This window comes from Planctomycetota bacterium (genome assembly GCA_016207825.1).
Taxonomy (GTDB): domain Bacteria; phylum Planctomycetota; class MHYJ01; order JACQXL01; family JACQZI01; genus JACQZI01.
Genome location: JACQZI010000038.1, coordinates 1 through 57,671, shown reverse-complemented (window position 1 = coordinate 57,671; position 57,671 = coordinate 1). Strand labels below are relative to the sequence as shown.

The window sequence follows — 57,671 nt, the reverse complement described above, 5'->3', positions numbered from 1 at the left end:
CCTCCCGGTAGTATTGCACTACCTTTCAATTGCGACTATCAATATTGTGTGCTTACTGAACATGTCGTCACGCCTCGAATGCATCCCCCACTGTGTTTTATATCAATCGGTTAAGCGGGAAACTCAAGTGTAAAATCATGGTGCAAATTTATTAATGCGGTTTTCGCCCCAGCCGGAGGCCGGTCCGCCTTTGGCGGAAAAGCCCGCCGTAGGCGGTCAGACGGGACGGGACAGCATGACAGCAACACACAAAATCAAATGTCAAAGACCACTATATATTGTGTAAAGCGGGTATTATATATCTATTTGTAGTGTTGTCAAGAGAAAAAAAAGATTAGGTGAAAAATATTTTCTATGTAACATTTAAAAATATAAGAAGTTAGGGAGAGGCGATATTTTTTCTATATTTTTTTATATTTTGGTTGCATTAGCCGCGCTGGAATTATATACTGAGAGCCAAATGCGTAAAATAAAGATTGTCATTTTCACCGCGTCATACGGCGGCGGGCACCATGCCGTCTCCGGCGCGCTGGCGGACGGATTCCGTAAATATTACCCAAACCATGCTGAGGTGAAAATCATAGATTACATGAAACGCTTCGCCCCGAAACGCGATAAGGTCTTGCGCAAGCTCTACGAAGAAAGCACCAAACACTTTCCCTGGGTTTATGGACTCTTCTTCAGCGCGAGCGATAAAATGTTTGCCGGCAGGCTGGGTGGGAAACTGGGCACAATCGGCGGCACTAAGGCGGAGAAATGGCTCCAAAGGACCAAGCCCGATATCCTGGTCTTTGCCTACCCGGCGCCCGCCAAGGTCATACCGAGCCTTGTCCTTAAGCACCAGCCTTTTACCGCTACGATTGTCACGGATTTCGGCGTCCACGCCCAGTGGGTCCATCCGAATACGGATGTCTATTGCGTGCCTTCGGATGAAGTGAAAAAATACCTGACGGCCGAATATAAGATTGATGATAAGGCGATAAAGGTTACCGGCATCCCTTTAAGGCTTGCCTTTGCCAAGCCCGTTGATAAAGCGGTCGTCCGCAGGAAATATAAACTGGATGGTATCTTCACGGTGGTCCTGATGTGTGGAGGCCAGAGCTGGAGCGATATTAAATCCATCTGCCGGAAACTTGTGGAGATTCCTGTTCAGGTTGTCCTACTGGGCGGCAACAAGGAAATACTTTCCAAGATGCAGAAACTAAAGGGCGAAAACAAAAAGATTGTCCCAATCGGTTTTATCAAAGAGGTGAACGAGATAATGAAGGTGAGCGATGTGGTTATCGGCAAGGCCGGCGGCATTACGGTTTCCGAATCGCTCGCTTACGGGCTTCCGGTTATCATGTTCCGCCCGTATCCGGGCCAGGAAATATACAACCGCGATTATATCGTCAAACACCGCGCCGGATATTTCGCCCGGGACCCGGAAGAAGTATTCCAGAAAGTTAAGTATATATGTAAGAATAAACCGCGCCTGAAAGAGATGGGCAGGAACGCCGCCCGAATCGGCCGACCGGATTCGACCGAGGATGTCTGCCGTATTGTCATGGATGGATTCAGGAAACGCGGCGGCGGCAAATAATATATGGAAAATATTATCCGCCCTTTTTGTCATTCCCGCGTAGCGGGAATCTATCTCGAGACATAGGCGGAAATGATTTGGTGTTTGAAGAATGCAAGAGATTATACTAAAAACAGAAAGCTTATCCAAGCGCTTCGGTTCATTGCAGGCGGTGAATTCCCTCAGCCTGGAGGTGCGGCAGGGTGATATCTATGGATTCCTCGGCTTAAACGGCGCCGGGAAAACCACTACCATCCGCATGCTCCTTTCTTTAATCGCGCCGTCCGCCGGCAAGATTTGGTTTTATGATAAGGAACTCAAGAAAGCGCATCTGGAGATAAAAAAGACCGTCGGCGCGCTGGTCGAAATCCCGGCTTTTTATAATTACCTTTCCGGATATAATAACCTGAAAACGCTCTCTAAAATCGGCGGCCTGAAGTTTAAGCGGAGCGATTTGGAAACGGTTCTCGATTGGGTGGGGCTTTTAAAGCGCGCCAATGACAATGTCCGCGGCTATTCGCAGGGTATGCGCCAGAGATTGGGCATCGCGCAGGCGCTTCTTGTCCAACTCCGCACTCCGCATTCGCCATCCGGCAATCCTTTAATGGTTATTCTGGATGAGCCGACCAATGGGCTTGACCCGCAGGGCATTGTGGATATAAGGAACCTCATCAAGCGGTTGAATAAAGAGTTTAAGATAACCTTCATGATTTCCAGCCACTTGTTATCGGAAATCGAGCTTATCTGCAACCGTGTCGGCATTATAAAGCAGGGCGCCATGGTCGCTCAGGGTGCCATAGCCGAGCTCGTTGCCAAGGCAGGCGCCGCGAATATCCGGATTAAAGCAGACCTTCCCGGCAAGGCGCTTGAATTGGCCGAAAAGATGGATTGGGTCAAGAATGCTTCGTTTAATGATATCAAAAACGAAATACACCTGGAATGCCCTCAGGAAAAAATGGCCGAGCTTAATGGGCTTCTTGTTACTAATGGGGTGCGTGTTTCGGAAATAACATCCTCCGGCAAAACCCTGGAGGAATATTTTATAGGACTTATGTGAGCGTTTATGGATAATCCCTCCCCCTTGATGGGGGAGGAAAGGTGGGGGTGATTTTTACCCTCCCCCCTGCCTGCCGGCAGGCAGGCTAGCCTCTCCCATTAAGGGAGGGGGAAAAATATATATATGTTCAAACGAATCATAGACCTGACCGGAGTGGAACTGGGCAAGCTGATGCGCCAGCGGATATTTTACATTGCCCTTTTCTTAATCATACTGGTGGTGGTTTTCTCTATCTTCTGGGAAGTCTCTTGGAACGCGCCGTCCGGCAAAACCTCAAGTGGCGGCGGTGAAGTAGAGAATCTGGAAGAGACCGCCAAGCCCGTCGAGGCGTCACGCCCGGACGGAGGCTTCGGCCCCTTAACGCGTGCCTGCATGAACGGGTTCGGACTGGCGACGATTTTTATCCTGATATGCGCCAGCCTTTCTATCTCCAGTGAGATGACCACCGGCACCATCAGGATGATGCTTATCCGGCCGGTCAGGCGCAGTGAATTCTTTATCTCCAAGGCATTTGCCCTTATCATCGTCGCGATGATGATAGTCCTCTTAATAGAATTATTGAGCTTTGTTTTGGTTGATATCGTTTACGGATTCAGCAAGGTGACCAACCCCACCTATGGCGATGTCCCGTTTGAACAGGGCGAGCTGGCGCTCATGGTTCGCTACACGATATACACATTTTTGCTGGTCATCCTGCCCTTTATCACGACCATCTTCCTGGGGCTTTTGATTTCCACGCTGGTAGAAAACGTAGGCGTGGCGATTGCCGCGGCGATTCTGATTTATCTCATCATGGATTACTTCATCATTTCCATATTCGATAATGCCGGCACATATTTCTTTTCCTATTACGACGTCTTTTACCTGGACCAGCTTTCCTCTCTCGCCAAGGCGTATAGCGGAGACAGCTGGGCGTTTTCCGTGCTTGACCAGCTCCTCGGATTTGGAACGGGAGAGATTAAAAACTCCTCGTTATATCTCGAAAAGTGGCTGCCCATGGTGGCAAAAAGCGCCCTTGTTCCGATAGGCTATATTATTTTATTCTCCGTTCCGTCGCTCATTGTGCTGAAGAAAAAAGATATTCTTGTTTAGACCGTTTAGACCGTTGAGCCCGTTGGGACGGTTGGTTCCGTTAAGTCAGTTGAGACAGTTGGGGCGGTTTGAACCGTTAACAGTTTTAACGGCTTTAACTGAATTAACGGTCTTAACAGTAATAACAGTAACAACGAACGCTATGAAAATAACCAGTTTTGAAGATTTAGAGTGCTGGAAACAGGCAAGGCTTGTTGTGAAAAATGTTTATGCTATAGCCAAGAGAGATAGGTTTTCTTCTGATTACAGGTTGCGCGACCAGATTACCGGCGCCGCAATTTCAATCATGACCAATATCGCCGAAGGTTTTGCCAGCCAGTCAAACAGGGAGTTTATCCGTTTCCTTACTTATTCAAGGCGTTCGGCTTCGGAAGTCCAGAGTTGTTTATACGTTGCCTTAGACCAGAAATATATAACCGATAAAGAATTTAACCAGATATATGATGAATGTGTTAAAGGCAGGCAATTAATAGACGGATTTTTAAGATATCTAAGAAAATACCAAAAAGCAGAAAAATCTTAATTATCTTAGCTGACTAACGGTATAAACGGTCTTAACTGATTAACTGTATTAACAGTCTTAACATTATGAACAACCCTAACAGAACTAACGGTCCTAACGGCCTAACAGTCTTAACCATCAGTCTCGGCAACACCAACTGCCATATCGCGGTATTTAAAGACAATAAAATGGTCGGCAGGGGAATTATTTCTACCAAGGATGCCGGTAAGATATCACGCAACAAGCATCTTAAAGCTTTGTCCCGCGCGAAGATTGACCGGGCTTTGATGGTCTCCACTAACCCAAAGGCGGAAAAGTATCTGGCGCAATGGGTGAAGAAGTCATTCGGCCTGAAACTCCTGAAGGCAGGCAGGGATTTTAAGGTGCCCATGCCGGTTCGGGTAAAAGAGCCGGGGAAAGTTGGTTTAGATAGATTACTCAACGCCTTTGCGGCGTATCAGAAGAAAAAGAAGCTCACATTGGTAATAGATTTCGGGACAGCCGTGACATTTGATGTCGTTTCCGCCAGGGGAGAGTTCCTGGGAGGAGCGATAGCGGCGGGGCTGGCGACTATGGCGCGCGCGTTGCACAATGATTGCGCGCTTCTCCCGTTGATTAAGCCGAAGAGGGCGAAAAAGGCTATCGGGAAGAATACCGAAGAAGCCATGAATTCAGGAATTTATTTGGGGTGGATGGGCATGACGAAATATCTGGTGGAAAGAATTACCGTGGAGTTGGGAAAGAAACCTTATGTTATCGCCACGGGCGGTGATGCCGCACTTATCAAGGGTGCTTTTAAGGGGATAGATGAAATCATGCCCGATTTAACGCTTGAAGGGCTGGTTTTGGCTTACTGCGCAGGGAATCATAAAAAATAGGACGTGTCCCAAATTATCAAAAAGGAGGAAAAGATGAAGGCATTGACGATTTCCGCGTTTGCGGCAAGCATTATCGCCCTGGCACTATCGGCATATTCATATATGCGATTCTCCCGTGATGCTGACGAAGCCGCCTACCGGGCGTTTCGGAGGCGGGAAAAAGAAGCCATCGCAATAGTCTGGCCCCAAGCCAAGAAGGTATTTCAAGAACTTGATATAAAAGGGGTGGACTTAAGCAAGCCCCCTGAATCATTCACGGAAATGGTAGCACCTTTATTAAAAACAATGCAGGCTATGAATGATATTCCAACGAAAAAAGAAGAGGAACAAAAATAATATTATAATCCGGACGCCCTCTTTAGAGGGCTGTCCCGAATGGCCGGAATTAAGACGGGAGTAAAACATCGACAAGGGGGACGCTTCCCACGCCTGCTAAGGCTTCCCACTCATCCCTATGGGATTCGGGGACTCCAGATTAATATTACGCAGAATTAGGTGATTTTCCTGATATCTAAGGGGCACTTTTCCGGAAATCAGCCAATACCCAATTCCCCTGAAAAGCAATATATCGATTTATATCTCAATTAAATGCGGTTTCAGCCGGAGGGGGTGGGTATACTCCTCCCTAAAGGCTACCAGACTCCATTATAAAAGCTACCTGACCCCACTCTAAAAGCTATACTACATATAGGTAAAAGCTACTTGACCCCATCCTAAAGGCTATAATACGTATAGGTAAAGGCTACCTGACCCCATCCTAAAGGCTATAATACATATAGGTAAAAGCTACTTGACCCCATCCTAAAAGCTATAATACGTATAGGTAAGAGCTACCAGACTCCATTCTAAAAGCTACCCGACCCCATCTTAATAACTACTATGCTCCATGGTGCGAGCCGGTATACCCCATTAAAGAAAAATGGATTTCAGGAACGTCCGAGGTACTTCCCATGCCTGCTAAGGCTTGATTTTCCTGTGTTATGCGCCACACTTTTCTAAAACTCCCCTTGACATTTCGATTTTGACTAAATTCACTTTCCGTCGCACCCCCTATTCCAGTTTTTCTACTCCCCCCGAATTGGGGTAGGGAAGGGGGGATAGGGGGGATGGGTAGAGGGGGGTAACTTAGACTATCCGGCAGGGTGCGAAATTTCTAGCCGTTCCAAAGTTTATTTGGTTCAGATTGATATGATTCTTTCCGCAATAAATACTTCGGATAAGAGATATGTTTGATATTAATAAATAAGGGGCTAAAGCTGAATCGCTTTACTCTGGCATGAGGAATAAGGATTGCGGTTTACCTCGCCAGCACCGCGACGTAAATGCTTTTGGCATTGGAATGTTTTAGGACGCGGCTGACCTCGCCCGCGGTCGCGCCGGTGGTCATGACGTCATCCACCAATAATATATTTTTACCCTTGAATTCTTCCGCCCCCATGGCCTTAAAGGCGTCTTTCAGGTTCTCAATCCGTTGTGCCCTCGACAGGCTTGCCTGCGCCGGGGTTTCTTTTATCCTTACCAAACTCCCTTTCGAAACGGGTTTACCGAAATGCCTCCCCAAATATCCCGCAATCAATTCGCACTGGTTAAAGCCCCTTTGCTTTTCCTTTGCCTTGGTCAGGGGCACCGGCACGATAATATCAATCTTCCCCAAAATCTCTTTTTCCTTTTCCAGCCGTTCAGCCAGACACTTTGCCAGAGTCTCCGCCAGCAACTTCTGCTTCCCGTATTTGTAAAGGAGGATAATATCTTTGAGGGCGTCTTTATATTCTCCGTAGGCAGACGTTCCGCTAAAGAGGAAATGCATGGTATTGCAGGAAGGACAGTTGTCCCTTTTCCCGCTGTGCGGTCCCAGAGACATCCCGCATTTGAGGCACACATTACTTTCATTAATGGGCGTGATTTGTCCGAGGCATTCAGGGCAGAGATAAAGATTAAATTCGCGTTGTGCGCTATGCGTCAGGGGCTTGATGGCGTTATGGCATCGAAGGCAATACGGCGGGTAGACGAGGTCGAGAGAAGACTGAAAAACGTAAGAACGAATGAACTGAATAACTGAAGAATGGAAAAGTCGAAGAACGGAAGAACGGAGAAACCGAAAAACCGATTTGTTCTTTAGTCCTTCAGTTTTTTCGTTCTTTAGTGAACACTCTGTGTTCATTTCAGCAGTCTGGCGCCTGCCCAGGCGGCGCGGTCGAGGATATGCAAATCGCCCCCGTCATTCAGGACCAGTTTCAGTTCCTTGGCGCCGGAGGTATCGAGATTGATAGTTTCCGGAGCGCTGTCGCCTTTCATGACTTTGCTTTCATAGGCCTTTTTGCCGTCAAGGTAAACAACAAACTGGACCGTGCCTTTGCCTTCCGCGGTGTCATCCAGCCCGACAGTGGCGATGAATTTCCTGAATTTGCCATCCAGCTTATAAGTGAGTTCGCAATTGGCGTGGACGCCGAGACCCTTATAAAATTTCTTGCCTTTCACTGAGATGGGACCAGTCTTCATGACGTTACGGTCTTTCTGGTAATTCCAGGGAAAGATGATGTGGTCCGGGTCATATAAGGTTGGGTATTCCTTTACCGATGAGGGCGATATATCCGAAAGGTAAACGCAGTTCGGGTTCCTGAATGAAATCCGCGAGATTTTATCCAGCGCGATAACGAGCTCGTTTGAATTGCCGGCGGAATTAAATTTATACGGTGCGGAGAAAGAAACGGTTTTGCCTTCCAGCTTTTTAATCTGTCCGGTCAGCCGGCTGTTATCAATACCGGAAATCAGCGCCAGAATCACTTTGGGCTCTTCGGGCGGCGGTGCAAGCTGGGAGATGGTGACCAGGGCTATCTGGTCGAGCGCATAGGTCTTTTCCTTTTTATAGACGGATGAATTCAGCTTCAGGCTATCTTTGGTGATTTCCGCGACGACGCCTTTGTCGCTATCACCGCTTAAGAACTGGATGGTGTCTTCTGCCTGCTTTTCCGTAGCAGGCTGGGCGGAACCGGATAAATTCCTTAGGGCTTTTAAGGAGCCAAATCCCAGGTTGACATCGCCGAGCAGAGCTGATTCCACCTTGATGCCGTCTTTTAAGGCTTCCTTGATTATCCCGCAGACGGTGTCTCCATTGGTGAGTGTGAATTCCCAGCCGGCGGATTTCCTGGGCGCGGATTGGGAAAAGACTATTTCCAAGACGGAGTCGCAAGGGATTATCTGTTCGCCCGCGGCTAAGGTGAGGTGGCATTTGCCTTCGGCATCAATAGAGATGCCGTCTGCCGCGATGGTGTTATTATCCATATCGCAGATTTCGATTTTAGGGGTGTTTTGCGAGATTGCGGGCAGAGTAAAAAGGATGACGCATAATAAACCCAACCCTGATGCCTTTTTCATAAATAATTCCTTTATGTTGGTTTAATTTCAGGCGCATTTGGAGCGGCCGGTTCTGCCTTTGCCGGTGCCGGCGCGGTCCCGTTATCATGGAGCGTATTGATATCAGCGCCTTTGAATATCTTTTCCACGTCCTCGGTATTCAGAACCTCGTATTTCAATAATGCCTGGGCCATTTTGGCGCAGACCTCTTTATTTGCGTTTATTATTTCCCTGGCGCGGTTATAACAGGAAGTGATGATTGATTTTACTTCATCATCGATTGTCTGGGCGGTCATTTCGCTGTGGGGTTTGGAGCGGGTGATTTCCCTTCCCAGGAATAGGTGTTCTTCGCTGTCCGTATAGCTTATGGGGCCAAGCTTTTCGCTCATTCCCCATTCGGTGACCATAGACCGCGCCATATCGGTGGCTTGTTTTATATCCGAACGGGCACCGGTCGAGATATCCGTGCAGAAAGTTTCTTCGGCCACCCTGCCGCCGAAGAGGGTGGTGATGTTTCCCAGGACATATTTTTTATGCATGTGGTAACGGTCTTTTTCCGGCAGGAGCATGGTCGAACCCAGTGAAATCCCGCGCGGGATGATGGTGACCTTATGGACATTTTCCACTTCCGGCAGGACATAAGAAACAACCGCGTGCCCGCTTTCGTGGTAGGCGGTGATTTTTTTGTCTTCCTCGGCCATCTGGCGGCTGCGTTTCTGGCGGCCCCAGCGGACTTTATCGCGGGCTTCTTCGAGGTCTTCCATCAAGGCGGTTTCCCTTTTCTTCATAACCGCCATCAGAGCCGCTTCATTTATGGTCGCTTCCAGGTCAGCTCCGGAAAACATGGGTGTAGTTTTTGCCAGAAGAGAAAGGTCAACCGAAGGGTCAAGCTTTATTTTGCGCGCGTGGACTTTTAGGATTGCCTCGCGCCCTTTGACATCCGGCATATCAAGCACGATTTGGCGGTCGAATCTGCCCGGTCTCAAAAGCGCCGGGTCAAGGACATCCGGCCGGTTGGTTGCCGCCATGATAATGATGCTGGTATCCGTATCGAATCCGTCCATTTCAACGAGTATGGCGTTAAGTGTTTGTTCGCGCTCATCATGCCCGCCGCCCAAGCCGCTGCCGCGGTGGCGGCCGACGGCATCAATTTCGTCAAGGAAGACGATGCAGGGCGAATTGCTTTTCGCCTGCTTGAATAAATCGCGCACGCGCGAGGCGCCCACGCCGACGAACATCTCCACGAAATCCGAGCCGGACATGGAGAGGAAGGGGACGTTAGCCTCCCCGGCGATGGCTTTTGCCAGGAGCGTTTTCCCGGTTCCCGGAGGGCCGACCAGAAGGACGCCGCGGGGGATTCTGGCGCCTATCTTCTGGAATTTCTTGGGGTTTTTAAGGAATTCTATTATTTCACCGACTTCTTCACGGGCATCCTCGATTCCGGCGACATCGGCAAAGGTGACTTTGCGCTGTTCGCGCGAGGCAAAACGGGCGCGGCTTTTTCCGAAGGAAAATACACCCGGAGGGCCGCCGCCGTCGGCCGACCTTATCTGCCGGAAAAAGAGATACCAGATTACGCCGATTATCAGTACCCAGGGAATCATGATAAGCAATATCTGTTCCCAGAAAGAATTGCCCGGGTCAAAACGGATGTTATCCTTGCCGACCGCGATGTAAAGTTTCTGGAGTATTTCCTTGTCGAGTTCCATCTCCATGAACGGATAGGTGCTGAATTTCTTGAAATCCTCTCCTTTGGGAAAACCATCCTTGTATTCACCCCCTGCTTCCTTGACCTTGTCCGAGCCTGTTATGACGATGTTTTTTATCCAACCATTATTTGCCTGTTCATAAAGCTCTTGAAAGGTGATTTTTTTCGGCTGAGGACCGACTAAATTATAACCAAGGTAAACCATTAATCCAAGCAATCCAAAGAAGAGAATAAAGAATAAAAATCCCCTTGAACGCGGCGGGTCATCCGGTATCCGGTTTTGTTTCGGTTTTTTAGGCTCGTTGCTCATCTCGACTCCTCTTTATAAAATTATTTAAGGGCTTCCTGGTTTCCCAGCACGTTGGTTACCCAGCGGGCAAGTTTTTCATAAACGGCGCGCTTGGCGGAATCCTCATTTTCCGACCTTTGCCCGGTGAAAGGTTCGGTTTCGGTCCGGTTCCCCTGGAAAAGCACCTTGGAATCACGCCGGTTTCTGACCACGATATTTACAGTCATGGCCAATTGGGACTGGATTGTCCGGTCCAACTCGCCTTCCGTCACTACCGGTTTGGAAAGGCTTGTGATGGTACCGTAAATTACGATATCCGCGTCATTATTTTTGGAGACTATCCGGTAATTGGGCATCTTGGAGATTATTTCGTTCTGGACCAGGTTGGTCAGTTCGAATTCATACCCGCGCCATAAAGTCTGGTTGTCAAAGATAGGGACGGCAATATTTTTAACGCCTTTGGAATAATAAACCGGCGTGTAACCGCAGCCGGCGGCAATGACAAAAGAAACAATCGCGCTGAGGGTCATTATTTTAGCAAGATTAATCATGGTTACCCCGTCAGGAAAAGTTGGCTTGTGATTAAATTTCCCGTGGTTTATGAAGGCTGTTTTGATTTTAAGGTTATCAGTCATATTTAATTACCGGTATTTCTAACGGGGATTACTTAATTGTCGGTAACATCTTTTTAGCTTCGGCCGCCCATTTGGTCTCCGGGTAATTCCTGACAATGGCTTCCATGTATATTTTCGCCGAGTCGGGTTGATTGGTTTTAAGGTAAAATTTGGCGACGAGGAATTCACGTTCGGCTTTAAGATTATCTATCAAGGCAAGCTTTTTTGTGGCCTCGACGGCGAGTTCTTCTTTGGGGTAGTTTTCCATATATTGCCGGAAACATTTTTCCGCCTTTTCCAGTTCGGTCGGCTGGTATTGGGGTCCTTTATAATGCCGGAGATAAATATCGCCAGACCTAAACAAAGCCACGTGTTTGAACTTGCTTTTGGGGAAAGCAGACATGAAGCTTTCGTATTCGGTCTGCGCTTCGTCCAAATCGTTATGCTGGTAAAGATAATCGGCCATATCCAGCTGATTGCCTTCGGAAACCGGCGCGTAAGGGTATTGCTTTAATAATTCGCGGACTATTTCAAGGCCTCTGGCCCGGGCGGAAAGGATGCGCAGTCCAAAGAGCTTCTGTTTTACTTTACCGGTGATGAACATAAAGGCGATTTCATAACGGCGCCCAAGGACATGGTCAAAATGGGTGGTTTTGGTGAAATGGATGAGATATTCCTTATAGGCGTCTTGAGCGTTTTCAAACCATCCCAGACGGTAATAAGTTTCCGCCTGAAGGTAAGCGATTTTTTCCTTCTGGTCATAATTAATCGCGATAGGGAGGTTATCTTCCAGTATGGAAGCGGCTTTTTTAAGCGATGATTTATCGCCTTTATTGAATAATGCCTCGGCTTTTACATACTCAGCTTCTATTGCCGGCGAGGGCGGTTCGGATTCCGATACCAGGAACGTTTTGCTCCCGGAACAGCCGTTACATATTGCCAGCGCGGTTATTGCACAAAGCAGTGCCAAGTATAACTTTGTTTTCATCATACATCCTTACTTTCAATTGGCGCCCGGTAATACACGAAATATACTTATCCAGAAACCCGTAAAGCTTGGTCAGCATTTCCCTGGAAAGTTTCAGGTGCCCCAGCGGGGTTTTGGCCTTTAACAGGTTTTCGACCAGCGCAAATACGCCACGGGAATCATTCCGGGAAATTATTCCCCGGGGAAACGAAGTTGTTTTCAGGTTTTTTGCCGAAAGGTATCCCAGGTGTTTCAGGGCATGAACCTGAAAATTAAAGAACAAGAGTTTCAGTGTTTCGTCATCGCCTTTTACCCCGGACGGTTCACCGCCCCGAACGCTTTCGGGGAGCGGGGTTTTGCACATATTCCTAAGAGTAGCCTTGGCCAGGCTGAATAAAGACCGATTGGAATCTTCCGGCGGGGTAATTTCATTCAGCATTTCCGCCACCATCCAGCCATACAGGTGCTTCCCGTAAGTATTACGCAAAGCACTGAAATTATCATAAATTTTGCTGCCGGTCAAGATATTCATCTGTTTAAGCGGGTTGGAGATATAAACCACCTCGCAGTACGTCAAAAGGTCAAAAGGTCCGTCCATATCCTTCCTTTGCCTCCTGCTACCGCGCGCCATGAGGGTTACTTTGCCGTAATCGCGCGTGTAGATGGTGACAATCTGGCTGCTTTCGCGGTAGTCCATGACCCTGATAACGATCCCCTGCGTTTTGCGGTAATCCATTTTTATCTCTGGTAGCCGGCTTTCAAAGCGCCGGCGATGAGCGCACGGCATTCTTCCAAGTGCGCCTTGGTGGTAATATCTATTGTGTCATTTAGGAGCTTGGCCATTTCCGAATCCAGCGCCACCAGGTCGGCGCGGGCAAGCGCCGTGGCATCAGAGGGGATACTTTCAGGAGGCTTGACGGCCAGCTGTATTAGTTTTTCAAGGTGTTCTTTTTGCAGGGCGCGGCGGAATGAATTGATACCTGCCTGTGCCGAGGCTTCGGCAGGCAGGTTGGATTTTACCAGCAATTCAGACCAGATGGCGTCCCTCATCCTGGCAAATAATTCAGCCAGTGTAAATACATCCTGGTTTTCCTTATATTTCAACTGGGTATCGATTATCCGTTGCAAGACCATGGGGTGGTAAATCCGTTCGAGCACCGGTTTCTGGACATTCAGGACGGAGGCATGTATGGGAAAATCGATTTTTTGGTTGGAATGTTCAAACTGGGGAAACCTTTCCGGCGAGAGTTTGTTTAATAATTCGGCCGGGAAGGAAAAAGCGTCCGGGGCGAAGATATATTCCCGCAGGAAGGCGATGGCGGCTCTTTGTTCTTCTGCGGAGACCGGTTCAAAAGGCAGGCGGTTATCCGGGTCGCCTGCATGGTCGCGCCGGAAATAAAGCCCCCCGATAAACTTGGAGGCGCATAATCCGGCAACGGAATAAGCGCCGAAGCCGGCGGCAAAGGCGTTCCTCATTTTCGTATAACGCATGCCCGGCTCGGCGAATTTACCTTCGGCGATATTCTTCCATAATTCTTTGACCAGTTCTATCCTGAGCCGGAAAAAGGTAATCGGGTCGTCGCTTAAATCCCACTGGTTGCACAGCGGGTCAACGCCTTCCGGGCTGAATCCGAAGGAGTCTTCATCCGTGCCGTAAGACAGGTCGTTTTCCCCCAGGCGCGAGGCGATTTTATCCAGTTCTTTTTTTTCCTCATCCAGAGTTTTGGCATCAAGTGGTTTGTAGGCGTATTCAATTGCCCAGTAATCATAATAACCTAATTCGGTTTGCCAGTAAGCACCCTGGTTAATTCCTTTGGGGGCGATATTTATCGGCATGTAATCCATTACAGAGCCGCTGTAGCCGTATTTTTCGGTAATACAGGCGTCATGTAGTTCTTTGATTTTTCTTATTGAACTTGCCTTGAAATTGTGCCTTAAACCGAGAGTATGGCCGACTTCGTGGACTACCAGGTCCGTAATATAATCATTTATGAATTTTTTTATTTCAGGGTCATCCGGCGAGACAGAGCCACGTGAATTAAGGAGTGCTAATCCGAAAGCCGCCTGGAAATTCAACCCGTTTCCATAATCGCATTGATGATGCCGGTTATGCTTGGATTTATTTTGCACCGGCTCAATGAGTTCTTCCATTTGTAGGAAAGTGGAGCGCACGATATCTGCGCTAATCCTGATATCGGCCGCGTAAATTTCGCCGGTAAGCGGATTAGCCTGACTCGGACCGACGGCATAACCGTTTCTTGGTTTAAGTATCCAGCAGATAGTATTATAACGAATATCGGCCGGATCCCAGTCCGCGTCATCCGGTTGCTGGCGTACTTCTATCGCATCCTTGATTCCGATTTTCTCGAAAGCATTATTCCACAGCAAAATACCCTTTTTGACTGCTTCGCGGAATTCGGTAGGGATAGTTTTTTCCATCCAGAAAACTATCGGCTGTTTGGGCGAAGAAAGCTCGGCGTCGGGAGCGGCTTTTTCCAGTCGCCATCTTTCAACGTAGCGGATATAAGGTGTATCTTTAAGGACCGTGGTGTAATCCTGGAACATCGTGATGAAATGCCCGATCCGGTCATCTGCCAGGCGCGGTGTATAACCGGTTTCCGGCAGTGCGCTCAGGCTGTAATGGTAACGCAGGGTCATACCGCGCGCATCGGGTAGAGCCGAATTTTCCCATTTGGGCCGTCCGCTCCGGAAGGTCATGATAACGGAGATTTCCGTGTTCCGCGAGAATGATTTAAGCGATGCGAAATAACTGTTCTCGCGGTCGAACGAATAATCTTGCTTGGCATACTCGCTTAAAATAAATGAGACAAGGGGGAAATCCTGCAGGAAAAGATTGCCCAGGTCGATTAGGATTCCTTTTGTTTCCGGGTGGGGCGCGGATTCTATTTTAGCCGAGCCCATCAAGGAATCGCTTACCCCGCGCTCGATGGCTTTATAAAACGGCGACGATTTATCCGCCGTGTAATAAACGTTCTTATGGATGAATTGGATGGTTTTATTTACTTTCCTGAAGATAAACGGGAAACTGTCTTCCATGGAGGCGGAATCGAAGAATCCGCCGTCGCCGGATTCGCGGACGATGGAACACAGGTAAATATTATCAAATTGTTCCGGTTTTATTTCCAGGAACGCCTTGCCTTCATCTGCTTTGTAATAGATATTGAAACAGCCTGTAATGGGGGTATAGTCCTTGATAACTTCGGCAAACGGTTTTTCCTTGTCTTTGGATTCTTCTTTTTGGGCAGGATTTTCGGTTCCCGCATCGGTAGAGTTGCATCCTAGATAGGCGAATAAAGCCGCGATTGACAGCAGGAGGAAAAATATCTTTTTCATGGTTTACTCCATTTCTAAGATTTTATCTTTTTTACGAGCAGGGCGACACGTTTACCGAGTTTGGCGGCATTTTCCGAAGTCCTGGTATCCGGTGCGCCGGTACAAGCCACCCCATAATGGCCCGTGGCATCCAGAGGGTCACCCGCGATAATCATCCCGTATATCAACATTGCCTGGAAGATGGACATAAGGGTTGTTTCTTTTCCGCCTGTCGAATCTCCCGCTGTGGCGAATGCCGCGCCGATTTTATTCTCCATCTTTCTCCTTACGGAGACGAATTTATCGAACACCGCTTTCATCTCGGCAGCCATCGTCCCGAAATATACCGGAGAGCCGGCAATGATTCCATCCGACTCCAGAAAATCTTCCTTGGTCACTTCCGAAACGGATTTAACCAGGCAGGAAACGCCGTCGACTTCTTTTACGCCGCGCGCGATTTCCTCAGACAGTTTTTTAGTGTTGCCGCTCCTTGAATAATACATTACCAGGATTTGCATGATATTATCCTTTATTTTATAAGCAGGGTGATTTTAATAGAAAACGCTATGAAAAGCAAAATAAAAGAAAATAACTTTCTCCACGAGCAGCCTTGAATTTTTATTGTTGACTAATCAACGTAATATATTTATAGTAAGGATATGTCATCCGTCTGGAAACAAATTGAACCGTTATTGCTGAACGCACAGCATCCTTCGCAATATATCGGCGGTGAGGTTAATTCCATTGTGAAGGATCATTCTTCTGTCAGGCTGAAATTATTGCTTGCTTTTCCTGATACATATAAAATAGGCATGTCGCACCTGGGTATCCAGATTCTTTACGGGATAATCAACAAGAATCCCGATATGGCTGCCGAGCGTGTTTTTACCCCGTGGAAGGATATGGAAAAGGTGTTGAAGGGGAATAATATCCCGCTTTATTCGCTGGAGACTCATACGCCGATCAAGGAATTTGACATCATCGGGTTTTCCCTGCAGCATGAATTGTGTTATACCAACACGCTCAATATGCTTCATCTGGGCGGAATTCCCTTGAAAAGCGCCGAGCGCCGTATTGAAGACCCGCTTGTCATCGCCGGCGGCCCGGCGGTATTTAATCCCGAACCCATGTCTGATTTTATAGATATATTCGTAATAGGGGATGGAGAGGATATCCTGCCAAAATTATGCGATGAATTTTTATTGCTGAAAAAGGTACACCTGAAAAACCGGTATGAAATGATAAAGATGCTCGTAAAAAGGGTGCCGGCATTATACGCACCATGCCTTTATGATGTTATATATAATGCGGACGGGACAGTTGCTTCAATAAAACCAAAAGATAATGATATTCCGCCGACCATCAAGAAGGCGGTGCTGGAAGATTTGGACAATGCCTTTTACCCGACCAACCCGGTTATTCCCTTTGCCGAAGCCGTGCATGACAGAATCAACCTGGAAATAATGAGGGGTTGCCCGCACAGCTGCAGGTTTTGCATATCGAATACGATAAAATCTCCCGTGCGTTATCGTTCGGTTGAGACGCTGGTAAACCTGGCGGAGGAGACATACAAAAGCACGGGTTATGATGAAATCTCTCTTCTTTCCTTATCAAGCGGTGATTATCCCTGGCTACCCGAGCTTTTGACCCGCCTGAACGCCCGTTTCAGGGCACGGAAGGTAAGCATTTCTTTGCCTTCCTTACATATAGATGAACAATTAAGGAATCTGCCTGCAATAATGTCCGCGGTGCGCAAGGAAGGTTTTACCATGGCGCCGGAAGCCGGTTCTACACGTTTGCGCCGGACTATCGATAAGCCGATAGGGGATGAAGATTTATTTGAAGCCATCAAGTCGGCATATAAAAACGGCTGGAATCTGATAAAGCTGTATTTTATGATTGGGTTACCAGGCGAAACAGAGGAAGATATCAAGATGCTATCTGAAATGATTAATAAATCATCCCTGATGGGAAAAGAAGCCACTGGCTGGGCAGGCAATATAAATGTAACAATATCGCCTTTTACTCCCAAGCCGCATACGGCTTTTCAGTGGGTGGCGATGGATTCGATAGAGGCAATACAAGCCAAACAGCAATTGATAAAAACCCTCGTCCGTTCCAATAAGATAAAATTAAAATTCCACGACGGGTCGCGCAACGTTTTAGAAGGCGCCATGGCGCGCGGAGACAGGAAACTGGGAAAAGTCATCCTGGATGTATGGAAGTCAGGATGCCGGTTTGATTCCTGGGATGAAGCTTTTAACTTTGCCTTGTGGGAGGAGGCGTTTAATAAAAACGGTTTTTCGATGGATGATTATGCCCGCCGCCCTAGGAAGCCCGATGAAATACTGCCGTGGTCGGTGATTGAAAGCGGAATCTCTCCGCAAAGGTTTTTGAAAGAGTACGAAGACGCTTTAGGGGCAGCTGTTATAAGCAACTAGGTGCTTTTATCACTCCGGAAAGATAAACCGTCTTTTCTTTTAACGCGTTACATGTCGTCCGCGGCAGGTTCTTCCAATAAATCGTCAATATTAATTTCAGGAGGAGCTTCTTTTTCTTCCGCTTTTACTTTGCTTTCTTCTGCTTCTTTTTCTTCATCGGGGAAGGCTTCTCCTTTTTTTATTTTGGCGATTGCGTTTTGTATATCGGCTTCCGCAGGCAGTTCCTTGCAGTCTTTAATCAGCATTTCCATCTGTTCAATAGTTTCTTTTATGGTATCTTCTTTGTCTTTTCCGTTTACAATATATTGCTTGATTATTTCTTTTAGCCGTGTTTTAAACGGTTCATTCAGCGTTTCAAGCTCTTTTTTTGCATTGGCGAACTCCTCGTATCCATGCTGATTGGTTTGGATGATTTTGTTTAGTTCTCTGATCAGTTCTTTTTTATTGTCGCCTTTCTTGAGCTTAACTGCTTTTTCCCACTGTTTTTTGAGGTTTTTTCCTGTTTCCTCGATTGCTTGTTCCGATTTTTCCAGCAAAGCAAGCAGTTTGCTATTGGCGGCAGGGACTGGCAGCTTTGCAATAAAATTACGATGCTGGTCCAGCACCACGGCAACGCCTTCTTTTTCCAGTTGATACCTTTCAAAGAATTCGGCTATATTTTTATTTTTGATTTCGCCTTTTACCGTTTCAACATGGATTTTGATAAACACGGCTTTGTCCCTTGAATAGGCAGATATTTTCCCGTCATAAATAGGAGGGCATTTGTCCAATTCCGAAAATATAAAATAAATGAACAGGAATTTGTTTTCCTTGCGCGCCAGTTCAAACGCTTCTTTAAGCTTATCCGTGCGCCATTTAACATCCACTTCTTTCATATCTGTTTTAACCGGTGGGTTTTGCTTGTTTTGCTGGTTTTGTTTCTTCTCCTCGCGCGGTGGGAGAGGAGGTACGTTCCCGTTGTTCCCGGCCGCCGGGTCTTTATTTTCCGCAAACAGATTGGCTTCAGTTAAAACTAGTGCAAACAAAGTAACCGCAATCAGGGCTATCCAGCACTTTTTCCCTAACAGCATGTTTTTATTCATAAACGTCTCCTCCTTATTTGAAGATGGGGTTATATTGGTATATAATTCTCTCTTATATATAATACACCTAAAACAGGCAAAAGTTTTGCAAATAATTATTTTTTCTTAATTATTATTTTATAGCCGGTTTTGTTCCTGTTCCAGGGTGTTCAGTATGTTTTTAGGTTTGGTGCGTGCGGATACGGTAACCGAAGCGATTTTTACGCCCAGTTTACGGTAATATTCAATTAATGAGACTGTGTGCTTCCTGAATAGCTCCAGTTTTTTAGCTACAGATTCTATATTATCATCCGTTCTCCCTTTCCTGTCTCCGCCGGCATTGGTTTTTATTCTTTTAAGGATAGTTTCCGGCGATGAAACAAGGCTAATCAGCATTTTGATATCAACCGTTTTTGCCATTACTTTTGCTTGCCCGGTATGGCGGGGCAGCCCGTTCAGGATAATGAAATCATCCGGTTTGACGCGTTTCTTTTTTATGAAATATTTCAATGTCTTGGCGGCAACGAGAAAATCTTTATCCTTTAAAAGCGCGCCCGAAGAGAGTATATCGCGGATAAAAGCAGTTTCTTTCCTGTTGAACATGGAAGATGATCTGCCGACGGCGATACGGCGCAGGTTTTCTCCGAAATCGAAGTGGCGGCATCGCCGGCCTTGCCAGCTTTTCTTTTCCATGAAATTCCCTAGCGGTGTTTTGCCGGAACCGGTTGGTCCGATGAGCAGGATGGCATTTTGTTTCTTTGGATGGGCAGCCATAATATCGGGGAATTTTACGATTCGCCCTGCGCCATGTCAAAATAATTAAGAATTCCGGGCGCTTCCCGATTACAAATTAATTTGGCTGTTCCTGGAAAATCTTCTTGACACAGGGAATCCTCTTTGTTATACTCCTAAAAAGAAAAGGGAATTGAACATAACCCGGTTAAAGCGAAAGGAGGCGGGTAATTTAACCGGTCCTGTTTAAGTTGTTTCCCGAATAAGTTGTTAATAAGAAGGAGTTTTCTCATGCAAGGGAATAAATTATATGTAGGAAACCTCAGCTACGAGGTGACTAACGAAGAACTAAAGGGCCTTTTTACGGCGCATGGAACAGTCAACAGCGTCAATATCATACAGGGCAAGGGATTCGGTTTTGTTGAGATGGGTTCTCCGGCAGAAGCCGAAGCCGCGAAAGCCGCTCTTGACGGGCAGGAATTCAAAGGACGCCAGATGAGAATTGATGAAGCCCGCCCGCCCAGAGAAGGCGGCGGCGGTCCGAGAAAAGATTTCGGAAAAAGATATTAATCCGGCCGTTTAGCTAATACGAGCCGCCCGAATAATAAATACCCCGCGAACCCTTTCGGGGGATTCCCTGTCCGTAATTTAGACGCCCTTGCCCGGAAAGCCCAAATAAAATTATTATTCATTTGACAAAACAGGGCGATTTTAGTTTTATAACGTCTTATGGAACTTTTTGAAGTCAAGAAAATCGTAGAAGCCTTGCTCTTTGCCACTGAAGAATCCCTGCCCGCCAACAAGATTAAAAATGTCATCGGCGATGTAGCGCTTCCCGCGGTTAAGGAGGCGATAAGCGAACTTAATAAGGAATACGAGGCGCAGAACAGGGCGTTTTTTATCCAGGAAATTGCCGGCGGATTCCAGATGCGCACCAAGCCGGATTACCGAGAGTGGCTTGCCAAACTTAATATCCAGCGCGAGGAAACCAAGCTTTCCAATGCCGCCATGGAGGTTTTATCCATCATCGCCTATAAACAGCCGGTTATCCGGGCTGAGATAGAATCTATTCGCGGTGTGGATTCCAGCGCCATTGTCAGGGCGCTTATGGAAAAAGGGCTGGTTAAAATGGCCGGCCGTTCCGAGGAATTGGGCCATCCGATTCTTTACGGCACCGCCCCCAAGTTTCTGGAATTGCTCGGTCTTAATTCCCTTCAGGATCTGCCTAAACCGGTCGAATTAAAATGAAATATCCCCCAATGCCGTTACAGAAATACCTGGATTTATTGGGCTCGTCAAATGCCGTGCCGGGCGGGGGTAATGCTTCCGCATTTGCCGGGGCGATGGCTTCGGCATTGGGTAAAATGGTTTGCGATATCATTATCAAAAAATCCCCTGCAGAGCAGGCAAAGCTTCTTAAAAAAGCCAGCGGGTTTTTCCGTAAGAAAAGCCGGGAGCTTTTAAGTCTTTCGGAAAAAGACTGCCTAGCTTATGAAAGCGTGATGAATGCTTATAAAAACCCTAAGGAAATGGAAAAAGAGAAAACATTGCGCAGTAAAAAAATACAATCTGCACTAATTGGTGCAATGGATGTTCCTTTAAAAGGGATGCGGGCCGTCCTTGAAAACCTTGAATGCCTTAAAGGAATAGGGGATTGCCTTAAGTTTAACCTGAATGTAAAAAGCGATTTCGGCGTAGCGATATTATTGAGCCAGTCCGCATTCAACGGCTGCCTGATGAACGTAAATGCCAATTTCGTTTCTATCAAGGATAAGGCCGTAATCGCAAAAACGGAAAAAGAAGTAAAAGAATTAATCAACCGGCAGAATACGCTTCTTAACGAGTTAAAAGATTATTTATGAGGATGCATATTTCTTTGGCGTTAGTTTGTTTGGTGCTGGTTTTGGGCGGATGTTCGGCTCCGCCTGAAAAACCGGTTGCCTCGGAAACGCCGCCTGAAGCGATTCTCACCACGCCGTTTATCCTTTCCGATGCAAAACGGGCGAAATATGCCGCTGATTTATTCATATTGCTCGGCAGCGAATCTTCGGAAGAAAGGAAAAAGGCCCAGGAAGGATTGAAACAGCTGACCATGCCTGTGCACCTGGCCCATTTAATGTCTGATTTAACGAATTCCGATAAGCGTATTGCCGATGCGGCGCGTGATGCTTTGGTCAGGGAAGGGAAAACAATCAAGGCACTTGAGCGGTTTGAAATACCCTCGCTTTCCGAATGGAACAAGGCGCGCCAGGCGCTGGTCCAGCTGGGACCCGAAGCCCTGATCGCCATGGTCCAGCTTTTGACATATAAATTTTTAGCCACGGATATGGTTATACATACGTGGGCAAGAGAGCAAATCAGCTCATCGGGAAAAGCTGTTTTAAAGCCGGCTCTGATGGTCCTTAAATCAATCAAGAATGCGGATATTATCCGCCAACTTACTTTATCAATTGCGGAAATGGGCGGTATTGCCGAAGGCGCGGTGATGGATATAATAAATTCCCCCGACTCTTCGCTGACCGTTTCACTGACGATGATAGATTCCCTGGGTGAATCAGGCATGGATTACTGGATTGATAAGCTTGGGGAAATGATGCTGAAAGATGCGCGCTGGCAGGTCAGGGCAGAAGCCGCCCTGTCGCTCGGTAAATTCGTGGATGACAGATCTTATGATTATGTCATAAAAGGATTGAACGACCCGGATGATTTCGTCAAGCAGAACAGCATCAAGGCGCTGGGGCTTATCAGGGACCTGGCTTGCTTGCCCACGCTTATAAGCCTTCTTGACCGCACCGATAAGCCGGAACTTATCGACGCGGCGCTTGTTTCTCTTAACCAGATTACCGGCAAGCGCCTGGGTGGCCGGCCGGAAGTGTGGAAAAGATGGTGGGCGGAAAACAAGGATAAATATCTGGAATAATAATAAATATCCTGTAAGCTGATTTAGCCCCGCTCCTCCCGCTTTGCCCCCTTCGGGGACTCCCAATAATCGGGGTCCCGTGGAACGGGGCGGGATTCGGGGACACCCGATAAATAGGGATTCCTCGTAGAGGGCGGATTAAGCAGAAGGTAAAAGACTAATAATTGTTTTAAATCAGCTGTATTAGCTGTCCCCTGCGGGTATTCGATATAATAGGGGGTACCCCCGACGGAAGGAACGGGACTTAATTTGCTTGCTAAAGAAGGCGTTGAAATATGGCGGATTGGGAATTCGGAAAAGGAAAGAAAATATGTTCTTCCTGCACTAAGCCGGTGGCGGAAGGGGAATACCTTTTTTCGGCTTTGTTGCTTGATGAAACAAAGAAATCGGCGGAACAGTTCTTGCGCAATGATTACTGCGGCGCCTGCTGGGAAAGCAAATCCCAGGGCGTTTTCTCTTTCTGGCGCACACAGGTAACGAAGAAAATACAGCCTAAAACCCCGCGCGAAATACTGGTGGAATTCTTTGAAAACCTCATTGCTCCCGTCCAGGATAAGCCTGTTGAGGTTGATGAGGCGCTGCGCCCGAAGATTATTTATCTCTTTTCGCTCGTGCTCTTGAGGAGAAAGATACTGAAAATAAAGGAAAATATCGTTAAGCCTGCCTCACTGGCGGGCGGGGATAATCAGCCGTATCTGGTTTTCGAACGGATTCCGGACGGGAAAATTTATGAAGTTCCTGAGATGGCTATTACGGACGAGGAATTAACCGGCTTGAAAGACCAGTTTGCCAAGCTTTTTGATTTCGAGATATAATATACATATAATGTAAATCTCACCGATGTTAATCGGGGGACAAGAAAGGGGGAAAATTATGAAAAAGCTAAGCCTCATGCTGTTGTTGGCGGGAGCCTTGATAACGATGGTTGGGTGCGGGACGACAGGGGTGTCTTCCTCGTATTCATCCGATGAAACCCCCATCACGAAATTCGCGCCGCCACCCGCGAATTTCCAGCCTAAGCGTGTCGCCATAATCGAATTCAAGGATAAAACCGTAAATAGTCCCATAAAGGGGCAAGTCGGCAATATTGCCGTTGACCAGCTGACGACACTCGCGTTTAATACGGGCAGGTTCAGGATAATCGAGCGGGAGCGTATTGATGCCCTTATCGCGGAACAGGGGCTGGCGGACAAAGGCTTGATTGATGGTGAAACCGCCGTGAGATTGGGTAAAATGCTGGGCGCACAGTATATTTTCCTCGGCTCCGTAACCAACTGGGAAGTCAAGGAAACCAAAAGCGGGACGTTTTTCCTTGTCGGCGGAGTCAAGATGCAAAAACTCCATATTGAACTCGCTGTGGACGGCCGCATTATCGATGCGACCAGCGGGGAAATCGTTGCCGCCGGCTCGGGTGAAATCAGTCGTAACGAAGACGTGACATCCACCGGTATTTTAGGCATAGCTCCGGGCGGCTATGTCCGGCTGGAACAATCTGTTGCGGGCAAGCAGATGCGTATGGCCCTGGATGATATGCTTAAGGAAATAATCCCTCAGGTGGATAAGGAATTCTCCAGATAATTCTGGCAAAACTTATCCCGCGCCGTGAAAATAATCCTGGGTGGTGGATAATCCTATGAAATACATAATCATTGTTTCCCTTATTGCGTTTGTTATTGTTTCCGGTTGCGCTACGACCGAGGTGTCAAGCGAATTCAGGGAGGATAAAACACTGGTGGGCACGTACTCACCGCCTCCGGAAGGATTTGTCAAAAAGCGCATTGCCGTAATCCCTTTCAAGGATAAAACCAACCAGACTCATACCAATTCCGACCTCGGTTCAATCTCGGTGGATATTGCCACGACGCTTCTGGTGAATACCGGGCGTTTCGTAGTGGTCGAACGCGAGCGGCTGGACGCGCTCCTTGTCGAGCAGAAGATGGAAGGCATTGTTGACACGGAAACCGCGGTTAAGGCGGGAAAAATTTTGGGAGTGGACCTGATACTCACCGGCGCCATCACGGATTTTGAGATAAAGGAAACGCAGTCCGGGACTGCTGTCGGGCTCCCTTCGATAAATAAGATGCCTGCTTTGGAAGTCGGTAAGAAAACCTATATCCTCTCCATATTCATGGCGGTGGACGCGCGGATAATCCGGACTGATACAGCGGAAATCCTTTTCGCCGGAACGGGCGAAATACGGCGCGAGGAAAAGGCAAGCAGTTTCCGCTTTGGGATGAATAGGTATTATATTGATACCAAAGGCGCGGTAAAGATAGACCAATCCGCCGCCGGCAGGCAATTAAGGTTCGCCATAGATAAAATAGTTCGTGCCCTTGTTCCCAGGATAGACCAGACGTATGAGCCCGCACCTACCGACAATCTTAAAGATGGTGCGTTCCCGGAGCAAAGCGGAGCGGGATTCCCTACCGGCAATTCTAATAATGAGGCGTCTCCGGAACAAGGCGAAGTGGAACAGCCACCCGCCCACGAAATGAAGTAACGCCCAGCATCTACGATAAAAACACTCCTACGGAGACTTCTAATTAGCCCCTCGGCTGTCAGCGCCGCACGTGGGGCGTACCGTCGGGTGTCCCTTCAGGGAAAACCCCGAAATGCCCCATTCCGGGATATCCTACCCCATACGGCTGAAGGTCCCGATTATTCGTGGTTTCCGCCTCTACTATTATCTTATTAAACAGCGCGACGCTTATAAAACCTGCCAGGCTTTGCATTAAATATACGGATGATGATAAATGCTAATAATTCCATTTCGGAGGCGACGCTGGTGATGTACCGTTATGATGCAGACCGATGCTAAATGGGAAAAGTTACCGAACTAGATGATTGACACGGATAATAATATTGTCTATGCGGATATTTTACCGTTTGGGCATGCCGGATTCGACGGCCATGCACTGGTTAGGCGTCTTTTTCGCCTGCGATTAGGATATAAAAAAGGCCGCGGCAATACTGAATCGCACGACTGAGGCGCTTTACCAGCGTCTGGCGACATTGAAAAAGCAATTTAAGCGAAATTCTAACCCCAGGAAAATTAAGGAGTAATAAAGAGGGGGGACTACCTCCCCCCGCCTCTAACCTTACCTCTCCCCGTCTCTAACGGATATACTCCCTATCTTAAATGGAAGAATCCCCCGTTTCTAACGGTAATACTCCCCGCCTATAACGGTTATTACCCGATCCTCTAACGGTTGTAGTCCACCCCTCCAACGGATATACTCCCTATCTTAAGTGGAAGAATCCCCCGCCTCTAACGGTGATACTCCCCGCTTCTAACGGTTACTCTCCCTGCCTCTAACGGTTATAGTCCACCCTTCTAACGGATGCTCCCCCCTCTGTAACGAAATTTAGTCACGCGGTGATATCACGCTGACATCAAGGAGCCGCAAACTTCGAACATAGCGAATTTGAGAATGCCTTCAATGATGACTGCCTATTGGAGGGACTGGGAGAAGTAGTGAGCCCCGTTCCTCCCGCTGGGGCGGGATTCGGGTACACCCGATAATCGGGAGTCCCAGAATGGAGTCATTCCCGCAAAGGCGGGAATCCAGTAGCAAGTCTGGACCATGGTGACGGTTTAGGCATTAGAAATTTATTTTGTTAGATGCTCTTAATATATTGCAATAGGGATGTAGTCAATTATTTTGTTGACTTAGGGTGGAATTTTCCTAAAATAGAGTTGATGAAAAAACATCTTGTCTATTCTTGGATATTATTGCTGGGTTTGATTCCCCTATTTACTATCGGCGCCGAGAACGTTAATGAGGCGGTTAATAAAAACAGTAACCAGCCCGAAATTACCACGCAGGCTATCCAGGCGATTGATAAGGGATTGAAATATTTTGCCGACCATCAACTCAAAAACGGCAGCCTGGGCGGCGGGTATCCAGTTGCCGCCACCAGTTTGGCCGGCTTGACCTGGCTGGCTTCAGGCCATACACCGCATCGAGGCAAATATAGTGAAAACATCCGCCGGGCGCTTAAATATATTATCGGCAGCCAGTTAAAAAACGGGTTCATTGCCGGCTCCGATACGCAATCCGGTATGTACGGGCACGGTTATTCGACGCTCTTCCTTTCCGAATCATTCGGGATGCTTGAAGACGAGACATTATATGAAGAAGTGCATGACGCCCTGAAAAAGGCCGTGCATCTTTTAGAAAACAGCCAGAACCAGTTTGGCGGATGGAATACCGCTCCCGATGCACAGGCGACGGATGACGGCTCCGGTGCAGTGGCCATTATGCAGATTACCGCCCTGCGCGCCGCCCGCAATGCCGGTATCTGGGTTAATTCCGGGACTATCAACAAGGCGAAAAAGTATATCCAGGAGATGACCACGGCGGATGGCTGGTACCAGTATAATTATGGCAGCCGGGGAGGAGGGCATCGCTCTTCCGCCCTGACAGGAGCCGGGATGTATATGATGGGCGCGATGGATTTATATAATGAAGATAAGTATAAAAAAGGCATACAGAACCTCCTGGCTTCCGCGCCGTTTTTGGGCGGGAAAAACCCGAACGACCAGGGCTGGACTTCTTGGTATCTTTATACCTGTTTTTATTCCTCGCTGGCCATTTATCAATATGGCGGAGCGGATTGGGTTCGCTGGTATGCCGCTATCCGCGAAGAATTAATCAAACAACAGACAAATGAAGGGCTCTGGACGAATGACGCCTACGGCGGCATCTATTCCGCCTTTGCGATGTTGACTCTCCAGTTGCCTTACCGATACCTGCCTATTTTCCAGGAAGGCGGACGCGGGGCTGAAGGGCAATAATTAAGGGAAGTAGACAGTAGTAAGGGGCAATGAGTTAATTAGTGATTAGTTAATTGGTTAAAGGGAAGGTTAACATAGTCCCGCCAAACGATTACTTGTGAAATTTGAAGACTCAATCCGCTTTTTGTTGACTTTTCTTTCCAAGCTTTTAAAATAGACGCTTTATCAATCAAGGAAGTAATTAACTATGGCAAACAATCCGTCGGCAAACCAGAACCCCGGGCATGATTTCCAGCCGCAATACGACCTGGAAGCGGAAACCGGATTACTCGGCTCCATTATCCTTGACGATTCCATCGTGGCAAGCGTCCATGAGATTCTGGATAAGGAATATTTTTATAATACCAACCACCAGATTATCTACGATGCCATGCTCAAACTTTATGACGAGCGCTCGCCCATTGATTTGGTCACCCTTAAAAGCGAGCTGGAAAAGCGGGGCGATGGCCTCTTTGATAAAGTCGGCGGGCTTGATTACCTGACTACTCTGGTTGAATCCGTTTCTTCCACGGCAAACTCCAATTACTACGCCAAACTCATCAGGGAGAAATACATCCTGCGCGCCATTATGCTGGGATGCAACGAAATCCTGCGCGAAACCAGCCAGAGCACGGCAGACAGCGAATATCTTCTGGATAAAGCCCAACGCGTTATTTTTGATGTCGCCCAGAAAAAAGAGGCCATAAAAATGGTCCATATAAAGGATATCCTGACCGAGACTTTTGAAAAGCATATCATGACCGTTCACGACAGGAAAGGCAGGTTAAGCGGATTATCCACGGGACTGGCCGAACTGGACGATACCCTGGGCGGTTTGCGCGGAGGACAGCTTATCGTGGTTGCCGGACGTCCGGGCAGCGGAAAATCCAGCTTTGGCTTGAGGCTCCTGGAGCAGACGGGACTCGTTGAAAAGAAAGCGGCGGTCCTTTATACGCTGGAAGTTACTTCTCAGGAAGTGGTGACCAATCTTTTATGCTGCCACGCGCGGGTTGACAGCCAGAAATTGCGCCGTGGGCTTATTTCCGCGGAAGAAATACAGGAGCTGATGCTGAGCGCAGGCCAGTTTGAAAAGGCAAATATTTTTATAGACGATTCGAGCGCCCTGACGCCCTTTGACTTGAGAAGCCGCGCCAGGCGACTTAAAGCCGACCACGATATACAGCTGATTCTGGTTGATTATTTGCAGCTTATGATGATGAAGGATGCGGACAGCCGCGAGCGGGAAATCGCCCAGATTTCCTACTCGCTTAAGAGCCTTGCCAAGGAACTGGGTATCCCGGTAGTCGCCATGGCGCAGTTAAGCCGCGCGCCGGAACACCGGGAAGCCAAACAGCCCAAGCCGCGCCTTTCCGACCTTAGGGAATCCGGCGCCATCGAGCAGGATGCCGATGTGGTTTTGATGCTTTACCGTGACGAGCTTTATAACCCCAATTCGGAAAAGAAGAATATCTGCGAAATCATCATCGCCAAACAGCGCAACGGCCCGACCGGCAGTTATGAAGTGCAGTTCCAGAAAGAATACACCCGCTTCGAGACCCTCTATAAGGAAGAAGAAAGCGCGTTGCACTAACCTTTTCCGGCGGTATTCGAATCCCCGCGAGCTATTTTACGCATTTTCCATCCTCTGGATGATTTCCATCTGACCGGTATAATTTTTTCTTGACCGTGTTTTAAAAATATGGTTAAGTGAAGTATTCTACTCATTAAATACGGTCGTTTAAGGCAGTAAGTTGTTGAAACAATCTCTAATCAGAGAGGGGGCAGCATGACAGACCAGACAGCCACGGTTAAAACAATCATTCCCTCCGGTGATTTGCTTAAAGAAATCGAAAAGGAAATCGGCGTTAACGTCAACACATGTTACCAGTGCCGCAAATGCTCGGCGGGGTGCCCGATGAGTTGGGCAATGGATTATACGCCGGCGCAGCTTATCCATGCCATCCGCTTGGGGCAATCAGCCCTTGTCTTTAATTCTAAAACCATGTGGATGTGCTCGGCATGCCAGACCTGCACCACCCGTTGCCCGCAGGATGTGGATATCGCCCGGATAATGGATACCTGCAAAATACTGGCTATAAAACAGGGCTTTTCTTCGCCCGTACCCAGGGTCCATAAATTCAATAAGGCGGCCCTGCGCAATATCAAATGGTTCGGCAGGATGTATGAGCTCGGTATGATAGGCGATTTGAAGATGAGGACATTTGAGTTTTTCAAGGATGCCGGAATGGGCATTAAGATGTTCTTTAAGGGGAAGCTGAATGTTTTCCCGAGTATTTCACCTTCAAGGACCTCGACTACCTGGAAGATTTTCTCCAACGTGGCAAAGAAGGAAAAGGAGCATCGGGCTTAGCGCCAGTAAAGAAAGGATTTATTGTTATGACAAGATACGGTTATTATCCGGGATGTTCTTTACATTCCACAGGAGCAGAATACGACCATTCGTTTAAAGCCGTTTGTAATTCTTTTAAGATTGAGCTTGAGGAAGTGCCCGGCTGGGTTTGTTGCGGGACTTCCCCGGCTCACGCCAGTTCCCACCTTCTGGCGACGGCTTTGCCCATCAAGAACCTGGCCTTAGCCGAATATGCCGGCATTAACGAGCTGGTGGTTCCCTGCGCGGCTTGTTTTTCCCGTTTTAAGATGTCTTTGCGTGAGCTAAGCGAAAATGAAAAGCTTTCTGAGGAAATAAAGGAAATAATCGGCTCGGCTTTCCAGAACAAGGTCAAAATCATCCATCCTTTGGAAGTATTCGATAAGATGGAAGAAAAAAACATTAAAGACGCCGTAAAGAAAAACCTTTCCGGTATGAAAGTGGTTTGTTATTACGGATGTCTTTTGACCCGCCCGCCCAAGGTGATGCAGTTTGATAATGTGGAATACCCGATGAGCATGGACAGGGTCATGCAGAAATGCGGTGCGACAGTCCTGGATTGGTCTTATAAAACGGATTGCTGCGGGGCGACTTTTTCGCTGACTGAGACGGATGCGGTTTTGAAACTGACCAACAAAATCCTGGAAAATGCCAAGGCGGTCGGAGCGAATGCTATTGCGGTTGCCTGCCCGCTTTGCCATGCGAACCTGGATACACGGCAGGCGGAAATAGAAGAGAAATACCAAACTCAATACGGCCTGCCCATATTATATTTTACCCAGATAATGGGATTGGCTTTGGGAATTGAGCCGAAAGAGCTCGGAATGAAAAAGCATCTGGTTCCAACGGAACCTGTCCTGGCGGCAGTAAAATAATAAATAATTAATAGATTCAGGAGAAATTTATGAGTGGCAAGAAAATCGGAGCAGTAATGGTAGTCGGCGGAGGCGTCGGCGGCATGCAGGCTTCATTGGATTTAGCCGAAGCCGGGTATCGGGTGTATCTCGTGGAAACGAGTCCCTGTATCGGCGGGACAATGGCACAGCTCGATAAGACCTTCCCGACCAACGATTGCGCGATGTGCACCTTGGCGCCGCGTTTGGTTGATACGGCCGGCCATCTTAATATAGATAAACTGACTTATACGGATGTTGAGGCGATAGAAGGAACGCCGGGTAATTTCAAGGTGCGCGTCAATAAGAAAGCGCGTTCCGTTGACCCGGAAAAATGCACCGGTTGCGGGGTTTGTGTGGATAAATGCCCGGTCCAGAAACGCAAAGACGCGCCGAAATCCGAATACGACGAAGGCCTGGTGCCCAGGGCGGCTATTTATATTCCGTTCCCGCAGGCTGTCCCTAAGGTGCCGGTGATTGACCGCGAGCATTGCCTGTATTTCCTGAAAGGCATCTGCCGCGTTTGCGAGAAGAGTTGCGAAGCCAAAGCGATCAGTTTCGAACAGAAAGATGATATTGTAACATTGGATGTGGGCGCGGTTATCCTTGCGCCGGGTTTTGAATTGTTTGACGCCAAGCTGAGGCAGGAATTCGGTTACGGCAGGTATCCTAATGTGGTTTCATCCGTTCAGCTGGAGCGTATTCTTTCCGCTTCCGGCCCGTATCAGGGTGAAACATTGAGGCCTTCCGACAAGAAACATCCCCATAAGATTGCTTTTATCCAGTGCGTGGGATCGCGTGAAGTCGAGCATAACTGGTGTTCATCCGTCTGCTGCATGTACGCGACCAAAGAGGCGATTCTGGCAAAGGAGCACGCGCCGGACCTCGATTGCCATATTTTTTATATTGATATCCGCGCTTTCGGCAAAGGCTTTGAAGCATACTACGAAAGGGCAAAGGAACTGGGCATAAAATATACCCGTTGCAAGCCTTCGTCGGTCAAGGAAATCCCCGGAACCAAGAATCTGGTCGTCCGGTATTATGACGATAAAAACGAACTTCAAGAAGAAGAATTCGATATGGTTTCTTTATCCTGCGGATTGCATCCACCCAAATCCATTAAGGGATTGACCAAGATATTTGGGCTGGATTTGAATAAGCACGGCTTTTGCCAGACAGGTAAATTTAGTCCGGTAGAGAGCAACAAGGCCGGAATATATGTAAGCGGCCCTTTGACCGAACCGAAGGATATTCCGGAAACGGTAATGCAATCCTGCGCTGCTTCTTCCAAGGCGATGGCATTGCTGGCCGAATCGCGCGGGACAATGGTGACCAAGCGCCAGTATCCTCCGGAGATAGATGTAAGCGGGCAGGAACCGCGCATCGGCGTATTCGTTTGCCACTGCGGCAAAAATATCGGCGGCGTGGCTAATGTGCCTTCGGTGCGTGATTACGCCAAGAAACTGGCGAACGTGGTTTACGTGGAAGATAATCTTTATACCTGCTCTTCCGATACGCAGAAGAAAATCAAGGAAATGATTAAGGAGCATAAACTCAATCGGATAGTGGTGGCGGCTTGTACGCCGCGCACCCACGAACCGCTTTTCAGGAATACCCTAAGGGAAGCCGGGTTAAACCCATACCTATTTGAGATGGCGAATATCCGTGACCAGAACACCTGGGTGCATATGAACGAGCCGGCAAAGGCGACGACCAAGGCAATGGATATGGTGCGCATTGCCGTGGCTAAAGCGCGGGTCTTGGAGCCGCTCCAGAATCGTTTCCTGGAAATCGAGCACGACGCTTTGGTTATCGGAGCGGGAATCTCCGGTATGACCGCGGCATTGGAGCTGGCCAACCAGGGATTTGTTGTCCATCTGGTGGAACATTCGGCGGAACTGGGCGGAAACATGAGGCATTTAAACTATTTCCTGGACGAGAATTACAATCCGCAAAAAGAACTGGCAACGATAATCGAAAAGATAAAAAAGCATCTCAAGATTAAATTATATACTTCTTCTACCGTAAAGATGGTTGAAGGGTCAATGGGTAATTTCAAGACTACCCTGGAAACGCCCAAGGGAGCGGTCGAATTCCGGCACGGCGCCGTAGTGGTCGCTACCGGAGCTGAAGAATATAAACCCAAGGAGTATCTATTTGGGGAAACTTCGAACGTGATTACGCAGGTGCAGCTTGAAGAGAAAATTGCCGGGTCAGCCAAAGCCGTTAAGGATGTGGATTTAAATAAAGTTAATGCCGTTGCGATGATACAGTGCGTGGGTTCGCGCGATAAAGAACATCCTTATTGCAGCCGTATCTGCTGTTCGATGGCGGTGAAGAATGCCAGGAAATTGAAGAAGATGAAACCCGATACGCAGGTATACGTCCTTTACCGCGATATCCGGACCTACGGTTTTAACGAGGAGTATTACCGCCAGGCGCGCGAGGACGGCGTGATTTTCCTGCGTTTCCGAGATGAAGAAAAGCCGAACGTAGTCAAGCAGGGCGATAAACTAATGATAACCGTCAACGACCCGATTCTCAACCAGCTGGTAGCGTTATCGGTTGATTTGCTGGTGCTTTCGGCCGGGACGGTGGCGGATATTCCCAATAACGCGGATATTTCCCAGAAGCTTAAGGTGCCCCTGACCCAGGATAAGTTTTTCCTGGAGGCGCATTTAAAGTTGAGACCGGTTGATTTTGCTACCGAAGGCGTCTACCTGGCCGGTTTGGCGCACAGTCCGAAGAACGTGGACGAAAGCATTATCCAAGGCGCTGCGGCTGCTTCACGTGCCGCAACTATCCTGGCCAAAGATAAAGTGGAGCTGGATGCGGTTGTTTCGGAAATCATCGACGAATGCTGTGATGGATGCGGTTACTGCGTGGAGATTTGCCCTTACCATTCGTTGACTTTGATGGAATATATGAAGGGAGACGAAATCAAAAAGACGATTGACCGCGACCTGGCGCTATGCAAGGGTTGCGGCGTTTGCCAGGCGACCTGCCCCAAGGGCGGCGTGGTGGTCAGTAACTTTAAGATGTCCCAATTAAAGGAAATGGTTGAAGCGGCTTTGGAGCCGGTGAATAAATAATAAGGAGCGATAAAATGAATCAGACTCAGACTGCAGATACTAAAGCTCAATCGCCAAGCACAGAGTTTGAACCATTGATTGTGGTTTTTTGCTGCAACTGGTGCTCGTATGCCGGGGCGGATTTGGCCGGCACATCGCGCTTGCAGTATCCCAGCAATATCCGGATTATACGCGTCATGTGTTCGGGAATGGTTCATCCCAGCCTGGTGATTGATGCCTTAAGCAAAGGCGCTGACGGCGTCCTCGTTTTAGGGTGCCATATCGGTGATTGCCATTACCTGGACGGCAATCTCCGGACCCAGTCGCGCCGGGAAGCCATCGAGCTTATGCTGGATGATATGGGCATGGAGCGCGATCGGTTCCGGCTGGAATGGGTTTCCGCTTCAGAAGGGCAGAAATTTGCCCAAGTAGTTAAGGATATGGTTGCTCAGGTGAAAAAAGCGGGTCCGAGCCCTTATCGCAAGAAATAAATACGAGGAGATAATATGCCAGCTAATTATAAGATTGTCGCCAATAAGAAATATATGTGGGATAGCTGTTCCTACGCCACCGAAAATGATGCCCTGAATGCCAAGGCTAAATACAGGGAGCACGGGTTTGAGGTGGAATTGTTCAAGGAAGACGGCAAAAACTATCTTTATACCAGGCGATTGGCAGTAACGAATAAGGAGCAAAAAAAGGGTGCTGCCATATCGGACCAGAATCAGAGCCGCTGTTCCTAACCGGGTGAAACGGCCAGGCAGACAGCGTGAATGAAAGGAGACTTTATGCCCATCAGAATATCCGAGGAATGGCTGAATATTTGCGGAGGATGTGAACTTACGATTCTTGATATCGGCGACCAACTTTTGGATTTATTGCCGCACGTGGAATTTGTCCATATCCCGGTCCTGCACGACAATAAATATTTTGGACAGACTGGAGAAAAAAAGGAAATGGAGCTTCCCGCGGCGGATGTCGGCATAATTTCCGGAGGCGTCCGCACCGAAAAAGAAAGGCATGTTGCTTTGGAGATGAGGAAGCGCTGCAAGGTCATCGCGGCGCTGGGCGCCTGCGCCTGCACAGGCGGGATTCCGGCCTTGGCAAATATGTGGACGACTGATGAACTTTTTCATAAGGTTTATCGTGACAGCATCTCAACCGAATCCTCGCCAACGCCCACGGAAAACCTGCCGCCCTTGGAGAACCGGGTTTATGCTCTGAACGAAGTGATTAAAGTCGATTTATATATTCCCGGCTGTCCGACTTCACCAGATTGGATTCGAGAAGCTTTGCTTTATGTGGTTACCGGGAAACCATTGGTATTGCCGCATAAGAGCGTTTGCGATGAATGTCCGACCAAACGTGAGAAAAAAGCCGCCGGTATCGAAATTAAACGGCCTTTGCAGCCTTTGGATATTAAGCAGGATGCGCCATGGGAACAGACGCGTTGCTTTAACGAGCAGGGCGTTTTATGCATGGGACCGGTTACCCGTGCCGGTTGTGCCGGGCTTACTACCGAACCTGGAGAAGTAAGAATACCGCGTTGCATCAAAAGCCATATGCCATGCCGCGGTTGTTTCGGCTTGATTCATAAGGATTCCAATCCGTTGGTTGACATGGTTAATTTGATTTCATCTATCGGATTGGATCCAAAACAAATTGCCGACCGCCGGGCATTACTTACCCGTTATGTGGGTAGTCATGGGCGGCTGAAACCGATTTCCCATCAGACTGCTAAAATGCCACAGGCTCAAGTTCAGAAAGGAGATGCATAATGGCAGGCAAGACAATAACAATTGCACCGGTAAGCAGAATAGAAGGTCATGCTAAAATCACTATTCAATTAAATGATCAAGGAAATGTCCAGGATACATTTGTCAACGTAGTTGAATTGAGAGGATTTGAGAAATTCTGTCTGGGCAGGCCGGCCGAAGAGATGCCCCGGATTGTAACTTCAATCTGCGGGGTTTGCCCCTGGTCGCACCATTTGGCAGCCGCCAAGGCATGCGATGGAGTATTCGGCGTAACGCCGGCTCCAGCCGGGGTTAAGCTAAGAGATTTGTGCAATAGTATCGCCTATACAGAAGAACATACTTTACATTTCTTCTTCTTGGGCGGACCGGATTTCGTGATGGGACCGGATGCCGACCCGGCGGTACGAAATGTTATAGGCATAGCCAAGGCTAATCCGGAAATAGGCAAAAGAGTGGTCCATTGCCGGCATCTAGGGAGCAGAATGCTGAACGTTGTTTCAGGTAAATGCATCCATCCGGTTACCGGAGTGCCCGGCGGTTTTTCCAAGCCGTTGACTGAAGATGAACGCAAAAGGGTTTTGGAGATGGCTAAGGAAGTCTTGGAGTTCGCCAAATGGGCGATTAAATGGTCAAAGGAAAGCGTTTTTCCGAAATACCTCGATGCGGTAAAAACACTCGCCGTGATTAAGACTGGTTTCATGGGCACGGTTGCTCCGGACGGCTCATTGAACTGCTATGACGGCAAACTCCGCCTGATGAAACCGGACGGCACATACGTTGATTTTAATTATGACGAATACACCGACTATATTTCAGAGAAAGTTATAAACTGGTCATATATGAAATTCCCTTATGCCAAAAAGTGGGGCGAAGGTTTCTCCATGGATTTAAATAACCCCAAAGGGATTTATAGGACTAATACGCTGGCTCGTATAAACGTTGCCGATAAAATTGCGACCCCTCTGGCGCAGAAAGAATTTGAGGAATTCCGTAAGAACTTCGGCCGCCCGGCCCAACTGACTTTGCTTTACCATTGGGCAAGGTTGATAGAATTGCTTTACCATGCCGAGCACGCGGTGGAGTTACTCAATGACCAGAAAATCACCAGCAAGGATACCTGGACCAAGGTAACTCCCAAGGCGCTGCGCGGAGTCGGCTGTGTGGAAGCACCGCGTGGGACGCTTATTCACGATTATACCACGGATGATAAAGGGATGATAGTCAACTGTAACTTAATCGTGGGCACCACCCATAATAATGCGCCGATTAATATGTCTGTCAAACAGGCTGCCCAGCTGGTTATCAAAAACGGTAAGTATGACCAGGGCATTCTGAACCGGCTGGAGATGGCGATTAGGGCTTATGACCCGTGCCTGTCCTGCGCTACCCACAATCTGGACGGTACTCTGCCGGTCAAGGTGACGATCATGGATTGCGAGGGGAAAGTAATTGACACCCTGACCAATTAAACCCGAGGTTTGGAAACACTCTATATCATCCCGCCCTGAAGGCTTTCGGGACGGGATGATTTTATTTTACATATATAAAATATGACAGAATTTTATGATTATCATTCCAAAGAAACACTTGTTTTGGGTTGCGGCAATATTCTTTTCGGCGATGACGGGTTCGGTCCTGCCGTTGCCGATTACCTTAATAAAAATTATAATATCCCAGAGAATGCGGCTGTGGTTAATCTGGGTTTAAGTACCCGCGGATTTATCTTTGATATATTACTGGCTGAAAAGAAACCTAAAATCATTGTTATTGTAGATGCCGTCAGCTTTGAAGACCATAAGCCCGGTGAAATATTCGATGTTCCTTTGGATAAATTATGCAAAGAAAAGGTGGATGATTTTTCCTTCCATCAGGGGCCGACTTCCAATTTACTTAAAGAGATGCGCGATATCTGCGGGGTAGAAATAGCCATCGTTGCCTGTTACCCGCAGAATATCCCGCAGGAAATAATGCAGGGTCTTTCATCCTCCGTGGAAAAATCTGTTGCCAAGGTAAGTGAAATAATATATAATAAATATATTAAATGCTATGCATGAATTTGGAATCGTTCAGGATTTGATTAACGAGGTTAAAAACCAGGCGGCCAAACATAATATTAAAAAGGTCAGCCGGGTTGAGATTACGCTCGGCAGGAAGTCCGAGCTTACCCCGGATTCCTTAAAAGTATGTTTCCAGGCGCTTACGGGAGAGGATGCGGATATTTCCAAAATACCGGAACATAAGCATGAAAGAGTTGAAACTTGCCATGACCATAGTGAAGAAATCAGCCGGATGGTAAAAGAGAATGACAAAAGCGCTGTTGCCTTAAAGGGTTGTAAAATGGTGATAAAGAAATCCGATGACCATAAGATTATCATAAACAAGATTACGGGAATAAAAACTGATGACACTCGTGGAACACTTGGACGCGGCTAAAATAGAAGGCGTTTTAGAACGGACCAAAGAGCCGTCCGCGGAAGTAATCAATAATATTATTGCCAAGGCACGCCTTAAAAAAGGATTAACCGTGGAAGAAGTGGGTTATCTGGTTAATCTAAAAGAACCGGAACAGCTTAAATCGCTTTTCCAGGCGGCCCGTGCGATAAAATGGGAAATTTACGGAGAGCGGCTGGTGTTCTTTGCCCCGTTATATATTTCCGATTTTTGCGTCAATGACTGTGAATACTGCAATTTCCACAGTCGCAATACGGCTCTTCCACGCCAAAAGCTTTCGCTTGACGAAATTGCCAAACAAACGGAATTCCTGATAAACGAAGGCCATAAGCGGATCCTTTTAGAACTCGGCGAGGATGACTTAAATAACCGCCTTGATTATGTGGTCGAGGCGATAGAAAAGATTTACTCGGTGCATACGACCAAGGGCAATATCCGCCGGGTGAATGTAAATATCGCCGCCACCACCGTGGAAAATTACTGTAAGCTCAAAAAGGCGAATATCGGAACTTACCAGCTTTTCCAGGAAACCTATCACCGGGCAACTTATGAAAGGCTTCATAAAGGCGGTCCCAAGGCGGATTACGAACGCCAGGTAACCGCCCACACACGTGCTTATGAGGCCGGGTTGGATGATTTCGGCCTCGGCGTGCTTTTCGGCCTGTACGACTGGCGTTATGAGGTTATTTCTTTGGTCATACATGCGCAAGGTTTGGAAGAAACGTGCGGAGTTGGGCCACACACTATTTCCGTCCCGCGGTTCTGCGCGGCGGATTCTGTTTCTTATAAACCGGAACACCCTGTTTCGGACGAAGATTTCTTAAAGCTTATTGCCATCTTACGGCTGGCAGTGCCTTATACCGGGATGATTATTTCCACCCGGGAATCTCCGGCTATCAGGAAAGTTGCCTTCCAGATTGGGATATCGCAATCAAGCGCCGGTTCGGTTACCACAACGGGTGGTTACGGCAAAGCTGCCAAGAGTTCCCAGTTCAATATTCATGATAGTCGTTCGCTTAAGGAAGTTCTTGGGGACGTCTTGAAAGACAAGCTTATCCCGAGTTTTTGCACGGCTTGTTACAGGCTAGGCAGGACTGGTGGACGTTTTATGGAGCTTGCCAAACCGGGTGAGATACATAAATTCTGCCGCCCCAATGCCATACTTACCTTTGCTGAATACCTGGTCAATTACGGTTCAGATGGAATAAAAGAGATGGGTAATGAAGTTATTAACGAATATCTGAGCCAGATAGAAGACAGTAAAATAAAAGCCGAAACCGAAAAACGTCTTGCCTTAATCCGCCAGGGTAAAAGGGATTTATTCTTCTGATCCAATCCGCTAATTTACCACAGGGTTGATTATATTTGTATTATCGCGTCGTTTCTGTGTTCCCCCATATCCTTACGGGGGAGTTTTCACTACGTTAATTTGCGGCTCTATTCCAAATCCATCAGGTTTAATCCGATTTCGGGATTGTGTTTCCTTAATATCTTCTGGCTAAGTTCTGTGAACATTATTTCGCAGGTGGCGGAGACAACTGCTTCCTTCAGGTGCCCGCCGTAGACATGCGTTTTTTCATCGCTTAATGTGATATGGGCGTGCATGACGATATCATTGTCTTTCCCTGCCTGCCCAGTAGGCAGGCATGAGGCGCTTCCCAAAATTCCCAGTATCTCCAACGCGCCTTCGAATTCTTTAAACGTGTATTTTTTATGTTCCACGCTATAGTGCGCGACTTCCGCACGGCTGATTGCACCGATAGCGTTGAAGTGCCCGGATTTTATTCCCTTTGCCTTTACAAAGGCGGTCAGGCTCTCGATGATTTTTTCTCCCCTTTGAAGGACAATTACCCATGTCGTATCGATTCTTTTAAGTTTCATATTATTTATTTTTCTCCATCCATTCTTTAACTGCTTTAATGATACTGGCTTTTAGCTCAGGCGGAATTTGCTGGGGCATAAAGCGCTGGGCGGTGAAATCCTGGAGAACCCCCAGTTGCGTGGTGAATGAGGTGAAATCGTTTTCTGCTTCCAGTTGTTTCAAGAGGTCGGGGATAACCGAGCGGTCGTTATTGGCTTTCAAGATATTAAAAGCGGTTGCCCTGACATTGGCATCTCCGGTGCGGAAAAGGTTCAGTAACACAGGCGAAACTGCCGGGTCGGAACGGAATTGATATAGGGTGCTGACAACGGCAGTCAATCTCTGAGGGTCTTTTTCCGTCTTGGACATTTCCAGAAGCTCGGCAAGCAAACGTTTATCCTGATATTGCGCCAGTATGTTTATGGTCTGGTTTTTAAGCCACGCCTCTGCCGGCGTATTCCATGTTTTCCAGGCGTTGAATATTGCCTCAAAGGTTTGGGGTGTCCTGAAGCTGTTCAGCGCATAAATGGCGCTATTCCTGGTATTAAGGTCAGTCGCCTGAAGCAGTTTAAAGAGTTCCGGCACAAGCGTTTCTTCCTTTATCTGCCCGATGACGGAAATCGCCCCGATTTTGGTGTTGTAATCCTCACTTTTAACCGCATCTGATAACAATGTTGTCAGCCGTTCATCTTTGCCCGCCCTGGCAAACGAAAGCATTAAGGCGTAGCGAATACTGGGGTCAGTTTCATTTTTCCATAACTGGATTAGGTCATCCAGCACCGGTTTAAGGTTGGCGCCGGTTCCCTGGAATGCCTGGACGATTTTCTGGCGGCTCTGCTGGGTTTGCTTAGAATCTTTCAATAAATCAATAAGGATATAAACAGATTCATCGCCCCTAAGGAACTGGAGTGATTGCATAAGAAGTTCCATATCATCAATCGTGCCTTTTCTGACCTGGGTAATAAATTTATCAATCCTCTGTGCAAAAGCTGCTTTCCAGCGCAGGGCAAGGTTAACGTGCCTGGCGCGCAGTTTTATTTCCGGGTCGGAATTATCCATCTCTTTCTGGACCAGAGGCATGACAGCAGGACCGAGCATTATCAGTTCGTCCATGGCACTTTCACGCGCCTGCCAGTCTTCTGCCCCGAGCCGCTTTACGGCTTCATCCGCATATTTCTTGAAATAGTCCGGTAGTTTTGTTTCCGTATCGGAATTAACCACAGAGACACAAAGAACACATAGAAAGAAAACCAGAAACCAGTGTCTAATAAATAGTTTAATCATAACTATCTCCTTTTGAATCGGATATTGCTTTTATGCAAGCCTGATTTCTTTCGCGCCGTTCATATACGGCCGTAAGACATCAGGTATAATGACTGAGCCGTCTTTTTGCTGGTAGTTTTCCATGATGGCAATCAAGGTGCGGGGCAGAGCGATGCCTGAGCCGTTAAGGGTGTGGACGAATTTGACTTTATTGTCTTTATCCCGGAAACGGATATTCCCGCGCCTTGCCTGGAAATCCGTGAAATTACTGCATGAGGAAACTTCAAGGTATTTATTTATGCCGGGAGCCCAGGCTTCCAAATCGTATGTCTTGGCAGAGGCGAAGCTCATCTCGCCGGTGGAAAGCTTTATTACGCGGTATTCAAGTTCCAGTGTTTTTAAGACCGCTTCGGCATTAGTGACGAGTTTTTCCAGCTCATCAAAGGAAGTATCAGGGTGGACGAATTTAAGGAGTTCCACTTTATTAAACTGGTGCACCCGGTTGATGCCGCGGGTGTCTTTCCCGTAAGAGCCGGCTTCCCGGCGAAAACAGGCCGTGCCGGCAACAAAATATACCGGAAGCTGCTCGTAGGATAGAATCTCATCGCGGAAAATATTTGTTAATGGTACCTCAGCCGTGGGGATAAGGAATAAATCATCTTCGGAAGTGTGATACATATCGCCTTCCAGTTTTGGCAGTTGTCCGGTTGCAAACATAGTGGGGCGCGATGCCAGGTAAGGGGGCGCGATTTCCTTGAATCCATGCCTGGTCGTATGGAGGTCTATCATGAAATTAATCAATGCCCGTTCCAGTTGGGCACCCATGCCTTTCAAAAGCATAAAGCCTGAGCCGGTAATCTTTGTGCCGGTCGGTAAATCAAGGATATCAAGGGTTTTTCCTGTTTCCCAGTGGGGAAGCGCGGTAAAGTCGAATTCTTTTCTCTTGCCCCAATGGCGGATTTCTTTATTTGCTTCTTCGTTGCCGACAGGGATGTCCTCAGCCGGTATATTGGGAATCCAGATAAGCAGTTTGTTGAGCTCATCTTCAATGGAAGCGAGTTTTTCGTCATTAGCTTTGATTTCTGTCCCGACTGATTTCATCTCGCTGATAAGCGCAGCGGAGTCTTTCTTTTCATTCTTTAAGCGGGCGATTTCCTCGGATGTCTGGTTACGCTTGTTACGGAGATTTTCATTGGCGACAATCACCTCGCGGCGTTTCTTATCAAGCGCCAAAACATCGTCAATCTTAATGCGTTCGTTTTTGGCACTGATTGCCTTTTTTACTGCTTCAGGGTTTTTGCGTATAAAATCAAGGTCTAACATGGCTTTTAAATATAACAAACTCTTTTATAATACTCAATAAAAATAATACCGCAGGACGATATTATATAATGTAGAAAACAAAAAGCTTGCTAATTTCAGGAATAAATAGTAATAATATAAGGTTATTAATAATTTACCCCATTCTGGGACTCCTTATTATTGGGTGTCCCCGAATCCCGCCCCGTTCCACGGGACCCCGATTATTGGGAGTCCCCGAAGGGGGCAAAGCGGGAGGAGTGGGATCATTTATGGCGATTTATAAATATAGGGCAAAAACCGGGCCGGATAAGGTGGTTTCCGACACGATGGAAGCGGATTCCATAGATGAAGTGGTCGGTAAACTTACCCACAACGGTTGTGTCCCCATCCAGGTGGAGCCGTTAATTACGGTCAAGGAAACCGAAGCCCATACGAGCACGTTTTTCGGGTCGATTAAAGCCCGCGACCTGAATGTTTTTACCAGGCAGTTATCCAGCCTTATCAAATCCGGCGTGCCTTTGCTCAAGGCACTCAACGTTATTTCCGACCAGACCGAAAGCGTGACCTTAAGGAACATAGTTTCCGAGATAGGGCGGGATGTCAAAGACGGCCGGATGTTTTCCGAGGCGCTGAAGCGCTACCCGAAGATTTTCCCCCCGCTTTTTATCAGCCTGATACGGGCAGGGGAAGACAGCGGAACGCTTGATAACGCCCTTATCCGCCTCGCCGAACACAGGGAAAGAATGGAGGAAATAAAATCACGCGTGCGCTCGGCTATGGTCTACCCAATCCTCATCATGACTATGGGTTTTTTAACCATTATTTTCATGATGACATTCGTTGTGCCGCAGATAAAAAGTATGTTTGATACGATAAAAATAGCACTGCCTTTATCCACCCAGATATTAATCGGTATAAGCACGTTTATGCGCGATTACTGGCTGGGACTTCTGATAGCGCTTTTTGTGCTGGTTATACTGGCGCGCGGTTTTGTGATTATAGAAAAAGCCATGTTTGACGAGTTTAAACTGCGCCTGCCGATTATCGGTAAATTCGTGCAGAGGGCGGAACTGGGCAAGTTCTGCCGGACGCTAGGACTTCTCATAGATAACGGTATCCCGATTCTTTCCGCGATGGAAATAACCATCCCGACTTTATCCAATACCGTATTCAAGAACGCCTTCAGCAAGGTTTCCGAAGGATTAAGGAGCGGGATATCTTTTGCCACGGGATTAAAGCAAAATAATACGGCAAAGCATTTCCCGCCTTTTATGATAAACCTGATTGCCGTCGGTGAGGAAAGCGGGCGGCTGGATGAGACATTGGCTGAAATCGCCACGACTTATGAACGTGATACCGAGGAATTAATAAAGATTGGGTTGTCACTGGTTGAACCGGTTTTAATACTGGTTATGGGCGCAATCGTTGGCTTTATCGTTATATCCATGCTATTACCTATATTCAGCATGGGCACGATGGTGTCATAGTATTCAAATGAGAAAGGACATTAATATGCGATACACTAATAGGACGCTGGGATTTACTTTGATAGAGCTGATGATTGTAGTCATCATCATCGGTGCATTGGCTGCGATGGTCGGTCCTAAATTAGTCGGAATTATAAGCCCGGCTAAGGAGAAAATAGCACAAGGTGATATGGCAACTATTGCTTCAATGTTAAACAGGTTTGAAATAGAAAACGAACGTTTTCCTTCAAGTGAAGAAGGATTGGATGCGTTAAGAAATAAACCTGCTGATTGTCCAAACTGGCAAGGGCCTTATCTGGATCGAGAACCTTTAGATCCATGGGGAATAAAATATATGTATAGATATCCGTCTTCTGAAGCCAATAAGGATTTTGATATCTGGTCTGCTGGAAAAGACCGTAAAGACGGGACAGAAGACGACGTCAAATGGCCGCCCAAACCGAAATGATGCGAAAAACAACATCTGAAAAGCCCCGCCTCTTGTCGAGACAGGGATTTACCCTCATTGAAGTCCTGGTTGCATTAATCATCGTGTCCGTTGGGGTGGTTAGTATTTATTCTTCTTTTATAAGCATTTCGGATACGCTTGCCCGGATGGATAGCCATAACCGTTCAATACTACTCGCTCTTGAAAAGATGTGGGAAGTCCAGGAAGCCCTGATGCAGCCTGACGAATTCAAGATAGATACATTTTCCGGAGAGCTGAAGGAAAACAACCGCTATTTCAAATGGGAATTTACAGAAAACGACGTGGAAGATTATAAAAGCCTCAAGGAAATCACCATAAAGCTTGACTGGGAACATGGCCGCCGTAAAGGCAATGTTACTGCCACCACATATTTAAAAGCATTAAATACCGAATGAAATTAACAAAATGCCGTAACGGGTTTACTTTATTGGAACTCATAGTCAGTTCTGTTTTAATTACGCTGGTTCTTATGGCTATATATTCGGCGCTGACCGATGGGTTAAGGCTCTGGCGGGATGTTACCCGTAACGTATATGCCAAAGAACCGGCTATCCTGGCAACCGAACGGCTGGCAAAGGAAATAAGGAATGAAATATCTTTCTCTCCGATTACGTTTACAGGGAGAGCGGATTCTCTTTCCTTCCCATTGCTGGTCCGACCGGTCGATGAGGGGAAAACACTGGATATTTATATGCCTGCCGAGGTTACTTATACATTTGACAAGGAAAAAGAGATTCTTTACCGGAATGTCCTGGTTTACGGCCGTGATGAGGAACCGGTTTCGCGGGAATTGCTTAATCCCGTTAAATCAGTGGCTTTTTCCTACCGCTATTTTGATGCCGAGGCGAAGGAATCAAGCTGGCTTGATGAAGCTAAAGAAGATGCCAAACCCAGCGCCATCAAGGTCGAAATAACATTAAAGGCAATAAAGAATGAACCTGAAGAAATTATTACAAGGATTATCTCTTTGCCCAGATAGCGGAGCGCTTTCAACTACGCTCCAGCCAGAGGCGCCCGCTCCGCCGAGACGAGGCGAGAGGCTCGCTAAAAGCGGCGGGATAAAGGGGAGTGTCCTGGTTATTACCATCTGGATAATCAGCGCACTGGTAATTTTCGTTATCGGGCTTTCCATGATAGTTTCCAACCGGATTGTATCTTTTAAGATATTGCGGGATAGCAACCGTGCATACCTGTCGGCTTTAGGCGCCCTGAATAAGGAGATTGCGGAAATCCATAAGGAAGCCGCGTCATCCCAATACGACTGCTTGAATGAAAGATGGAGCAATTATCCGGAAGAGTTTAATAACATAGAAATCGGCGGAGACGGCATGGCCGAGGTAAGCTACGAATATCCCGCGCCAGGGGAAGGGTCAACAATCTTATACGGCTGTGCTGATGAAGAGCGTTTGATTAATATAAACAAAGCCGGACCGACCGTTTTAGAAACCCTTTTCAAGGAGATAGTTGGGCTGGAGCAATTCCAGGCAACTTCGCTGGCTGATTGCATTATTGACTGGCGCGATGCGGATGACGCTATCAGGCCTTACGGTGCGGAAGCCAAAGAATATGAATCCATCACGGCGACTTATTCCTGCAAAAACGCCGCTTTTGATATTCCCGAAGAGTTGATGCTGGTAAAGGGCGTAACGGCAGATATTTACAGGAAAATCAAAGATACGATTACGGTTTACGGCAGCGGCCGGATAAATATTAACACCGCCACAGAACAGAGCCTTATTGCATTGGGATTGCCGGCATCTCTCATAAGGAAAATATCCCGCTTCAGGCTGGGCAAGGATAATGCCATCGGGACAGAGGATGATAATATTGTCACGAAAACCGAGGGAATCGTGGCGCTATTGAGCCAGGTTGAGCCTTTAAGCGGGGATGAATCCGCCAAACTAAATGATTTGGTTATTCAGGATTTGATTACGGTCGAATCAAGATATTTCAGGATAAAGGCAAAGGGAACGGTTAACGAAAAGACGCGCCAGATTACCTGTGTCGTCCGCCGGGGCGGCGGCATTGTCTTCTGGCAGGAATAGGGGCTTCAGGTGGTTGGTGAGCGCCTTCGGAATCCCGCAAAGCGGGATAATCCTTTTCCCTTGACAATCACTATTTTTATTCTGTATAAATATAACCATGCCAAAGAGATTAAAATGTAAGTCGTTGTCTAATTGTTTAGCCCTGATCAAATTAGCGCGGGAAAACAAAGATTGGGCGAAAGTAAAACGCCACGGTGAAATCGCCTTAGAAAATATTTCTTCTTTTACATATTCGCCATACGAACTATATTCTTTATATTGCTATTTAGGCCATGTTTATTATATACAAGGGTCATATTCTCGTTCTATTGACTTATCATATAAGGCGTATTTGACCGCGCTTAAACACTCCCTCCCTCCCGCTGATCTGGCATACACATCGGTTATACTGTCTAACAGTTTCCTTGCCTTGCGTTCCACCAAACACGCATTATCCCAATTGCAGAAAGTTGAGCAATACTTTCAGAAATATGGGACTAAGACACCCCCAATGGATGAGGTAATGAATCTCGTTACTTTGCTTAATCTAGCGCATTGTTATTTATACGCCGATGACTTGAACAAGGTCAGGGAGATAATAGAAGATAAAATAGCCCCCTACCGTGATATTTTATGGCGGGAAAAAAAATCATTGGTCTATTATCAGCATATTAAGGGCGAATATTTAATGCTTAAAAAACAATACACCCAGTCCCGCAATGCGATGCAAGAGGGTCTTAATATATGTAAAGAACTCGGTCATTCCGGCGAAGCAGTGGAAATGATACTGGAAACGAAATTACACCTTGTTAAGGTTGACTTACTGGAAACCAAATATGATGATGCGATTACTGTGTTGCAATTGGTTTTAAAAGACGCCCGAAAGATGAAATCTAATGAAATTATCTGTGCCGCATCGCTGTTATTAAGCAAATGTTATCTCCTTAAAAACAGTCCTGACAAAGCAAATAAAATAGAGATCGGCATCAGGCCTGTTTTAAGAAAGATAGACACTGTCTGGCTTTATGAGGAAACAAAGGAATTAGATTCTTTCTTTCGTCGATTAGCTGATTCTCCTTCGCCGTATCATGAAAACATTTCCGTTAACTTTACCCGCCGTTATGAAACATTAAATTATAAATCCATAATCATCGGAAAATCCAAACTGTTGCAGGAAGTTTTTACCCTGTTAGAAAAGATTGCGCCTACGGATTTGCCGGTTCTGATACAGGGCGAAACCGGCACGGGCAAAGAGCTTATTGCTAATAGTATCCACCAGAATAGCTTTCGGGCAAACAAACCGTATTTACCCTTTAATTCCGATGCTATTCCGGAAACGCTTGTCGAAAGCACCCTTTTCGGGCACACCAAAGGCGCTTTTACCGGCGCGATCGAAGAAAAAAAGGGTTATATTGAATTAGCTGACGGAGGGACTCTTTTTATAGATGAAATATCAAATATGTCCTCATCAATGCAACAAAAACTCCTGCGGGTTCTCGAGGAAAAAATTCTCTGGCGTTTAGGCGCCCAGAAACCTACCCCGGTGGACACCCGTTTTATCTTTGCCTCCAATCAGGATGTTGAACAGATGGTAAATAATAAATTTTTCCGTGAAGATTTATTTTATCGAATTAATACGATTGTTATTAACCTCCCGCCACTGCGTGACCGAAAAGATGATATTCCAGCCCTTGTCCAACACTTCCTCAAAAAACACTATAATCTAAAATCTATGGCCTCCGGTTTTCCGGAAATCTCGCCCGACACTCTCCGGCTTCTGGCCGCCTATCCCTGGCCCGGAAATATCCGCGAGTTGGAAAACGAGATAAAACGCATTCTTACATTGTATAAAGATGTTAAATTGATAGATGTGGCTATGTTATCCAATGTTATCAGGGATTACCGGTCAACCAATATGAGAAATCGTTTATGTAATCAGGCGGGCAAGCTAACAATGCGAGAAATGGAAAAAGAGTTTATCAGGGAAAACCTGGATTTGTTTAAAGGTAATATCAGCCAATCTGCGCGCCAGTTGGGTTATACTTACTGCGGACTTCTCAAGAAATTAAAGCAATTAGGGCTTTATCCTATTACTTATAAACGAAGTTTATAGCTATAAACTTTGTTTATATCCCAATCAGTTTTCGGGCATTTCCTCTCCGTGCCTCAATTCTGCCTTGCTTCCTATCGTCTTAACTTATAAGAGGTTAGGATGAGAAATAATTATCGTGAGATTCATAATAGTTGGCACGATATTTGCTATACATTTATTCAGTAGATATCTTTCGGCAACTAAAACAAGGAGTAATTCATGAAAAAGTGGACTTTAGTTAGCGGTTTCCTCTGTGTTCTCTGTGTCTTTGCGGTGATTTCCCCTCTTCTCTACGCCGACAACTGGTCACAAATCACTTTTACCAACGGCTCTTTTACTAATACCATAACCACCACCGGCGCGGCTGACGTAACCCTTTTATCCGGCGGTCAAATTGATAAAGGCAATGGTGCTGATGGAATAGCAAATATTGACGGTAATTTTGACATTAATATCAATACCGTGGGAAATGGAGGGCGGACCGCGCCTGATGGCGTCATCTGGCAAATTACGAATAATATCGCTTCGGGACAGGCGACTGTCTCTTCCGGCGTTGCCCGAACTGCCGGATTCAATATCGGCGACGAAATTATTATCATCAATCTCAAAGGAACGGCCGGAGATAGCGCTAATGTCGGATTATATGAATTCAAAAGAATTACCGCATTACCCACAGGCAGTTCTATTACAGTGGATAGCAACCTCACAAACGGTTATAATGGCACAACCCAGAAAATAGTAGTCCAACGCGTGCCGAATTATACCAATGTAACCATTAATAATACCCCTATGGCTAATGTCCTTGGGATAGTATCCTACGGCGGTCGTATGATGCGCAATGGCGCGGATAATGATGTATATGTCCTGCCCGGGAACGGTTCCACCGGTTTTTATAAATATTCCATCGCGGGTAATTCTTGGACCGCCCTAACCCCTCAGCCTTTAGGGTCAGCCAGCGGTGGATTTATGATACGAAATGGCGCGGATGATGCAATATATCTCTTGCGCGGGGGCAATACCAACAATTTTTATAGGTATTCCATCGCGGGCAATTCCTGGACCGCATTAACCGTGGCACCCGGGACGATATACACTGGCAGCTCTATGCTGCGCAATGGGGCAGATAATGATATCTATGTCCTGCGCGGGAACAGCACAAGTTTTTATAAATATTCCATCGCGGGCAATTCCTGGACTACCTTAACCGTGGTGCCCGGGTTTGTCGGCAATGGCGGCTTTATGATACGCAATGGGGCGGATAATGATATATATGTCCTGGCAGCGAATAATACCACCAGCTTTTACAAATATTCCATCGCAGGCAATTCATGGACTACCCTAACCGTGGTTCCCGGCGCGGTAGGGGGTGGCGGCTTTATGCTGCGTAATGGAGCTGATAATGACATATATGTCCTACGCGGAAATGGTCAGACCAGTCTTTACAAGTATTCCATCGCGGGCAATTCCTGGACTACCTTAACTGCGGTGCCCGGTGCGGTAAGCGGTGGCGGCTTTATGCTGCGCAATGGCGCGGCCAATGACATATATGTCCTGCCCGGGAACGGTTCCACCGGTTTTTATAAGTATTCCATCGCGGGTAATTCCTGGACCACCTTAACCACGGCGCCCGGCGCGGTAAATTATGGCGGTTTTATGTTGCGCAATGGCGCGGATAACGATATTTATCTCCTGCAAGGAAACGCTGCCACCGGCTTTTACAGGTATTCTATTTCGAGTAATTTGTGGTATTCGTCTGGTAATATGTTAGTTGCCTCGGCTTGGAATGGGACTACAGGCGGAGTTATTGTCTTTAGGGCCACGGGTACGGTTACCGTAAACGGAGCGATAAAGGCTACTGGTTATGCTAAAGGAAATGGGGTGGATGGAGGATCTAACGCCGGCGGTGGTGAAACCTATAATGGTGTAGGTGGGAATGGCGGAAATAATGCTGCAACGGCTGGCACATCAGGACAAGGCGGCGGTGGCGGAGGGGGAAATAATGATAACTGGTCTGTTGCTAATGGAGCCGCCGGTAATTCAGGCGGCGGCGGCGCAGGCGGTGGAGGCAGTTATTCAGATACAACAGGGGGTAGTGCGGCCGGCGGTGGCGGCGGCGGATATGCGACTGTCGGCGGCGGAGGGCAGGGCGGAAATAACGGGATATCGGGAGCAGGTGTCAATGGCGGTGCAGGCGGAAATGGACAGGCTGGCACGGCTAATGCCGGCGGTGGCGGCGGCGGCGGAACTTATGGCGTCGCGGATTTATCCAGATTATACTTTGGCAGCGGAGGAGGGGGAGGAGGAGGCATCGGCTTTTTCAACGGTGGAGATGGCGGTAGCGATGCCGGAGCAAATGGCGGCAGCGGCGGAGGAATTATTTTTGTTGCCGCAAATTCTATTATAATAAATGCCTCTGGTAATATTTCTGCCAGCGGGAATAATGGCAACAACAGTTATGATGGAGGAGATTTTGATGGTTTCGGAGGCGGCGGCGGAGGAGGAGCCGGCGGTTCTATAAAATTATGCGCTGATAATATGTCATTAGGGAATAATTTAGTCCTTGCTACCGGAGGAACAGGCGGCAACTGTAATTATGATGGCGGAGCGGGCGGAAATGGGCGTATTCGTTTAGAAGGAACTTCTATTACCGCTACCACTACTCCGGTTGCTTCTACAGTTTTAAGCGGCGGATATGCCGTCACAGGCACTTTCATATCGCAGGCTATAATTCCGGGCAGTGTCGAATATTGGAGCCTTTTAACTTATACCGTAACCTCGCCTACTAATACAATCTTAACCGTGGATGTGCTCTCTTCGTCAAACGATTCGCTTCTTGTTGCCAATGTCCCTTCCGGGACCGACCTTAAAGGCGCATATCCAACGACCTTTGCCGGCATTAGCGGCATCAAACTGCGCGGTAATTTTTCTACTTCAGATACGACCAAAACCCCGACTTTGTCTGCTTGGGGTGTTGATTATTATAGCAGTATTCCTGTTTCCACCTCAAACTGGGCGATGTTAATCAATAGCAGCACGCCGGTAAGGATGGGGCAGTCAATCGCCTTTGTTAAGTTTAACGCAACAACTATTTCCGGCACCGCCAAGTGGAGACGTTTCCGCATAGATAAAGGTGTTACCGGCGTTGCTACACCTGTGCCCGATAACAAAATAGAAATCCAGGTCTGGTGTGAGAATAACGGAAACGGGTTCTGGGATATCGGTGATACGCTTATCTCCAAAGGCAGTTTCACCAACGGCACGTGTTATCTCAATATGAAAAGCTGGCAGGTAACGACCACAACCAAGACTTATTACATTGTATATAAGCTATCCGGCGATATCGGCGGCGGACAAAGGGCGGGAGTTAAAATAGCGGATAGTAGTTATCTTGAGTTCGATAATGCCACGTGCATAGGCGTGCCGTGATTCAGAATCTCAGGATGAGAGTTCAGTGCCTGTTATTCTAAACTGGAGGTTTAATCTATGCCAGCACATATTGATAGGCGCAAGCAACCAAAGCAAAAAACGGTTCCTGTAGCCGACGCGGTGAACGAGGCCATGCAAATCCTAAGCCCGGTGGAGTAAACAAATAAATTCACATCTGGAAGCAACTTCTGAACGGTACCGAAACCGGATTTCCATAAGGCATTAAATAATTATTTCAGGTTTTTAAGCATTTTATTATTTAACCATTTTACCAGCATCGCCTCATCAAAACGCCATTTCTTGCCAAGTTTGATGCCTGAATTATCCGTTTCCCTTCGCCTTTGCCCCGAACAGGGCTTGCTTTTCGTCCTTAGGCCTTAGCGGATTATCCGGGGTAAAATGCACAAGTTCTTGTGCACGATGCACAAGAACTTGTGCATAAAATAGGGCCGTTTTTGCCGGATTTTCACCGAAACTAAAACTACTTGTAAATCCAACTCCAATCATTTCAACCCGTTAACTAACAACTAATATCTAAAAGCTAAAAACTAACGCCGTTGGCACGATATTTGCTACATATTAATAGACGCCACTAAAGCACCAAGGCACAAAGAGAATACTTCGGTGTATTTCTGTGCAATTCTGTGGCTTGAAAGGTAATCATGAAAGGCTTTGATAATAAAGCCCAAAAACGCCTGGAACTAATCCGGCTGGCGGAAAAGTCCGGCAATGTTTCCGAGGCCTGCCGCAAATTCGGGGTAAGCCGCACTTATTATTATCGCTGGAAAAGACGTTATGACCAATACGGTATCGAAGGCCTAGTTGATTTATCCCGCGCCCACAAAAGCCATCCCCTGACCACCAAAGAATCTGTCGTCAATGAGATAAAAGGGTTGTGGGATAAAAACCAGAATTATCATTGGGTAACTCAAAAGGTTAATGACAACGGAACGAATATCGCGCTCAGCACGGTGCGGGAAATAGTTTTGTATAGACTGTAACGGATCATCCCGTACGTTTTTTTCAGGAAATCTTATTTAGACTATTGACATAATCCATTAATGATGTATACTTGCCAAACATAGAAGCTCCCAGCATGAAACTTTTAACCTTAAACCTGAAACTTATATTATAGAGGAGGATGTGTATGTTGAACAAAACCGGAGTGGCAACGGCCCTGGTAATTACCCTGGTGTTCCTTTACGCCTTTGCGGCGGGTTCCCTAGTTTGCGCAGATGAATGGTCCCAAACCACCTTTACCGAAGGGACGTTCAACAACACCGCACCGGCCAATAACGCATCTGATGTGGTATTATCATCCAGCCCGCTCAGCTCCAACTGGAACGCCCTGGCATCTACTTCGGCAACGGTCAATTACGGCGGCGCCCTGGTTTATCCCGGCTCGGGCGATTATATTTATGCGCTGTGCGGCGACTTAACCGATAATTTCTGGGCATACTCAATCTCCGGGAATTCCTGGTCTGCCAAAACAGATACGCCGGTTGAAGTCGGCTGGGGCGGTGCCCTGGTTTCCACGGGCGGCGATTATATCTACGCCTTGAGGGGAAACTCCACTACCGACTTCTGGCGTTATTCGATAAGCGGCAATTCATGGACCGACATGAGCGATACATCCGATAACGTCGCTTCAGGCGGCGCCCTGGTCTATCCGGGCTCCGGCGATTATATCTATGCATTAAGAGGCGGCAATACCACCGACTTCTGGCGTTATTCCATTTCCCAGAATTCTTGGGGAGCCGTGGAATCGACTCCGTATAATGTCAATGCAGGCGGTTCGCTGGTATATGCGGCCGGTTATATTTATGCCTTAAGGGGCGCAAATTTCAAGACGTTCTGGCGGTATGACATAGCCCAGGATAGCTGGTCCGCCAAGGAAGATGCCCCCTTAGCCGTCAACGGCGGCGGCGCCATGGCCTATCCCGGCTCCGGCGATTATATCTACGCTTTTAAGGGCTATAATTCAAGCTGGCCGGTGAATAATTTCTGGGCCTACTCCATTTCCGGGAATTCATGGACGACCCTGACCAGGACGCCCTCGAACCTCAATTCCGGCGGCGCCATGGCATTCGCAAACGGGGTTCTTTATGCCTTACGCGGTTATAGCACGGATTTCTGGAGCGACCAATGCGTCAACTATGCGTCATCCGGCACTTTTACCTCCACGGCAATCGAGCCGGCAAACGTCTATTTCTGGGGCATTTTGCAGTTTAGCGCAACTATCAACAGTATTTTAACGGTGGATGTCCTGAAATCATCGGATAATTCCTTGCTGGTGCATGATGTCCCCAGCGGGACTAATCTTTTCCAGGCATACCCCTCGACCTTCAGCGGCATCACCGGAATAAAATTACGGGCGAATCTTTTAACCGAAGACTCTTCTCATACCCCCATCCTCCATGATTGGCGGGTAGGTTATTCGAGTTACGGCACCCTGCCCCAGGCGCGCGGCGCGGGCTCGGATGGACTGGCTCCCCGCATCACGGATGCCAACGCCACCGTAGACCTCTCTTCCGGCAACGTCAATATCGCGGTGCAGATTACCAATATCATCCCATTTAACGGACTGCCGACAAACGTCGTTATCTATTATAACAGCATCGCCCCGGCCGATAACCCCGTGACACCCCTGGGCGCCAACTGGACGCATACCTTCAACATGCGCCTCATCACCCAGACCGGCGGCTCCATAATCCAGGTGACCGAATCCGGCAGGGAAATCCTTTTCTGGAAAGACGGCGAATCGCCCGCCCATTGGGTTTCCTATCCCCATTACGGCTTATACCGAACCATTGCCATAGATTCATCCACCGGCAATTTCGTCCTGACCAATAAAGACCGGACCACCCTCACTTTCCTTGCCGCCAACGGCAAATTCTATAAAGCCCAAGACCTGAACGGCCATACCGTCACCGCCGCTTACGATGCCTCAGGCGACCTCGACTATGTAACACTCGCCAACGGCGAGCAGATTGATTTTACCCACAGCTCCCACTATATGACAAACTGTTCTGACCCGGAAAGCAATTCCACCAGTTTCACCGTCACTTACGATCGTCTGGATTCCGCCACGAAATCCAGCCCCTCATGGTCATACGGCTGGACTTATACCGGGAGCGCGGCCTTGATGAACGTCCAGACCTTCCCCGGAAGCCTGGACAGCCGCACCTATAGCTTTACCTCCGGCAAGGTTACTTCAATCACCGGCCCGCTGAGCGAGGCTATCGGCATCGCTTATTACGCGAGCCCCGATTACGCCGTCGTCACAGGCCGTGATGATAAAGTGGATACGGTTTACTTCAATACACAGCTGGATGCCTGGACGCGCTGGATAGATGAGGAAACCAGCCGGGGATTTGATAGCTACCGGAATGTCATAACCGAAACCAAGCCCTCAGGCGCAACGACCTACTGGTCATACGATTCGCGCGGCAATGTCCTTTCCACCACCAACGCCGCTCTCGCCAATACCAAATATACCTACTCCGATAGCACGAATCCGGATCTCCCCACCACCATCTTAAACGCATTGGGCATCACCACCACCCGCACTTATAATACCGCCGGACAGCTCACCCAGGAAATAGAAGATGCCGGCGCTAGCGGCTTGAACCGCACGAGCGCATGGTATTATTATTCCTCCACTAACACCAGCTATGCCGCGGTCATCGGCCAGCTCTACCAATACCACCGCGACCCGGCTGACTTGAACCTCGTTACCACCTACGAATATAACTCCAAGGGCTACGGGACAAAGGAAACCGTTTCCAAAACCTCGACCGGATTTTCACTCGTCACCGGCGAACGCGTCACCAACGACATCGGCTGGATAACCACTTCCTATAACGTAGATTATCCAAGTTACATCGCGAACAACGTCGCCACCGTTTATACCTACGACAACCGCGGAAACCGCCTGACCGAAACCGACCCCTACAGCGTCGTTACCACGAACCAGTATGACCTCTTAGACCGCGTCCTGACCCGCACCGTGGATAGCGCCGTGGGAGGATTGAATCTGGTCACCGCCTGGACTTATAACTGGGGCGGCGTTACTTCCCAAACCACCGACCCAAGCGGATTGGCAATTTCCTCTTCCACCGTCTACGACGCCGCGGGCAAGGTGATATCGCGCACCGACCCGGCAGGCGCCACCACCGAATATTACTATTACACAAACGCACGCCTCTGGAAGACCAAGCGCCAGTTGACCTCCGCGCCGTCCTATGCGGAAACCATTTATTATTACGATTCTAACGGCAACCAGACCGGCATCCTCGACTCCGGCGGCCACGCCATTTCCATGACCTACGATTCAATAGACCGCCTGATTACCACGACCGACGTCGCTTCCGGCAATACGACCGGCAGTGTCTACGACCTCCTCGACCGCCAGACAGCGACGATAGACGCGCGCGGCTATGCCACGGTTACTGCCTATGACAACCTGAACCAGGTGAAATATGTCCGGACGGCGCAGAGCAATATCACCGTTGCCTATGCCTATGACGCAGTCGGCAGAAGAAACCAGGTCATTGGCCCCTGGTATGATACCGACGGCGACGGTGTTGCCGATGCGGGCGAATACGTCAATCCGGGCAACACGATATCCGCGCCCACGGCCTATACCGAATACGACCCGGCAGACCGGGTAACGCGAACCTATATCAATAATACCTCCACGACCGACGCCAAATATTATTACGACGCCATGGGCGATCGCTCCATCCACTATGTGGAAACATTGGTTGATTCCGCGACCTCCTCTTACCAGATGGTATCCTCCCAATATAATAAGAATAAGCAGGTGTATCTGACCGCTTTAGACCCGATGGGCACCTTAAACGAACAAACCTATTTCTACTTCGATAAATGACCTCGCTCACCTATACCAAAGGCGGGACGAGTGTGCCGACCATTTATACATATAATAGCCAGCACCGCTTAGTGCGCACCGACCAGCCCGGATATGACATCACGAATCCCACCGGGGTAATCACGAATACCACGTATACGGGATATGATGCTAATGGGAATGTTACCAGCCGAACAGACGGGGCGGGAATAAACATACAATCTACGTATGATAAGAATAATAGGTTGATAACGAAGACTTATCCCGACTTATCAACGGTATCAACTTCTTATGATGCGGTTTCCAACCTTATCAACATAAGTGATACCAATACCTCGACGGCGAACGAGTTCGACGCCTTAAATCGCTTGACAAAAGTCACCGACTATATGTATAATCCGGCTAAGGTGATTGATTATACATATTGGAATGACGGGACGAGGAAGACGCTGTCCGCTTTGGGCTCGACGGAGAACTACACCTACGACAAGGCCAAGCGCCTGAAAACCATCGCGATTGCGGGCATGCCCGGCAATATCTCTGGATATGATTATAACGCCCTGGGGCAAAGGACAGCCATCACTCTGGGCAACAGCTCCTATGTCACCTATACTTATGACGCGACGACCAGGTGGCTGACGGGCGTTTATAACTCAACCTCAACCCCAACCTCAATCTCAACCTTCACCTACACGCACGACAAGGTGGGCAACCGTGTGACGATGGCTGAATACAACGGCGGCTCATCTATTGCGGTGACGTATACCTACGGGGCGATATACCGCGTCCTGACCGAGACGATGCAGAGCGGGATGATGTGGCAGCAGAAAGGTTATACCTATGACGCGCCGGGCAACCGGACGATGATGACCGTGGATAACGGGATGATTACCAGTTACACATATTATACGTATAATAACGCGAACCAGTGCGTGAGCTGGACAGATTCATCAGGCGTGGGCTTCGTGGATAAATACGATGGGGCAGGGAACCTCATAACGGAGACGAATACAGCAACCGGCGTAAT

General features: G+C 47.7%; 51 protein-coding genes. 37 read left to right on the top strand and 14 right to left on the bottom strand.

Going from position 1 to position 57,671, the window contains the following annotated elements; genetic code table 11:
• The first annotated feature begins 460 nt into the window (after nt 1-460).
• The 6 genes from HY811_11770 (at nt 461) to HY811_11745 (ending at nt 5,426) form a co-directional block, all read left to right on the top strand.
• Entirely contained in the window at nt 461-1,582 is a 1,122-nt protein-coding gene (locus HY811_11770; GenBank protein MBI4835479.1) for a glycosyltransferase, read from the top strand.
• 91 nt (nt 1,583-1,673) lie between these two features.
• Entirely contained in the window at nt 1,674-2,618 is a 945-nt protein-coding gene (locus tag HY811_11765; GenBank protein MBI4835478.1) for an ABC transporter ATP-binding protein, read from the top strand.
• Between the two features lie 123 nt (nt 2,619-2,741).
• Complete coding sequence (locus tag HY811_11760; protein MBI4835477.1) at nt 2,742-3,710, top strand: ABC transporter permease subunit; 969 nt, start codon at nt 2,742-2,744, stop codon at nt 3,708-3,710.
• A 142-nt stretch (nt 3,711-3,852) separates the two neighbouring features.
• The gene (locus HY811_11755) at nt 3,853-4,233 is read left to right on the top strand and encodes a four helix bundle protein (GenBank protein ID MBI4835476.1); all 381 of its coding nucleotides are present in this window, start codon (nt 3,853-3,855) and stop codon (nt 4,231-4,233) included.
• A 65-nt stretch (nt 4,234-4,298) separates the two neighbouring features.
• Nucleotides 4,299-5,090 carry a type III pantothenate kinase gene (locus tag HY811_11750; protein ID MBI4835475.1) on the top strand — a complete coding sequence of 264 codons (792 nt, stop codon included), beginning with the start codon at nt 4,299-4,301 and terminating at the stop codon, nt 5,088-5,090.
• A 33-nt stretch (nt 5,091-5,123) separates the two neighbouring features.
• Nucleotides 5,124-5,426, top strand: a complete 303-nt coding sequence (locus HY811_11745) for a hypothetical protein (protein ID MBI4835474.1) — start codon at nt 5,124-5,126, stop codon at nt 5,424-5,426.
• A 961-nt stretch (nt 5,427-6,387) separates the two neighbouring features.
• Here the strand turns inward: HY811_11745 and HY811_11740 are convergent.
• From HY811_11740 to HY811_11705, 8 genes are read right to left on the bottom strand one after another with little or no spacing between them, the layout of a single operon-like run.
• Nucleotides 6,388-7,251, bottom strand: coding sequence for a ComF family protein (locus HY811_11740; protein MBI4835473.1), 864 nt, complete (start codon nt 7,249-7,251; stop codon nt 6,388-6,390).
• Entirely contained in the window at nt 7,248-8,465 is a 1,218-nt protein-coding gene (locus HY811_11735) for an NPCBM/NEW2 domain-containing protein (protein ID MBI4835472.1), read from the bottom strand. Before HY811_11735 ends, HY811_11740 begins: the two co-directional genes overlap by 4 nt.
• Before the next feature lie 11 nt (nt 8,466-8,476).
• Nucleotides 8,477-10,462, bottom strand: a complete 1,986-nt coding sequence (locus HY811_11730; protein MBI4835471.1) for an ATP-dependent metallopeptidase FtsH/Yme1/Tma family protein — start codon at nt 10,460-10,462, stop codon at nt 8,477-8,479.
• Nucleotides 10,463-10,482: 20 nt separating this feature from the next.
• Entirely contained in the window at nt 10,483-11,076 is a 594-nt protein-coding gene (locus HY811_11725; protein ID MBI4835470.1) for an LptE family protein, read from the bottom strand.
• A gap of 28 nt (nt 11,077-11,104) precedes the next feature.
• Nucleotides 11,105-12,046, bottom strand: a complete 942-nt coding sequence (gene bamD, locus HY811_11720) for an outer membrane protein assembly factor BamD (protein ID MBI4835469.1) — start codon at nt 12,044-12,046, stop codon at nt 11,105-11,107.
• Nucleotides 11,985-12,809 (bottom strand): DNA repair protein RecO, encoded by an 825-nt coding sequence (gene recO, locus HY811_11715; protein ID MBI4835468.1) that lies wholly within the window; start codon nt 12,807-12,809, stop codon nt 11,985-11,987. Before recO ends, bamD begins: the two co-directional genes overlap by 62 nt.
• Nucleotides 12,761-15,376 carry a zinc-dependent metalloprotease gene (locus HY811_11710; GenBank protein ID MBI4835467.1) on the bottom strand — a complete coding sequence of 872 codons (2,616 nt, stop codon included), beginning with the start codon at nt 15,374-15,376 and terminating at the stop codon, nt 12,761-12,763. Before HY811_11710 ends, recO begins: the two co-directional genes overlap by 49 nt.
• 14 nt (nt 15,377-15,390) lie before the next feature.
• Complete coding sequence (locus HY811_11705) at nt 15,391-15,873, bottom strand: NAD(P)H-dependent oxidoreductase (GenBank protein MBI4835466.1); 483 nt, start codon at nt 15,871-15,873, stop codon at nt 15,391-15,393.
• A 141-nt stretch (nt 15,874-16,014) separates the two neighbouring features.
• Between HY811_11705 and HY811_11700 the strand changes: the two genes are divergently transcribed.
• On the top strand, nt 16,015-17,796 hold the full coding sequence (locus tag HY811_11700) for a TIGR03960 family B12-binding radical SAM protein (protein ID MBI4835465.1): 1,782 nt from the start codon (nt 16,015-16,017) through the stop codon (nt 17,794-17,796).
• A gap of 47 nt (nt 17,797-17,843) precedes the next feature.
• On the opposite strand, the gene HY811_11695 is transcribed toward HY811_11700, so the two are convergent.
• Together HY811_11695 and HY811_11690 are read right to left on the bottom strand one after the other, a co-directional pair.
• The gene (locus HY811_11695; protein MBI4835464.1) at nt 17,844-18,878 is read right to left on the bottom strand and encodes a hypothetical protein; all 1,035 of its coding nucleotides are present in this window, start codon (nt 18,876-18,878) and stop codon (nt 17,844-17,846) included.
• A gap of 117 nt (nt 18,879-18,995) precedes the next feature.
• On the bottom strand, nt 18,996-19,631 hold the full coding sequence (locus tag HY811_11690) for a nucleoside monophosphate kinase (GenBank protein MBI4835463.1): 636 nt from the start codon (nt 19,629-19,631) through the stop codon (nt 18,996-18,998).
• Between the two features lie 249 nt (nt 19,632-19,880).
• On the opposite strand from HY811_11690, the gene HY811_11685 reads away from it, so the two are divergent.
• The 20 genes from HY811_11685 (at nt 19,881) to hydG (ending at nt 39,177) form a co-directional block, all read left to right on the top strand.
• Nucleotides 19,881-20,159, top strand: a complete 279-nt coding sequence (locus HY811_11685) for an RNA-binding protein (protein ID MBI4835462.1) — start codon at nt 19,881-19,883, stop codon at nt 20,157-20,159.
• Nucleotides 20,160-20,318: 159 nt separating this feature from the next.
• A complete protein-coding gene (gene scpB / locus HY811_11680; GenBank protein ID MBI4835461.1) occupies nt 20,319-20,837 on the top strand; it encodes an SMC-Scp complex subunit ScpB in 519 nt (172 codons plus the stop codon).
• A gap of 11 nt (nt 20,838-20,848) precedes the next feature.
• Nucleotides 20,849-21,451 (top strand): cyclodeaminase/cyclohydrolase family protein, encoded by a 603-nt coding sequence (locus HY811_11675; protein MBI4835460.1) that lies wholly within the window; start codon nt 20,849-20,851, stop codon nt 21,449-21,451.
• Nucleotides 21,448-22,509 (top strand): HEAT repeat domain-containing protein, encoded by a 1,062-nt coding sequence (locus HY811_11670; protein ID MBI4835459.1) that lies wholly within the window; start codon nt 21,448-21,450, stop codon nt 22,507-22,509. Before HY811_11675 ends, HY811_11670 begins: the two co-directional genes overlap by 4 nt.
• A gap of 275 nt (nt 22,510-22,784) precedes the next feature.
• Nucleotides 22,785-23,324, top strand: a complete 540-nt coding sequence (locus HY811_11665) for a hypothetical protein (protein MBI4835458.1) — start codon at nt 22,785-22,787, stop codon at nt 23,322-23,324.
• A 58-nt stretch (nt 23,325-23,382) separates the two neighbouring features.
• Complete coding sequence (locus HY811_11660) at nt 23,383-24,087, top strand: hypothetical protein (GenBank protein MBI4835457.1); 705 nt, start codon at nt 23,383-23,385, stop codon at nt 24,085-24,087.
• Nucleotides 24,088-24,142: 55 nt separating this feature from the next.
• Complete coding sequence (locus tag HY811_11655; protein MBI4835456.1) at nt 24,143-25,009, top strand: hypothetical protein; 867 nt, start codon at nt 24,143-24,145, stop codon at nt 25,007-25,009.
• A 340-nt stretch (nt 25,010-25,349) separates the two neighbouring features.
• A complete protein-coding gene (locus HY811_11650) occupies nt 25,350-25,496 on the top strand; it encodes a hypothetical protein (GenBank protein MBI4835455.1) in 147 nt (48 codons plus the stop codon).
• A gap of 713 nt (nt 25,497-26,209) precedes the next feature.
• Entirely contained in the window at nt 26,210-27,307 is a 1,098-nt protein-coding gene (locus tag HY811_11645; GenBank protein MBI4835454.1) for a terpene cyclase/mutase family protein, read from the top strand.
• A 187-nt stretch (nt 27,308-27,494) separates the two neighbouring features.
• Nucleotides 27,495-28,877 (top strand): replicative DNA helicase, encoded by a 1,383-nt coding sequence (dnaB, locus tag HY811_11640; protein MBI4835453.1) that lies wholly within the window; start codon nt 27,495-27,497, stop codon nt 28,875-28,877.
• Between the two features lie 195 nt (nt 28,878-29,072).
• The gene (locus HY811_11635; GenBank protein ID MBI4835452.1) at nt 29,073-29,657 is read left to right on the top strand and encodes a 4Fe-4S dicluster domain-containing protein; all 585 of its coding nucleotides are present in this window, start codon (nt 29,073-29,075) and stop codon (nt 29,655-29,657) included.
• A gap of 26 nt (nt 29,658-29,683) precedes the next feature.
• Nucleotides 29,684-30,550 (top strand): CoB--CoM heterodisulfide reductase iron-sulfur subunit B family protein, encoded by an 867-nt coding sequence (locus tag HY811_11630; protein ID MBI4835451.1) that lies wholly within the window; start codon nt 29,684-29,686, stop codon nt 30,548-30,550.
• A gap of 56 nt (nt 30,551-30,606) precedes the next feature.
• Nucleotides 30,607-33,660, top strand: a complete 3,054-nt coding sequence (locus HY811_11625) for a CoB--CoM heterodisulfide reductase iron-sulfur subunit A family protein (protein ID MBI4835450.1) — start codon at nt 30,607-30,609, stop codon at nt 33,658-33,660.
• 14 nt (nt 33,661-33,674) lie between these two features.
• On the top strand, nt 33,675-34,130 hold the full coding sequence (locus HY811_11620; GenBank protein ID MBI4835449.1) for a hydrogenase iron-sulfur subunit: 456 nt from the start codon (nt 33,675-33,677) through the stop codon (nt 34,128-34,130).
• Between the two features lie 15 nt (nt 34,131-34,145).
• Nucleotides 34,146-34,382, top strand: coding sequence for a hypothetical protein (locus HY811_11615; GenBank protein ID MBI4835448.1), 237 nt, complete (start codon nt 34,146-34,148; stop codon nt 34,380-34,382).
• Between the two features lie 45 nt (nt 34,383-34,427).
• Nucleotides 34,428-35,417, top strand: coding sequence for a methyl viologen-reducing hydrogenase (locus HY811_11610; protein MBI4835447.1), 990 nt, complete (start codon nt 34,428-34,430; stop codon nt 35,415-35,417).
• Nucleotides 35,417-36,865 carry a Ni/Fe hydrogenase subunit alpha gene (locus HY811_11605; protein MBI4835446.1) on the top strand — a complete coding sequence of 483 codons (1,449 nt, stop codon included), beginning with the start codon at nt 35,417-35,419 and terminating at the stop codon, nt 36,863-36,865. The genes HY811_11610 and HY811_11605 overlap by 1 nt, the downstream gene beginning before the upstream one ends.
• 81 nt (nt 36,866-36,946) lie before the next feature.
• Nucleotides 36,947-37,450 (top strand): hydrogenase maturation protease, encoded by a 504-nt coding sequence (locus HY811_11600; GenBank protein ID MBI4835445.1) that lies wholly within the window; start codon nt 36,947-36,949, stop codon nt 37,448-37,450.
• The gene (locus tag HY811_11595; protein MBI4835444.1) at nt 37,443-37,829 is read left to right on the top strand and encodes a hydrogenase maturation nickel metallochaperone HypA; all 387 of its coding nucleotides are present in this window, start codon (nt 37,443-37,445) and stop codon (nt 37,827-37,829) included. The genes HY811_11600 and HY811_11595 overlap by 8 nt, the downstream gene beginning before the upstream one ends.
• Entirely contained in the window at nt 37,798-39,177 is a 1,380-nt protein-coding gene (hydG, locus tag HY811_11590) for a [FeFe] hydrogenase H-cluster radical SAM maturase HydG (protein ID MBI4835443.1), read from the top strand. The genes HY811_11595 and hydG overlap by 32 nt, the downstream gene beginning before the upstream one ends.
• Before the next feature lie 107 nt (nt 39,178-39,284).
• Here the strand turns inward: hydG and HY811_11585 are convergent, their stop codons facing one another.
• Genes HY811_11585 through serS form a run of 3 tightly spaced genes read right to left on the bottom strand, consistent with a single transcriptional unit; the run spans nt 39,285 to nt 42,294 of the window.
• Nucleotides 39,285-39,728 carry a DNA-binding protein gene (locus HY811_11585; GenBank protein MBI4835442.1) on the bottom strand — a complete coding sequence of 148 codons (444 nt, stop codon included), beginning with the start codon at nt 39,726-39,728 and terminating at the stop codon, nt 39,285-39,287.
• A 1-nt stretch (nt 39,729) separates the two neighbouring features.
• Nucleotides 39,730-40,992, bottom strand: a complete 1,263-nt coding sequence (locus HY811_11580; GenBank protein MBI4835441.1) for a HEAT repeat domain-containing protein — start codon at nt 40,990-40,992, stop codon at nt 39,730-39,732.
• 30 nt (nt 40,993-41,022) lie between these two features.
• Nucleotides 41,023-42,294, bottom strand: coding sequence for a serine--tRNA ligase (gene serS, locus HY811_11575; protein ID MBI4835440.1), 1,272 nt, complete (start codon nt 42,292-42,294; stop codon nt 41,023-41,025).
• A 248-nt stretch (nt 42,295-42,542) separates the two neighbouring features.
• Between serS and HY811_11570 the strand changes: the two genes are divergently transcribed.
• From HY811_11570 to HY811_11540, 7 genes are all read left to right on the top strand, one after another.
• On the top strand, nt 42,543-43,760 hold the full coding sequence (locus HY811_11570; protein ID MBI4835439.1) for a type II secretion system F family protein: 1,218 nt from the start codon (nt 42,543-42,545) through the stop codon (nt 43,758-43,760).
• Between the two features lie 25 nt (nt 43,761-43,785).
• Nucleotides 43,786-44,208 (top strand): type II secretion system major pseudopilin GspG, encoded by a 423-nt coding sequence (gspG, locus tag HY811_11565; protein MBI4835438.1) that lies wholly within the window; start codon nt 43,786-43,788, stop codon nt 44,206-44,208.
• Nucleotides 44,205-44,624, top strand: coding sequence for a prepilin-type N-terminal cleavage/methylation domain-containing protein (locus HY811_11560; protein MBI4835437.1), 420 nt, complete (start codon nt 44,205-44,207; stop codon nt 44,622-44,624). Before gspG ends, HY811_11560 begins: the two co-directional genes overlap by 4 nt.
• Nucleotides 44,621-45,208 (top strand): prepilin-type N-terminal cleavage/methylation domain-containing protein, encoded by a 588-nt coding sequence (locus tag HY811_11555; GenBank protein ID MBI4835436.1) that lies wholly within the window; start codon nt 44,621-44,623, stop codon nt 45,206-45,208. Before HY811_11560 ends, HY811_11555 begins: the two co-directional genes overlap by 4 nt.
• The gene (locus HY811_11550; GenBank protein MBI4835435.1) at nt 45,162-46,274 is read left to right on the top strand and encodes a general secretion pathway protein GspK; all 1,113 of its coding nucleotides are present in this window, start codon (nt 45,162-45,164) and stop codon (nt 46,272-46,274) included. The genes HY811_11555 and HY811_11550 overlap by 47 nt, the downstream gene beginning before the upstream one ends.
• A gap of 97 nt (nt 46,275-46,371) precedes the next feature.
• On the top strand, nt 46,372-48,366 hold the full coding sequence (locus HY811_11545) for a sigma-54-dependent Fis family transcriptional regulator (GenBank protein MBI4835434.1): 1,995 nt from the start codon (nt 46,372-46,374) through the stop codon (nt 48,364-48,366).
• Between the two features lie 198 nt (nt 48,367-48,564).
• On the top strand, nt 48,565-51,771 hold the full coding sequence (locus HY811_11540; protein MBI4835433.1) for a hypothetical protein: 3,207 nt from the start codon (nt 48,565-48,567) through the stop codon (nt 51,769-51,771).
• A 321-nt stretch (nt 51,772-52,092) separates the two neighbouring features.
• Here HY811_11540 and HY811_11535 read toward each other — a convergent pair whose 3' ends face one another.
• Nucleotides 52,093-52,278 carry a hypothetical protein gene (locus HY811_11535; protein MBI4835432.1) on the bottom strand — a complete coding sequence of 62 codons (186 nt, stop codon included), beginning with the start codon at nt 52,276-52,278 and terminating at the stop codon, nt 52,093-52,095.
• Nucleotides 52,279-52,433: 155 nt separating this feature from the next.
• On the opposite strand from HY811_11535, the gene HY811_11530 reads away from it, so the two are divergent.
• The 3 genes from HY811_11530 to HY811_11520 form a co-directional block, all read left to right on the top strand.
• Nucleotides 52,434-52,772, top strand: coding sequence for a helix-turn-helix domain containing protein (locus HY811_11530; protein MBI4835431.1), 339 nt, complete (start codon nt 52,434-52,436; stop codon nt 52,770-52,772).
• A 146-nt stretch (nt 52,773-52,918) separates the two neighbouring features.
• A complete protein-coding gene (locus tag HY811_11525) occupies nt 52,919-56,665 on the top strand; it encodes a hypothetical protein (GenBank protein MBI4835430.1) in 3,747 nt (1,248 codons plus the stop codon).
• A gap of 32 nt (nt 56,666-56,697) precedes the next feature.
• The coding region (locus tag HY811_11520; protein ID MBI4835429.1) for an RHS repeat protein at nt 56,698-57,671 on the top strand (974 nt) is incomplete at its 3' end.

Excerpts from the sequence above, each read along its gene's own strand:
- HY811_11645 (MBI4835454.1), top strand. The coding sequence starts at position 26,210 with ATGAAAAAACATCTTGTCTATTCTTGGATATTATTGCTGGGTTTGATT.
- HY811_11635 (MBI4835452.1), top strand. The coding sequence starts at position 29,073 with ATGACAGACCAGACAGCCACGGTTAAAACAATCATTCCCTCCGGTGAT.
- HY811_11580 (MBI4835441.1), bottom strand. The coding sequence starts at position 40,992 with ATGATTAAACTATTTATTAGACACTGGTTTCTGGTTTTCTTTCTATGT.
- serS (MBI4835440.1), bottom strand. The coding sequence starts at position 42,294 with ATGTTAGACCTTGATTTTATACGCAAAAACCCTGAAGCAGTAAAAAAG.
- recO (MBI4835468.1), bottom strand. The coding sequence starts at position 12,809 with ATGCCGTGCGCTCATCGCCGGCGCTTTGAAAGCCGGCTACCAGAGATA.
- HY811_11740 (MBI4835473.1), bottom strand. The coding sequence starts at position 7,251 with ATGAACACAGAGTGTTCACTAAAGAACGAAAAAACTGAAGGACTAAAG.
- HY811_11585 (MBI4835442.1), bottom strand. The coding sequence starts at position 39,728 with ATGAAACTTAAAAGAATCGATACGACATGGGTAATTGTCCTTCAAAGG.
- HY811_11705 (MBI4835466.1), bottom strand. The coding sequence starts at position 15,873 with ATGCAAATCCTGGTAATGTATTATTCAAGGAGCGGCAACACTAAAAAA.
- HY811_11535 (MBI4835432.1), bottom strand. The coding sequence starts at position 52,278 with ATGATTGGAGTTGGATTTACAAGTAGTTTTAGTTTCGGTGAAAATCCG.
- HY811_11755 (MBI4835476.1), top strand. The coding sequence starts at position 3,853 with ATGAAAATAACCAGTTTTGAAGATTTAGAGTGCTGGAAACAGGCAAGG.
- HY811_11560 (MBI4835437.1), top strand. The coding sequence starts at position 44,205 with ATGATGCGAAAAACAACATCTGAAAAGCCCCGCCTCTTGTCGAGACAG.
- HY811_11695 (MBI4835464.1), bottom strand. The coding sequence starts at position 18,878 with ATGAATAAAAACATGCTGTTAGGGAAAAAGTGCTGGATAGCCCTGATT.
- HY811_11730 (MBI4835471.1), bottom strand. The coding sequence starts at position 10,462 with ATGAGCAACGAGCCTAAAAAACCGAAACAAAACCGGATACCGGATGAC.
- HY811_11525 (MBI4835430.1), top strand. The coding sequence starts at position 52,919 with ATGTTGAACAAAACCGGAGTGGCAACGGCCCTGGTAATTACCCTGGTG.
- HY811_11655 (MBI4835456.1), top strand. The coding sequence starts at position 24,143 with ATGAAATACATAATCATTGTTTCCCTTATTGCGTTTGTTATTGTTTCC.
- scpB (MBI4835461.1), top strand. The coding sequence starts at position 20,319 with ATGGAACTTTTTGAAGTCAAGAAAATCGTAGAAGCCTTGCTCTTTGCC.
- dnaB (MBI4835453.1), top strand. The coding sequence starts at position 27,495 with ATGGCAAACAATCCGTCGGCAAACCAGAACCCCGGGCATGATTTCCAG.
- HY811_11545 (MBI4835434.1), top strand. The coding sequence starts at position 46,372 with ATGCCAAAGAGATTAAAATGTAAGTCGTTGTCTAATTGTTTAGCCCTG.
- HY811_11745 (MBI4835474.1), top strand. The coding sequence starts at position 5,124 with ATGAAGGCATTGACGATTTCCGCGTTTGCGGCAAGCATTATCGCCCTG.
- HY811_11605 (MBI4835446.1), top strand. The coding sequence starts at position 35,417 with ATGGCAGGCAAGACAATAACAATTGCACCGGTAAGCAGAATAGAAGGT.
- HY811_11625 (MBI4835450.1), top strand. The coding sequence starts at position 30,607 with ATGGTAGTCGGCGGAGGCGTCGGCGGCATGCAGGCTTCATTGGATTTA.
- HY811_11750 (MBI4835475.1), top strand. The coding sequence starts at position 4,299 with ATGAACAACCCTAACAGAACTAACGGTCCTAACGGCCTAACAGTCTTA.
- HY811_11530 (MBI4835431.1), top strand. The coding sequence starts at position 52,434 with ATGAAAGGCTTTGATAATAAAGCCCAAAAACGCCTGGAACTAATCCGG.
- HY811_11700 (MBI4835465.1), top strand. The coding sequence starts at position 16,015 with ATGTCATCCGTCTGGAAACAAATTGAACCGTTATTGCTGAACGCACAG.
- HY811_11670 (MBI4835459.1), top strand. The coding sequence starts at position 21,448 with ATGAGGATGCATATTTCTTTGGCGTTAGTTTGTTTGGTGCTGGTTTTG.
- HY811_11675 (MBI4835460.1), top strand. The coding sequence starts at position 20,849 with ATGCCGTTACAGAAATACCTGGATTTATTGGGCTCGTCAAATGCCGTG.
- HY811_11620 (MBI4835449.1), top strand. The coding sequence starts at position 33,675 with ATGAATCAGACTCAGACTGCAGATACTAAAGCTCAATCGCCAAGCACA.
- HY811_11770 (MBI4835479.1), top strand. The coding sequence starts at position 461 with ATGCGTAAAATAAAGATTGTCATTTTCACCGCGTCATACGGCGGCGGG.
- HY811_11550 (MBI4835435.1), top strand. The coding sequence starts at position 45,162 with ATGAACCTGAAGAAATTATTACAAGGATTATCTCTTTGCCCAGATAGC.
- HY811_11735 (MBI4835472.1), bottom strand. The coding sequence starts at position 8,465 with ATGAAAAAGGCATCAGGGTTGGGTTTATTATGCGTCATCCTTTTTACT.
- HY811_11555 (MBI4835436.1), top strand. The coding sequence starts at position 44,621 with ATGAAATTAACAAAATGCCGTAACGGGTTTACTTTATTGGAACTCATA.
- HY811_11570 (MBI4835439.1), top strand. The coding sequence starts at position 42,543 with ATGGCGATTTATAAATATAGGGCAAAAACCGGGCCGGATAAGGTGGTT.
- HY811_11725 (MBI4835470.1), bottom strand. The coding sequence starts at position 11,076 with ATGACTGATAACCTTAAAATCAAAACAGCCTTCATAAACCACGGGAAA.
- HY811_11610 (MBI4835447.1), top strand. The coding sequence starts at position 34,428 with ATGCCCATCAGAATATCCGAGGAATGGCTGAATATTTGCGGAGGATGT.
- HY811_11660 (MBI4835457.1), top strand. The coding sequence starts at position 23,383 with ATGAAAAAGCTAAGCCTCATGCTGTTGTTGGCGGGAGCCTTGATAACG.
- HY811_11595 (MBI4835444.1), top strand. The coding sequence starts at position 37,443 with ATGCATGAATTTGGAATCGTTCAGGATTTGATTAACGAGGTTAAAAAC.
- HY811_11710 (MBI4835467.1), bottom strand. The coding sequence starts at position 15,376 with ATGAAAAAGATATTTTTCCTCCTGCTGTCAATCGCGGCTTTATTCGCC.
- HY811_11630 (MBI4835451.1), top strand. The coding sequence starts at position 29,684 with ATGACAAGATACGGTTATTATCCGGGATGTTCTTTACATTCCACAGGA.
- HY811_11765 (MBI4835478.1), top strand. The coding sequence starts at position 1,674 with ATGCAAGAGATTATACTAAAAACAGAAAGCTTATCCAAGCGCTTCGGT.
- HY811_11600 (MBI4835445.1), top strand. The coding sequence starts at position 36,947 with ATGACAGAATTTTATGATTATCATTCCAAAGAAACACTTGTTTTGGGT.
- HY811_11650 (MBI4835455.1), top strand. The coding sequence starts at position 25,350 with ATGATTGACACGGATAATAATATTGTCTATGCGGATATTTTACCGTTT.
- HY811_11615 (MBI4835448.1), top strand. The coding sequence starts at position 34,146 with ATGCCAGCTAATTATAAGATTGTCGCCAATAAGAAATATATGTGGGAT.
- HY811_11665 (MBI4835458.1), top strand. The coding sequence starts at position 22,785 with ATGGCGGATTGGGAATTCGGAAAAGGAAAGAAAATATGTTCTTCCTGC.
- HY811_11685 (MBI4835462.1), top strand. The coding sequence starts at position 19,881 with ATGCAAGGGAATAAATTATATGTAGGAAACCTCAGCTACGAGGTGACT.
- hydG (MBI4835443.1), top strand. The coding sequence starts at position 37,798 with ATGACACTCGTGGAACACTTGGACGCGGCTAAAATAGAAGGCGTTTTA.
- HY811_11760 (MBI4835477.1), top strand. The coding sequence starts at position 2,742 with ATGTTCAAACGAATCATAGACCTGACCGGAGTGGAACTGGGCAAGCTG.
- HY811_11540 (MBI4835433.1), top strand. The coding sequence starts at position 48,565 with ATGAAAAAGTGGACTTTAGTTAGCGGTTTCCTCTGTGTTCTCTGTGTC.
- bamD (MBI4835469.1), bottom strand. The coding sequence starts at position 12,046 with ATGATGAAAACAAAGTTATACTTGGCACTGCTTTGTGCAATAACCGCG.
- gspG (MBI4835438.1), top strand. The coding sequence starts at position 43,786 with ATGCGATACACTAATAGGACGCTGGGATTTACTTTGATAGAGCTGATG.
- HY811_11690 (MBI4835463.1), bottom strand. The coding sequence starts at position 19,631 with ATGGCTGCCCATCCAAAGAAACAAAATGCCATCCTGCTCATCGGACCA.